Here is a 56,431-nt window from a genome sequence, read left to right as displayed (position 1 = left end):
CACCACGACCCGCCGCTGGTGGCACGCCCCGGACGCCGAACTCCCCGTCGCCGACGGGAGGTCACGTCTCGCCGACGCCCTCGAACGCTCGGTCCGCGCCCACCTCGCCGGCCGCACCCGCGTCAGCTGCGAACTCTCCGGCGGCCTCGACTCCACCTCCCTGACCTTCCTCGCACGCCGGACCACCCCCGACGCCGCTCTCACCCTCCTCACCGTGGCCTCCCGCGAGGCCCACGCGGAGGACGAGACATGGGCCCGCCGCGCGGCCGAACTGGCCCGCGCCACACCGGGAGGCGCGCTCGCCCACCACGTCATCCCGGCCGAGGAAGCGCCCCTCTTCTACGCGGGCGTCAGCGCCCCGCCCGACCCCGGCGGCGACGGCTTCGACGGCCTCACCGATGAGCCTTTGCCCGTCGCGCCCGCCCGCGCCCGCGCCCGCATGTTGCTCGCCCGCGCCGCGGCCGCCGGATCCGAGTGCCACCTCACCGGATACGGCGGCGACGAACTCTTCATGGGGCTGCCCGCCGCCTCCCGCGACCTCTTCCCGCGCCACCCGCTGGCCGCCTGGAACCGGGTCTCCGCCGTCCGCCACCAACTGGGCTGGCCGCTCGCCGCGACGGCCCGCGCCCTGCTCACCCGGCCCTCGTTCCCGCGCTGGCTCGCCGGGGCCGTGACCGACCGGGCCGCCCCGACCGCCCGGACCCCGCAACTGTCCTGGGGCGTCCGCCAGATCCTGCCGCCCTGGCTGACCCCGGACGCGCGCGGCCTCGTGCACGACGCGTTCCGGGCCGCTGCCGCCGCGCATCCGGCACCCCTCGCCCCGCGCCCCGGCCGCCACCTCGACCTCGACACGATCCGCATCGGTGCCCGCCACTTCCGGGCCATGGAGGAGTACGGGCTCGCCCTCGGCCTGCCGGTCGCCGCGCCGATGTACGCCGACCACGTCATCGAGGCCACCCTCGCCGTACGCCTCACGGACCGCATCGACCCCGGGCGTTACAAGCCGCTCCTCGCGGAGGCCGTCCGCGACATCGTCCCGGCGGCGCTGCTCGCCCGCACCACCAAGGACCACATGAACGGCGACCACACGCAGGGGCTCGTCCAGCACGCGGACGAACTGAGGGAACTGTGGGCGCCGGACGCCTCCCGCCTCGCCGCCCTCGGCCTCGTGGACGCGCGTCAGCTCGACGCCCTCGCCGCCGACCCGTACTCCCCGCTGCACACCCGGCACTCCATCGACGCGACGGTCGCCTGCGAGATGTGGCTGCGCACCGTCGACCCCGCCGACATCCACAGGAAGGTCCCGACCTCGTGAGACTCAGAGACGGCATCGCGGTCACCGGCACCGACTACGGCGGCGTACTCCTCGACCAACGCGCCGGAACGTACTGGCAGTTGAACGAGACCGGCACCGTCGTCCTCACCGCCCTCGCCGACGGCCACGGCCCCGACGGCGCCGTCGAACGGCTCCTCGCCGCCTTCGACATCGACCGCGCCCAGGCCGAGGCGGACGTCGCCGAACTCACCCGGCAGCTCGTCGACGCGAAGATGGCCACGCCGTGAGCACCGAGATGACCATGCCGGGCCGCGACGCGCGGCGCGGCCCGCGCGTGCGCCTCGCCGTCGGCGCGGCCCTCCTCATCGCCCGGCTCCGCCCCGACCGGCTGCGCCGCCTGCTCGGCCGCATCGGCCGGGGCGCCCGCCCCGCCACCTACGCGGAGGCACTGGCCGCGTACGAGTCCGTCGTCACCGCCAGCCGGCGCTGCGCGGGCTGGTACGGCTGCCTGCCTCGCTCCGTCGCCATCGCTTTGCTGTGCCGCGCCTCCGGCACCTGGCCGGACTGGCACGCCGGGGTCCGCGCCGCGCCCCCGTTCGCCCCGCACGCCTGGGTCACCGCCGAGGGCAGGCTCGTGGGGGAGCGGGCGGAGGCGTCGGAGTACCGCCCGCTGATGACGGTCCCCGCTCCGGGGAGGACACCGGCCGATGGCCGCTGAGCTGCGCCGACTCCTCGCCCACGCCCGCCCGCACGCCCAACCCCTCGCCCTCGGCGGCGTCCTCGCCCTCGCCGGATCGGGCGCCGGGCTCGCGATGCCGGTGATGGCGAAGTACGCGGTGACGGCCTTCGCCGAGGACCGCTCACCGGCCCCGGCGCTGCTCCTTCTGACCGTCGTCGTCCTGGCGGGCGCGGCGCTGACGGCGGGCGGCAGCTACCTCATGGCGCGCACCGGGGAAGCGGTCGTCCTCGGCGCCCGCGACCGCCTGGTGGCCCGTATGCTCCGCCTCGACGTCGCCGCCGTCGACCGGCTGACACCCGGCGCCCTCCTCACCCGCGCCACCAGCGACACCACGCTCCTGCGCACGGTCCTGTCGCGCAGCCTCGTCGAGTCGGCGAGCGGCGCGCTCACCCTGCTCGGCACGATCGTGCTGATGGGCGTCATGGATCTGGTCCTGCTCGGCGTGACGCTCCTCGTCCTCGCCGTGGTCGCGGGCGCGCTCGCCCTGCTCATGCCGCACATCCGGCGCGCCCAGGCGCAGGCGCAGGACGCGGTAGGGGAGATGGGCTCGACCCTCGACCGCGCCCTGCAGTCCTTCCGCACGGTCAAGGCGAACGGCGCCGAGGCCCGCGAGCACACCGCCGTCACCGCCGCCGCCCGCCGCGCCCACGACCGGGGGCTGACCGTGGCCCGCTGGACCTCCGCCTCCGACGTCTCGATGCTCGTGTCCGTGCAGGTGGCGTTCCTGTGCGTGCTCGGCGTGGGCGGCGCCCGGGTCGCCTCCGGCGCCCTGGACATCGCCTCGCTGATCGCGTTCCTGCTGTACCTGTTCTACCTCGTGGCCCCGCTCGGCCAGCTCACGGAGGGCTGGGTGGGCCTGAACAGCGGCCTGGCGGCGATCACCCGCCTCACGGAGATCGAGGGGCTGGCGCAGGAAACCACGGAGATGGAGAAGCCGGCGCAGGAGACCACGGAGATGGACGAGCCGGCGCAGGAGACCGGGAAGATCGAGGAGCCGGTGCGGGAGGAAGCGCCCGGCACCACCCGCACCCGGCCGGAACCGTCCACCCCCCTCTCCCTCGCCTTCACCGACGTCGGCTTCCGCTACGACGCCGGCCGCGCCCCCGCCCACACCGGCCTGACCTTCGACGTCCCGGCCGGTGGCCTCACCGCGCTCGTCGGGCCCTCGGGCGCGGGCAAGTCCACCGTCTTCGCTCTCCTCGAACGGTTCTACGACCACGACTCCGGCCGCCTCACGATCGGCGGGCGCGACATCCGGGACTGGCCGCTGACCGGCCTGCGCGCCGCGCTCGGCTACGTGGAGCAGGACGCGCCCGTCCTCGCGGGCACCCTGCGCGACAACCTGCTCTACGCCGCCCCGGACGCGACCGGCGACGAACTCCGCGACGTCGTCGGCCGCACCCGCCTCACCGACCTCGTCGCCCGGCTCCCGGACGGCCTGGACACCCCCGTCGGCCACCGCGGCGTGCTGCTCTCGGGCGGCGAGCGTCAACGCGTCGCGATCGCGCGGGCGTTGCTCCGCCGGCCCCGGCTGCTCCTGCTCGACGAGGTGACCGCGAACCTCGACGCGGTCAACGAACAGCACCTGCGCGAGGTCGTCCGCGACCTGGCCGCCCGGACGACGGTCCTGGTGATCGCGCACCGGCTGTCCACCGTCGTCGACGCGGACCACATCGTCGTCCTGGAGAACGGGCGGGCCCGCGCCCAGGGCACCCACGCCGAACTGCTCGAACGGGACTCCCTGTACGCCGAGTTGGCGGCCACGCAACTCGTGACCGCCTCAACTCGCTGACCCTCCCGCGATGCGTCAGGCCTTCTTGATCGCCGAGATGTCGAAGTTCAGCTTGATCTTGTCGGAGATCAGGACACCGCCGGTCTCGAGCGCGGCGTTCCAGGTCAGGCCCCACTCGGAGCGCAGGAGCTCGGCCTTGCCCTCGAAGCCGACGCGCTCGTTGCCGAACGGGTCCTTCGCGGAGCCGTTGAACTCCAGGTCGATGGTGAGCGGCTTGGTGGTGCCGAGGATCGAGAGGTCACCGGTGACGCGGTAGTCGGAGCCGCCGAGCGGTTCGGCGGACGTCGTACGGAACGTCATCGTCGGGAACTCGTCGATCTTGAAGAAGTCGGCGCTCTTGAGGTGCCCGTCCCGGTCCGCGTTGCCCGTGTCGATGCTCGCCATCCGCACGTCGAACGAGGCCGTGGACTTGGCCGGGTCCGAACCGTCCAGGTACAGCTCACCGGTGAAGTCGGTGAAGCCGCCCTTCACGTTCGTCACCATGGCGTGCCGGGCGACGAAGCCGAGCGTCGTGTGCGCGGGGTCGACGGTGTACTCACCGGTGAGGGCGGCCAGCTCGGGGTCGACGGCGGCCGGGGTGGCGGTGGCGGTGGCGGTCTCGTTCTTGCGGTTGAAGATACCCATGACGTGCTCCTTGGGGACGGGTCGGCACGTGGATGCCGCTCGATGTTGAACGTTGAACTATCAACTGAGGACGACTGTAGCGCGCTGATGTTCAACTTTCAACATCAAGCGCGGCGTGTTCATACGATTACAGCGAGTGGATCTTGGAGGCGCACTACCCCACGCGCGTAGAAGCCGGGACCATCTTCCTGACCGCTCCTGTTCCGCCTGCACCACCCCTCACTCGGCAGGAAGGAAACCCCATGCGCATCCGCTCCGCGCTCACCGCGCTCGCGCTCACCACCGGCGCCCTCGTCGCCCCCGGCTTCGGCGTCCTCGCCTCCGCGACCGACGCGTTCGCCGCCACGAAGATCAGCCACTCCACCGCGACCTCGATGTTCAGCTCGGTCGGCATCACCTGGTCGTCCTCCGGCGGCTGCTCGAACCGCAACGTGAGCACCTGTACATCCTTCGACCAGCTCAATCTGGCGACCGCCCAGGGCGCCCAGACCCTCAAGCGCGCCACCGGCTGCGCCCTCAACATCACCGGCGGCACCGAGATCGGCCACGCCAGCGGCACGTACTCGCACTGGAACGGCTACAAGCTCGACTACGGCAAGAACACCTGCGTCACCAACTACGTCAAGAACACCTTCACGTACATAGGGCTCCGCGGCGACGGCGCACCCCAGTACAAGTCCGGCTCGGGCAACATCTACGCCGACGAGGGCAACCACTGGGACGTCCTCTACTACAACTGCGGCGGCTGCTGACCGCCCGCAGGAGCAGCCCTAGCGCGCGGCGAGGCGCTCAAGGAGTGCCGCGCCGCGCGCCAGCAACTCCCGCTCCTCGTCGGTGAGTTCGGCCTCGATGGCCTGCGCCAGCCATCCGGCCCGCCGTCCGCGCTCCGTCTCCAGGGCGGCCCGCCCCGCGTCGGTCAGCTCCACCAGGGACTTGCGGCCGTCCGTCGGGTGCGGGCGGCGGGTGATCAGCCCCTGCTCCATCAGGAGTCCCACGGCGCGGGCCATCGACTGCGGCCGTACGCGCTGGTCGGCGGCCAGGTCGCTGGTGGTCATCGCGCCGTCCCGGTCCAGGGCGCCGAGCACGGCCACCTGCCCGAGCGGAATCCGGTCCTCGTGCTTCACGCGCCGCGTGAGCTTGCCCATCGCGGTACGCAGTTCGGCGGCGACGGCGGCGGCTTCCGGGGTGGGCATACGGAACTCTAACCCGCAGGTCACCGGCGTACGCGGCGTCGTGAAGAAGTGCACAGCAGAACTGAACAGCACAACTGAACAGCCTTGCTGTAGAGTTTCTTCGTGCCGGGCTCAGCGCCAGCGTCGTCGCAGCCAGGGTCCGGACTCGTTCCGAGCGAAGGAACTCCATGCACGCCACGCACGCTCCGGTCGACGCGACCACCATCCGCACCGTCACCGCCCGCACCGTCCTCGACAGCCGCGGCAACCCGACCGTCGAGGTCGACGTCGTCCTCGCCGACGGGTCCCTGGGCAGCGCCGCCGTCCCCTCCGGCGCCTCCACCGGCGCCCGCGAAGCCGTCGAACTGCGCGACGGCGACCCGGCGCGCTGGCACGGCAAGGGCGTCGACCGCGCGGTCGCCCACGTGAAGGGCGAGATCGCGGCAGCCGTCATCGGCCGCGACGCCGCCGACCAGGCCGGCCTCGACGCGACCCTGACCGCCCTCGACGGCACCCCCGCCAAGTCCCGGCTCGGCGCCAACGCCCTGCTCGGCGTCTCGCTCGCCACCGCCAAGGCGGCCGCCGCCGCGCACCGCCTGCCCCTGTACCGCTACCTCGGCGGCGCCGACGCCCGCACCCTGCCCATGCCGATGATGAACATCGTCAACGGCGGCGCCCACGCGGACAATCCGCTGGACTTCCAGGAGTTCATGATCGCGCCGGTCGGCGCCGCGACCTTCGCCGAGGCCGTCCGGATGGGCTCCGAGGTCTTCCACACCCTGCGCCGCGACCTGCTCGCCGCCGGGCACGCCACCGGCGTCGGCGACGAGGGCGGGTTCGCGCCCGCGCTCCGTACGGCCGAGGAAGCCCTGGACTTCGTCATGGCCGCCATCGAGCGCACCGGCTACCGGCCCGGCGCCGACATCGGTCTGATCATGGATCCGGCCTCCTCGGAGTTCCACCGCGACGGCGCCTACGTGTACACGGGCGAGGGCGTCCGCCGCACCTCCGCCGAGCAGGTCGACTACCTCGCGAAGCTCATCGACGCCTACCCCGTCCTCTCCGTCGAGGACCCGATGGCCGAGACCGACCTCGACGGCTGGCGCGAGCTGACCGCCCGCGTCGGCGACCGCTGCCAACTCACCGGCGACGACGTCTTCTGCACGAACGAGGCCCTGGTCAGGGAGGGCATCCGGACGGGCGTCGGCAACGCGGTGCTTGTGAAGGTCAACCAGATCGGTACGCTGACCGAGGCGCTCGGCACCGTCTCCGCCGCGCGCCGGGCCGGCTGGGCGGTCGTCATCTCGCACCGCTCCGGCGAGACCGAGGACACGACGATCGCGGACCTCGCGGTCGCCACCGGCTGCGGCCAGATCAAGACGGGCTCCCTGTCGCGCTCCGACCGCACCGCCAAGTACAACCGGCTCATCCGGATCGAGGAGGAGCTGGGCGCGAGCGCCGTCTACGCGCCGAGGCTCGTGTGACGGACGCCCGTGTGACGGGCCTCTCACGCTCCGGCGCCGACCGCCTTTGTGCGACCCCTACAAGCGAAGAGGGGTCTGAGCAGTAACTATGGCTGCATGAGGCGCCGGTTCTGTTCAGGGCTACCAGGAAAACGAGCCGGAGACTGTGCGAAGTCGACGGCCCGTTTTCCTTGGTCGGCTTCGTATGGTCACTACATGACCGTTTTGGACGACACCGCCTCCGCCGGGGACGATCCCACCGACGCCCGCGGACGCGTGGCCGAGCTGCACGCGATCCGTGAGCTGGCCCTGCGCGGACCGAGCGAGAAGGCGACCGAGGCCCAGCACGCCAAGGGCAAGCTGACCGCGCGCGAGCGCATCGAGCTGCTGCTCGACGAGGGGTCGTTCAACGAGGTCGAGCAGCTCCGCCGGCACCGGGCGGTCGGGTTCGGCCTGGAGGCCAAGAAGCCCTACACCGACGGTGTCATCACCGGCTGGGGCACGGTCGAGGGCCGTACCGTCTTCGTCTACGCGCATGACTTCCGGATCTTCGGCGGTGCCCTGGGCGAGGCCCACGCCACGAAGATCCACAAGATCATGGACATGGCCATCGCGGCCGGTGCCCCGCTGGTCTCGCTCAACGACGGCGCGGGCGCCCGCATCCAGGAGGGCGTCTCGGCGCTCGCCGGGTACGGCGGCATCTTCCAGCGCAACACCAAGGCGTCCGGCGTCATCCCGCAGATCAGCGTGATGCTCGGCCCGTGCGCGGGCGGCGCGGCCTACAGCCCCGCCCTCACCGACTTCGTCTTCATGGTCCGCGAGACCTCGCAGATGTTCATCACGGGACCCGACGTCGTCAAGGCGGTCACCGGCGAGAACATCACGCAGAACGGGCTCGGCGGCGCCGACGTCCACGCGGAGACCTCCGGCGTCTGCCACTTCGCCTACGACGACGAGGAGACCTGCATCGCCGAGGTCCGCTACCTCCTGTCGATGCTGCCGCAGAACAACCGCGAGAACCCGCCGACCACCCACTCCGACGACCCCGCGGACCGCCGCGGCGACGTCCTCCTCGACCTGGTCCCGGCCGACGGCAACCGCCCCTACGACATGGCCAAGGTCATCGAGGAGCTCGTCGACGACGGCGACTACCTGGAGGTCCACGAGCGCTGGGCCCGCAACATCATCTGCGCCCTGGCCCGCCTCGACGGCCAGGTCGTCGGCATCGTCGCCAACCAGCCGCAGGCCCTCGCCGGTGTCCTCGACATCGAGGCGTCCGAGAAGGCCGCGCGCTTCGTCCAGATGTGCGACGCCTTCAACATCCCGATCGTCACGCTCCTCGACGTCCCCGGCTTCCTGCCGGGCGTCGACCAGGAGCACGGCGGCATCATCCGCCACGGCGCCAAGCTCCTGTACGCGTACTGCAACGCCACTGTCCCGCGCATCTCGCTCATCCTGCGCAAGGCGTACGGCGGTGCTTACATCGTCATGGACTCCCAGTCCATCGGCGCGGACCTGACCTACGCCTGGCCGACCAACGAGATCGCCGTCATGGGCGCGGAAGGCGCCGCCAACGTCATCTTCCGCCGCCAGATCGCCGAGGCGGAGGACCCCGAGGCCATGCGCGCCCGCATGGTCAAGGAGTACAAGTCCGAGCTGATGCACCCCTACTACGCGGCCGAGCGCGGCCTGGTCGACGACGTCATCGACCCCGCGGAGACCCGCGAGGTACTGATCAAGTCCCTGGCGATGCTCCGCACCAAGCACGCCGACCTGCCCTCCCGCAAGCACGGCAACCCGCCGCAGTAGCGGCACCCACTCGTAGGAGACCCGCCCATGTCCAACACTGACATCCGTGTCGAGAAGGGCCACGCCGAGCCCGAGGAAGTCGCCGCCATCACCGCGATCCTCCTCGCCCGCGCCGCCGCCCAGCCGGCCGCCCCCGCCCACCGCGTCCGCCAGAACCGCGCCGGCTGGCGCCGCCTGGAGCGCGAGCCCGGCTTCCGCGCCCCGCACAGCTGGCGCTGAGCGCACACAGCGGCCCACGACAGCGGCCCCGCCCTCCGTGAGGAGGGCGGGGCCGCTGTCGTAGCTGTGCGGGTGGCTAGCGAAGGCGCGCCATCAGCGCGTGCTCCACCAGCGTGATCAGCGAGGACTTCGCGTCCGCGCGGTGGCGGGCGTCCGTCGTGATGATCGGGGTGTCGGGGCCGATCTGCAGCGCCTCGCGGACCTCGTCGGGGCCGTAGGGCTGGTTGCCGTCGAAGCCGTTGAGGGCGATGACGAAGGGGAGGCCCGAGTTCTCGAAGTAGTCGACGGCCGGGAAGCAGTCGGCGAGGCGGCGGGTGTCGACGAGGACGACGGCGCCGATCGCGCCGCGCACCAGGTCGTCCCACATGAACCAGAAACGGTCCTGGCCGGGCGTGCCGAACAGGTACAGGATCAGGTCCTGGTCGAGCGTGATGCGGCCGAAGTCCATGGCGACCGTGGTGGTCGTCTTGTCCCCCGTGTGGGTGAGGTCGTCGATGCCCGCGGACGCGGACGTCATGACGGCCTCGGTGCGCAGCGGGTTGATCTCCGACACGGCGCCGACGAACGTCGTCTTGCCGACGCCGAACCCGCCGGCCACCACGATCTTCGCGGACGTGGTGGAACGACTTGGAGTTGCCGGCCCTCCGCTAGAGCTTGCGAAGTCCACTGAGCACCCTTTCGAGCAATGTCACGTCTGGCTGACCGCCGGCGCTCTCGTCGCCGCCGGGCTGATGGATGGCGACCAGGCCCGCCTCCGCCAAGTCGGCGACGAGAATCCTGGCCACGCCGAGAGGGATGGTGAGCAGGGCCGAGATCTCGGCCACCGACTTGATCTCCCGGCAGAGCTGGCAGATCCGCTGGTGCTCGGGCAGTTGGCCCTGCAACTGGTGCGGCTGCGCGGTGGTGTGCACCAGCGCCTCGATGGCGAGCTGGTAGCGGGGCCTGGTGCGGCCGCCCGTCATCGCGTACGGGCGCACCAGGGGGTTGTTCTTCGCAGCGGGCGCGGGGCTCGCGTCGGGACGCGGCTGCGGCTGCACAGGCTGGATGCGGGGTGCCGACGGCTGGTCGTAGGGGCCGGGCTGCCGGGCCGGCCGGGCATGGCTCGGCGTGGACGGGAAGTTGTACCGGTTCCCCGACCCGTTGTCACGGTGCGCGCCCGGCTGACCCTGGCCCTGTGCGGGGCCGTAGGGCGGCCAGTGGGCCGACGAACCGCTCGGGGGTGTTGCTGAACCAGACACGTACTTCCTCCTCCGACTGCGCTGGGCACCATCACTGTGGAGCCGCGTCCCGAAACTTTACGGCCACGGGACGCGGAAACGCACCGCCTGTCTGCTAGTTGAGAAGGCTTCCCTGTAGCTCGGCGCGCAGGTCCGGGGTGAGAACCGTGCCCGCGCGGTCGACGAGAAGTGCCATCTCGTACCCGACGAGGCCAATGTCCGCTTCGGGGTGTGCAAGGACGGCGAGGGAAGAACCGTCGGAGATGGACATGATGAAGAGGAATCCCCGCTCCATCTCCACAACTGTCTGGTTCACCGCGCCACCCTCGAAGATGCGGGACGCGCCCGCGGTCAGCGAGGTCAGTCCCGACGCGACGGCCGCCAGCTGGTCGGCGCGGTCGCGGGGGAACCCTTCGGACATCGCCAGAAGGAGTCCGTCGGCGGAGACCACCACCGTGTGGGACACCCCGGGGGTGTTGTCCACGAAGTTCGTGATCAACCAGTTCAGGTTCTGTGCCGCCTGGCTCATCGGGCTCACACTAACGCTCCTGGATGTAGGTGCTGTCAGGGCCACCGGGAAACCCGCTGTCCTGGCCGTTCTTCGTCACTACGGTCGCTGTGGTCACTGCTGCTCACTACCGCCTTCACTGCGTCCACGCTGCACGCCGCGCCGCAGATTGCTCAGCCGGCCCCGGACGTCCTCGGGGGCTCGGGATATCTGCGGGCCGCCCTGCGGCGTGGACTCCGCGGCGCCCTCGATCAAGTTGGCCTTGGGCACCCGGCGCGGCAGTCCGGAAGCGGTGACACCGCCCGCCTTGGGCTGCTTGAGCCGCTCCGCGCGCCCCCACCGCTCGTCGTTGGCCGAGCGCCAGTCGGTCGTCTCGTCGGAGCCGGCCGCCGCGGGAGCTTCCTGCGCGGGGTCCTGGCGCTGGAGGGCGCCGGCGCCGCGGCGCGGCAGTCCGGCGTCCGTTACCTCGTGCGTGACGGAGGGGGAGGGACCGGCCGCCGGTCCTGATCCGGCGGTGGTGCCCGGGCCGAAGCCTACGCTGTCCAGGTCCGCCGCGTCAGCGGCCTGCGCGGATTCCGCATCGGGCGCGTACGACGACCCGAAGTCGCCCTGGTAGGACTCCCGTACTGGCCAGTCGTCCTGCTGACCGCGGTCCGGGTAGGCCGCGTAGGCGTCCGCGCCGGCTTCCGCATAGCCGTCCGGCGAGGTGTGTCCCGACGCGTACGCGCCCTGCTGCCCGTTGTCGTAGGACGGCTGCGCGGGGGCGAAGGGGTCGTACCCGTTCTGCTGCGAGGTGTCGTAGGAAACCTGCTGCTGATCGGTGTAGACGCCCTGACCCTGATCGTCGTAGGCGATCTGCTGCTGCGGGTCGTAGCCGAGCTGCTGGCCGTCGTACGCCGACTGATCCGGGTAGCCCGAGTGATCCGCCTGCTCCTGCTGGGCCGGGTGGGGCTGGGCCTGCGGGACCTCGTCGCGGAAGAGCGGACGGTCGTCCACCGCTTCCTGGCCCTGCGCCTGCGCCTCCAGGGCCGCACGGCGCTCCTCGCGCATCAGGGAACGGCCGACCGGGTCCAGCTCGCGGGCGTCGTCCGGAACCTCGTAGCGGCTGTCGTCGAAGCCCAGCTCGGCCGCGGTGCGCAGCGGCGCCTTCTCGAACGCCTGCTGGGGCTGCTGCTCCTGCTGCGGGATCATCGTCGAGACGGTGAACTCGTCGAAGTCGGTCGCGTTGCCGCCCTGCCCGCCGCCGCCACCGTGGGTGATGGCCTCCGGGAGCATGACGAGCGAGGTCGTGCCCGCCTGCTCGCCCGAGGGGCGGAGCTGGACACGGATGCCGTGCCGGTCGGCGAGGCGGCCGACCACGAACAGGCCCATGCGCTGGGAGATCGCGGCGTCCACGGTCGGCGGGTTGGCCAGCTTGTGGTTGATGTCCGCGAAGTCCTCGGCGGTGAGGCCGATGCCCTTGTCGTGGATCTCGATCATGATGCGGCCGTCGGGGAGACGGGTCGCGGTGACGCGGACCTTGGTCTGCGGCGAGGAGAACGTCGTGGCGTTCTCCAGGAGCTCGGCGAGCGCGTGCACGAGGTCGGTGACCGCGCGGCCGTGGATGTCGGCCTCGGGGACGCCGGACAGCTCGATGCGCTCGTACTGCTCCACCTCGGAGGAGGCGGCGCGCAGGACGTCGACGAGGGGGACCGGCTGGTCCCAGCGGCGGCCGGGCTCCTCGCCGGCGAGGACCAGGAGGTTCTCGCCGTTGCGGCGCATACGGGTCGCGAGGTGGTCCAGGCGGAAGAGGTTCTCCAGCTGGTCCGGGTCGGCCTCGTTGTTCTCCAGGTCGGTGATGAGGGTCAGCTGGCCCTCGATCAGCGACTGGTTGCGGCGCGACAGGTTGGTGAAGATCGCGTTGATGTTGCCCCGGAGCAGCGCCTGCTCGGCGGCGAGCCGGACGGCCTCGCGGTGCACCTGGTCGAAGGCGCGGGCGACCTCGCCGATCTCGTCACGCGTGTTGATCGGGATCGGCTGGACGCGGGTGTCGACACGGCCCGGCTCGGTGCGCGAGAGCTGGTCGACCAGCATCGGCAGACGCTGCTCGGCCACGTCGAAGGCGGCGGAGCGCAGGCGGCGCATCGAGCGGGACATCTGGCGGGCCATCATCCCGGCGATGATGAACGCGGCGAGCAGGGCGATCACGACGGCGGCACCGATGATGATCGCCTGCTGCTTCGCGTCGGCGGCGATGCCGGACGCCTCGGTCACGGCCTTGTCGGCGAGGTCGGACTCGATGGTGCGGTACATGTCGAACTTGGCGGTGTTGACCGCCCACCAGTTCTCGGCCGTCACGCCCTTCTCGGCGAGGGCGACGCGGGCGCTGGGCTGGGTGCTGGGCATCCCGACGATGGCGGCGACCATGTCGGTCGTCTCGGCCGGCGGCGGGACGTAGTCCGGGTCCTTCGCCTTCGCCGCGGCGGCCTGCTTGGCGCCGTCCTTCTTCAGCTGCTCGGCCGCGTCCTCGAGCTTCTTGAGGTCCTCGGGCGTGCCGCCGCCCTTGTACTCCTCGACGGCGATGTTCTCCAGGTAGGCGTAGCTGCCGAGCGCGGTGCGCTGCTTGGCGAAGCTCTCGGAGGACACGCCGGGCTTGACCAGGAGGTGCATGCCGATGGAGCGCTCCAGGGAGAGCGCCGCCTTGGTGAGCGAGATCGCGTAGACCGTACGGCCGTAGCTGGTGATGTTGCCGGTGCCGAGGCCCAGCTCGTTGGCGAACTCCATCAGCGGGTGCTGGATGGCGACGTAGCCCTCTTCGGTCGCGACGCCCGGGAGCTTGGATGTGTAGGACGCGGCGCGCAGCTGGTCCAGGCCGCCCTCGACCTTGGTGAACTGCGCGAGACGGCGCTCCAGGCCCTCCTTGTGCGGCATGTTCTTCGCCGCGGCGTGGAACTCGGTGGCGGCGGAGTCGGTCGCCGCGCGCGCCTTGACCACGTCGGGGTCGTTCTTCTTGCCCTGCAGGAGCGGCGCGGCGGAGATGTCGCGCTCCTCGACGAGCCGGTTGCCGTAGGTCAGCGACGCCTGGACGAGGCGCGCGGTGGACTCGGCGTCCTCGGCCTCGTGCCAGGTGTCGATGGAGTTCTTGACCTGGAAACCGCCCATGACCAGGCCGACGAGGACGGGTATGAGAAGAATGGCGTTCAGCTTGGTGGGCACACGCCAGTTGCGCGGCGACATCCGGCCGCCCGACGGCTCGGGCGCCGCCGTCTCGGCCGGGGCGGCCTGCGCCGCTGTACGCGGCGGCGGGGTGAAGTTGCCCCGCGCCGACGCCGGCTCGGGACTGTTCTTGCTTCGCCTCACTCGACCAACAACCTCTCGGCGTCGGCACTCACGTCGTGCCGCGGTATGTCTTCAGGCCCGATCTACTGGGCAGTTCGACGCATTCCAGCACGTCAGGAGGCGCACCTCCAAACAGTCGGAAGCGGAACCTCCCCGTGATGTATGCCCCAGATAAAACGGTCATAAAGAGCGAGCCCCGCCAAAAGGCGGGGCTCTTGTGCGCACAGTGGAACCAGGTGTGCGCGACGTGTGTCTACGCCCATGGAATTCTCTGTCGAAACGTTATGAACACAGCGGCCCCGCGTGTCAAACGCCACAGGGGCCGCCGAAATCGCTACGACAACTACCGTACGGTTCTGGCCACTTGATGGCCGACTTCCGACTGTTTCCGGCTGCCTCACCGGCTACTTCAGGCGGGCCATCAAGGCGTGCTCCACCAGCGTGATCAGGGCACTCTTCGCATCGGCCCGGTGCCGGGCGTCCGTCGTGATGATCGGAGTGTCGGGACCGATCTGCAGCGCCTCGCGCACCTCCTCGGGGTTGTACGGCTGATGCCCGTCGAACCCGTTGAGGGCGACGACGAACGGCAGCCCCGAGTTCTCGAAGTAGTCGACCGCGGGGAAGCAGTCGGCGAGCCGGCGGGTGTCGACGAGGACGACGGCGCCGATCGCGCCGCGCACCAGGTCGTCCCACATGAACCAGAAACGGTCCTGCCCGGGGGTGCCGAACAGGTACAGGATCAGGTCCTGGTCGAGGGTGATACGGCCGAAGTCCATGGCGACCGTCGTGGTCGTCTTGTCCCCGGTGTGGGTCAGGTCGTCGATCCCGGCGCTGGCCGAGGTCATCACGGCCTCGGTGCGCAGCGGGTTGATCTCGGAGACCGCGCCCACGAACGTGGTCTTGCCGACGCCGAAGCCACCGGCCACCACGATCTTGGCCGAGGTCGTCGACCGGGGCGCCGCCCCGGTGGCGCCGTCAGAGCTTGCGAAGTCCACTGAGAACCCTTTCGAGCAGAGTCACGTCCGGCGCACCGCCGTTGTTCTCGTCGCCGCCAGGCTGGTGGATCGCGACGAGCCCGGCCTCGGCCAGGTCCGCGACGAGGATCCGGGCCACCCCGAGCGGCATCGACAGGAGGGCCGACACCTCGGCCACCGACTTCACCTCACGGCACAGGTGGCAGATGCGCTGGTGCTCGGGGAGCAGCGTCATCAGCGCCGCCGGGTCGGCGGTCGTGGAGACGAGCGCCTCTATCGCGAGCTGGTAGCGCGGCCGGGTCCGGCCGCCGGTCATCGCGTACGGGCGGACCAGCGGCTGGTCGCCCTCAAAACCGTAGGCAGACTGTGCGGCTGCGCTGCCGTACGGATCGTGAGGAGCGGTGGGCGGGGTCATGGATCCTCCGGGCGGGACGGCGGGCCTGACGGCCTGCCGTCTGAGGGTGGGCCGGTGGGGGGATTGTGACGGCCTTACGGTGACAGGACGCAGATCGGAAGGGGATTACGTGACTTCTCTGGTCTCCGGGGCGGGTGATGCACCAGACTTCTGGTGTGGCCGGGGTTACCGGCCGTCACCCCGGTCAGGTCAGTGCAGAAGACTGCCCTGCAGCTCTGCGCGCAGATCCGGGGTGAGCACGGCGCCCGCCCGGTCGACGAGGAGCGCCATCTCGTATCCGACGAGGCCGATGTCGCAGTCCGGGTGCGCGAGCACGGCGAGCGACGATCCGTCGGAGACGGACATGATGAAGAGGAAGCCGCGCTCCATCTCCACGACAGTCTGATTGACCGGGCCGCCCTCGAAGATTCTCGAGGCCCCCGCCGTCAGCGACGTCAGACCCGACGCCACGGCCGCCAGCTGGTCGGCGCGGTCGCGCGGGAAGCCCTCGGACATCGCGAGCAGCAGACCGTCCGCGGACACCACGACCGTGTGGGAGACCCCCGGCGTGTTGTCCACGAAGTTGGTGATCAACCAGTTCAGGTTCTGTGCCGCCTGGCTCATCTGGCTCAACTAACGCTCCTGATTGTGAGTGGGGCGGGGGTAGCTGCCGGTCTGGCCGGAGTTACCGGCCTGCCGACCCTGCTGGATGCCCCTACGGAGATTGGTCAGCCGTCCCCGCACCTCGTCGGGTGCGCGTGAGACCTGCGGGCCGGTCTGGTTCTGCTGCTGTTCCTGGGCCGTGCCCGCCACGAGGTTCGCCCGCGGCACACGGCGCGGCAGACCCGAGACGGTGACGCCGCCCGCGGCGGGCTTGCGCACCCGCTCGGCCTGACGCATCAGCTCGTCGTTGGGGGACTGCCGCCAGTTCGACGGGGTCTGGCCGGCGTCGGGGGAGACGGGCGCCTGACGGGCCGCGCCGTTCCCGTCCTGCGCGCGCTGCGGCAGACCGCGCTGCGGCAGGGAACGGCCCTGCGGAGCGGGCTGCGCCTGCTGCGGGACCTGACCCTGAGCCTGACCCTGGTAACCGTTCTGGCTGGCCTGGCCGTTCTGGTTGCCCTGGCTCTGCTGGCCGTGGAACCAGTTCGTCTCGAGCGTGTCGTACAGCGGGGTGCGGCCGTCGCCGGGACCGGCGGCCGGCGGCAGGTAGTCCTGCTGCGGCTGCTGCGGCTGCGCCGGACGCTCGTACGCATACGGGTCCTGCTGCGCCGGCGCCTGGTACTGCTCGTACTGGCCGGTGTCGGACGGGCCCTGCGGCTGCTCGTAGCGCGGCTGCTCGTACTGGCCCGTGTCCGACGGGTTCCGCTGCGGCTGCTGCGGCTCGTACTGCGCGAACTGGCCGGTCGCGGCCGGGTCCTGCGGCCGCTCGAACTGACCGGTGTCCGACGGGTTCGGCCGGCCGGGTATCCCGCCACCCGGTATGCCGCCGAAGACGTCGGAGCGGACGAACTGGCCGTTGTCCTGGTCCGCGGGGCGCGGCGCGTCGAAGTCGGGGCGGGCGAACTCGGCCGTGGCGGCCGGGCCCTGCTGCGCGTCCTGCACCCGGGGGTAGCGCGCCGTCGAGTCCGGCTCGTCGTGCTCGCGCGGCGCGTCGAGGCGCGGCTGCGCGTTCTCGTCGCCCCAACTCGGCACGCGCGGCTGCGGGTTGCCGCCCGGCAGCTCGGCACGCGGGCCGCCGCGCGGAGGCAGCACCGGACGGCGGCGGCCGCCGCCCTGCTGCTGCTCGGCCGGGTCGTTGTGGGTGCGCTGCTGCGGCGGGACCGGGCCCTGCCCGAACACACCAGTGCCGGAACCGGTCGGCGCCTGCGGGGCCGGCGCGCTCTGCGGGTTCTGGGAGACCTGCGGGTTCTGCTGGTTCTGCGGGCCTCGCTGGGCGCGCGCGGGCAGCGAGGGCTGCTGCCGCTGCGGCGCCTGCGGGTTCTGCGGTGCCTGCGGGTTCTGGGGTCCGCGCGGCTGGCCTTGCTGACCCTGCTGGCCCTGCGGACCGGAGTCGCGGGGACCCTGCGGGACCTGCGGGTTCTGCGGGCCGCGGGGGCCCTGGCCCTGCGGATGCTGCGGGTTCTGCGGACCCGGCGCGCCGTCCCGGCTGGGCAGTGCCGCGCGGGGGCCGCCGGCACCCGCGCCGACCTGCGGGCGCGCTCCACCGGGAGCGGCGTTCAGCCGGCCCGCCGCGCCGTTGCCCGCGCCACCCGGTGCGACACCGCGGCGTGCGGCGGAGGCACCGGCCGCGGCCTGCGCGGCGGCGGGACCGCCACCGCCGGGACCACCCTGACCGGGCAGCTTCTTGCCGCCCTGGGCGACGTCCACGGGGAGCATGACCAGCGCGGTCGTACCACCGGAGTCGGAGGGGCGGAGCTGGATGCGGATGCCGTGGCGCTGCGACAGACGGCCGACCACGAACAGACCCATGCGGCGGGAGACGGAGACGTCCACGGTGGGCGGCGCCGCGAGCCGCTCGTTGATCGCGGCGAGGTCCTCGGGGGAGAGGCCGATGCCGGTGTCGTGGATCTCGATGAGGACGCGGCCGTCGGGCAGCGCGTGACCGGTCACCTTCACCTTGGTCTGCGGCGAGGAGAACGAGGTCGCGTTCTCGAGCAGCTCGGCGAGCAGGTGCACGAGGTCGTTGACGACGCGGCCCGCGACCTCGGTGGTCGGCACCGAGGCCAGCTCGATGCGCTCGTACTGCTCCACCTCGGAGGCGGCGGCGCGGAGCACGTCGACGAGGGGCACGGGGCGCGTCCAGCGACGGCCCGGCTCCTCACCGGCGAGGACGAGGAGGTTCTCGCCGTTACGGCGCATGCGGGTCGCGAGGTGGTCGAGCTTGAACAGCGAGGAGAGCTGGTCGGGGTCGGCCTCGCGGGACTCCAGCTCGGAGATGAGCGAGAGCTGGCGCTGGATGAGGCCCTGGGAACGCCGCGAGAGGTTGGTGAACATCGCGTTGACGTTGCCCCGGAGGAGGGCCTGCTCGGCGGCGAGGCGGACGGCCTCGCGGTGCACGTCGTCGAAGGCCGCGGCCACCTGGCCGATCTCGTCCCGGGAGTGCACACCGACCGACTCCACGGACGTGTCGACGTCCTGCGGGTCGGACTCGGAGAGCTGCTTGACCAGCTCGGGCAGGCGGTCCTGGGCGACCTTGGTCGCAGTGTCCTGGAGCCGGCGCAGCGAGCGGATCATGGAGCGGGCCACGACGAACGCGCCGACGAGGGAGACGCCGAGGACGATCAGGATCAGCGCACCGTTGACGATGGCGGACTGCTCGGGGGAGTTGCGCAGCTCACGGGCCTGCTGCTCCATCTGGTTGAGCAGCGTCAGCTCGATCTTGGACATCTCCTGGATCCGGGAGCTGTCCGCGTCGACCCAGTCCTTGTAGGAACGCTTGTCCTGGGTCCGGACGCCGTCCGTCTTTGCCAGTACGCGCTCCGCGTACTTGTCGGCGGCCTTGATGGTGGCGTTGTTCTCCTCGATGGGCTTCAGCAGCTCCGTCGCCGCGACGTTGCCGTAGACGCTCCGGAACGAGTCGAGCTCAGACTTCTGGTTGTTGGCGGCACCGAGCGCGTACTGGCGGTCAGTGTCCGAGATCGAACCGAACTGAGTGCTGTTGGCCGGCAGCGCGGCGGCGATGACGGCGCGCTGTTCGGACGCGTACTCCTTGGCCGAGGAGAAAGCGGCCAGGGCGCGGGTCCGCTGGATCATCTCGGGGCTGCTGGTGGCCTGGGCCATGTCCGTGGACAGGGAGAGCAGCTGCTCGATGATGCGCGCGTACGCCTCGACCGTCTGCGACGAGTTGGTCTTTCGGGCGTAGGCGCTCCGCCGGATCTCGTTGATGCTGATCAGCTCGTGAGCGATCTGCACGGCGTGCTCGCGCACGCCGTTGAGGCTGTCGGCGTCGCCCTCGATGTCCGTGGTGCCCTGCAGGAACGTGTCACGGGCGCGGTTCGTCTTCTCGCGCGCCGCCTTGATGTTGAAGTCGTTCGTCGCCTTGGGGTCGTTGGACAGCGGACCCGCCGACTGGTCGCGCTCCTCCTGGAGCGCCGAGGCCAGGTCGGTGGCCTGCTTCGTCATCTCGGTCAGCAGCTTCATGTTGTCGAGCTGCTGGATGTCGTCCAGGGACTCCGCGATCCGCAGGGCGCCGAGGGAGGTGGCGGCGACCACGGGCAGCGTGAGCAGAGCGACCAGACGGGTCGAGATGCGCCAGTTGCGCAGGGCGACGCGAGGGCCGGGGCCCGTCGGTCCCTTCGGCTTGGCGGGGGCCGGCTCGGGCGTGGCGGCACCGCCGGGCGTCGTGGAGCGCCCGTCGCGCTCCTTGACGTCGACGGACGCCGTGCGCCCCGGGTTCTGGGCGTGCGGGGGCTGGGAGCCGCCTGTTATCGGGCCGGTCCCGCCGCGCGGCTCCGGCTCCGCCGCAGCGCTGCCATCCCTGTTCTTACGTCCCTGCACTAGCGTCGCAACCTCTGGACCAGGCGTCCCGCTCGCGTATGCGGGCAGGACGGTGTCGGCGTAGTTCGAGGGGCGACCTGAAACGCCCCCCTGTTGGTCGTGAGTGACCGGCGTCGGCTCCCCCTCCACCGCCGCCGCTCGGCGCTTGTGTCGCGCCCCCGTGCGCCGGCGCAGTCCGCGGCGGTCCCGGGAATTTCAGCACAGTGCAGGATCTCCAACAAGGCCCGAGGGACGCACCGCACCACCCGTGACACCACGTGAGGGAAGGGTAACCAGCCGTAGAAAGTGATCTAGGGGAAACCGGGCATTCGCGGAGGTTCCCCGTACGGGTGGGGGGTGTCCCAGTCGCCATGATCGGGAGCGGAATGGTGCCTTCAGTGGCGCAATGTCCGTTTCTCTGGCCCTGCATGTCAGCCCGAAGTGCCCCTTTTGGGTGTCTCTCCGTGAGCAAACTCACACGCAAGCGATCACAACTTCCCGGCTTTCGGCGGGAATCAGATGTTTAGCCTGACGCTTTACACAGAGGGCCACACCGACAATCGCCGACACGAAAAGGTGCACGAGCGCAGCCATGAAGACGAAGACGATGTTCCTGAACCTGGCCAACCCGCGGCGCACCACCCTGGCGCACCTCAAGGACGCCGAGGAGATCCAGGCCGCGCCGCACCTGCCGGAGCACGCCGTCGAGCTGCCGACGAACACCGCCAACCCCCGGCGCACGATCCTCATGGAGAAGCCGCAGCCGCAGACCGTGGCGTAGCGCGAACGGAGAAGCCGCGGCAAGGGCGCTCGCGTTAGCCTGGGCAGGTCACATCCCACCCGGGCCCAACGCAAGAATGAGGGGCGCAGCCACCCGTGCGCATCGCCAGATTCTCCATCGACGGGAACGTCGCCTTCGGCGCGGTCGAGGGCGACAAGCCAGACGAGCTCGTCCTCGACATCATCAAGGGCATCCCCTTCGCGGACTTCGAGCTCTCCGGCACCAAGGTCCCGCTGAGCAAGGTCCGGCTGCTGCCGCCCGTGCTCCCCAACAAGGTGATCGCCTTCGGCCGCAACTACGCGGAGCACGCGAGGGAGCTGGGCAACGAGGTCCCCGACACCCCCTTCGCCTTCTTCAAGCCGTCGACGTCCGTGATCGGCCCCGGCGACGAGATCCAGTACCCCTCGTTCTCGCAGGAGCTGCACCACGAGGCGGAGCTGGCCGTCGTCATCGGGCGGATGTGCCGCGAGGTCCCGGCCGCGCGCGTCAACGACGTGATCCTCGGCTACACCGCCGCCAACGACGTGACCGCGCGCGACGTGCAGAAGCGCGAGAAGCAGTGGGCCCGCGCCAAGGGCTTCGACACGTCCTGCCCGCTCGGCCCCTGGGTGGAGACGGACCTGGACGTGGCCGCCGCCTCCGACCTCGGCATCCAGTGCACGGTCAACGGGCAGCAGCGCCAGCTCGGCTCCACGTCCCAGATGATCACGTCCATCCCGGACCTGATCGCCAACATCTCCGAGGCCATGACCCTGCTCCCGGGCGACGTCATCCTCACGGGCACCCCGGAAGGGGTCGGCCCCCTGGCGGTCGGCGACGAGGTCGCCGTCAGCATCGAAGGCATCGGCACTCTCACCAACAAGGTTGTCAAGCGTGGCTAGCGCACCCGTACGCGTCCGTTTCTGTCCCTCGCCCACCGGTAACCCGCATGTGGGCCTGGTCCGCACCGCCCTGTTCAACTGGGCCTTCGCGCGCCACAACCAGGGCACCCTCGTCTTCCGCATCGAGGACACCGACGCGGCCCGCGACAGCGAGGAGTCGTACAACCAGCTCCTCGACTCGATGCGCTGGCTCGGCTTCGACTGGGACGAGGGCCCGGAGATCGGCGGCCCGCACGCCCCGTACCGGCAGTCGCAGCGCATGGACATCTACAAGGACGTCGCGCAGAAGCTCCTCGACGCCGGCCGCGCCTACTACTGCTACTGCTCCACGGAGGAGCTGGACGCCCGCCGCGAGGCGGCCCGCGCCGCCGGCAAGCCGTCCGGCTACGACGGCCACTGCCGCGAGCTGACCGCCGAGCAGAAGCAGGCGTACGAGGCGGAAGGCCGCAAGCCCATCGTCCGCTTCCGGATGCCCGACGAGACGATCACCTTCACGGACCTGGTCCGCGGCGACATCACGTACGAGCCGGAGAACGTGCCGGACTACGGCATCGTCCGCGCCAACGGCGCCCCGCTGTACACGCTGGTCAACCCGGTCGACGACGCGCTGATGGAGATCACCCACGTCCTGCGCGGCGAGGACCTGCTCTCCTCGACCCCGCGCCAGATCGCCCTGTACGCGGCGCTCAAGGACCTCGGCATCGCCAAGGAGACCCCGCTCTTCGGGCACCTCCCGTACGTCATGGGCGAGGGCAACAAGAAGCTCAGCAAGCGCGACCCGCAGTCGTCGCTGAACCTCTACCGCGAGCGCGGCTTCCTCCCCGAGGGCCTGCTGAACTACCTCTCGCTGCTCGGCTGGTCCCTCTCGGCCGACCGCGACATCTTCTCGATCGACGAGATGGTCGCCGCGTTCGACGTCGCCGACGTGCAGCCGAACCCGGCCCGCTTCGACCTCAAGAAGTGCGAGTCGATCAACGGCGACCACATCCGCCTGCTCGACCCGAAGGACTTCGCGGCCCGCTGCGAGCCCTGGCTGAAGGCCCCGTTCGCCCCGTGGGCGCCGGAGCAGTTCGACGAGGCGAAGTGGGCGGCGATCGCCCCGCACGCCCAGACCCGCCTCAAGGTCCTCTCCGAGATCACCGACAACGTCGACTTCCTCTTCCTGCCGGGGCCGGTCTTCGACGAGGCCAGCTGGACCAAGGCCATGAAGGAAGGCTCCGACGCCCTCCTCGTCACGGCCCGCGAGAAGCTGGAGTCCGCGGACTGGACGTCCCCGGAGTCCCTCAAGGAAGCCGTCCTGGCCGCCGGCGAGGCCCACGGCCTCAAGCTCGGCAAGGCCCAGGCCCCGGTCCGCGTAGCGGTCACCGGCCGCACGGTCGGCCTCCCGCTCTTCGAGTCCCTGGAGATCCTGGGCAAGGAGAAGACCCTGTCCCGCATCGACGCGGCCCTGGCGAAGCTCGCCGCCTGAGCCTGCCGAGCGCGTACCGGACGTCCCGGTCGACGGAGAATCCTCCGTCGACCGGGCCGTCCGGCGTTACGGTCATGACATGCCGCAGCACGCACCCGCCGGGCCCCTCGGACCCGTCAAGGCCATCGTCTGGGACATCGACGACACCCTCTTCGACTACGCCACCGCCGACACGGCCGGCATGCGCGCCCATCTCGCCGCCGAGGGCCTGCTCGACGCCTTCGGCACCGCCGAGCAGGCGCTCGTTCGCTGGAAGACGCTGACCCGTGAGCAGTGGGCCCGTTTCGAGGCGGGGGAGACCGACTGGGAGGGGCAGCGTCGCGACCGGGTGCGGGCGTTCGTGGGGGAGGCCCTCGACGACGCGGCGGCCGATGCCTGGTTCACGCGCTATCTGGGCCACTACGAAGCCGCCTGGGCCCTGTTCCCGGACACCGTGCCCGTCCTGGACGCCCTCGCGCGCACGCACCGCCACGCGGTCCTCTCCAACTCCTCGCTCCACAACCAGGACCGCAAACTCCGCGTCCTCGGCGTCCGCGACCGCTTCGAGGCCCTGCTGTGCGCGGCCGAACTGGGGGTCGCCAAGCCCGACCCGGCCGCCTTCCAGGCCGTCTGCGACGCGCTGGGCCTCGCCCCGCACGAGGTCGCGTACGTGGGTGATCAGCCGGACACCGACGCGCGCGGCGCCGTCGAGGCGGGTCTGACCGGGATCTGGCTGGACCGCACGGGGATCGGCGGCCGCCCCGAGCTGGTCCGCGTCACCGCCCTCGACCAGCTGCCCGCGCTCCTGGCCCGCGATACCCGTTTTGGAGCGCCGGAGACCTTCGGGTAATGTTCTTCCTGCGCCGAGGGAAGCGAGCCGAAAGGCTGGCCCGGAAGCGCAAGCCGAACAAAGGTCCCGACGGGATTGGCGTTCCGGTGGCCTATGGTGTAATTGGCAGCACGACGGTTTCTGGTTCCGTTAGTCTAGGTTCGAGTCCTGGTAGGCCAGCTCGCAGAGCTCATCTGCAACCGTGGATTCCAGATCCACAAAGCCCCCGTTGTGTAGCGGCCTAGCACGCTGCCCTCTCAAGGCAGTAGCGCCGGTTCGAATCCGGTCGGGGGTACAGATCCTTCCCACGAGGACGGCACGGGTAGCTCCCACCGACTTCGATGCAGGATCGCTAGGGCCCCCGTTGTGTAGCGGCCTAGCACGCCGCCCTCTCAAGGCGGTAGCGCCGGTTCGAATCCGGTCGGGGGTACTGGTCGGACCCCGGTGGTCCGAACCACTGTGGCCTATGGTGTAATTGGCAACACTACGGTTTCTGGTACCGTCATTCTAGGTTCGAGTCCTGGTAGGCCAGCTCTGCAGAGCTTATCTGCAACCCGCGGATCCGATCCGCAAGGCCCCCGTTGTGTAGCGGCCTAGCACGCCGCCCTCTCAAGGCGGTAGCGCCGGTTCGAATCCGGTCGGGGGTACAGAACGAAGAGGCCCTCCCCATCGCGGGGAGGGCCTCTTCGCGTACGTACAGCCTGGTCCCGCAGGTTCCCACAGCGAGTGAGTCCGGACACAACTCCGGCCGGTCGCTGCGGCGTTGGAGCGACCGGCCGGAAAGGGCAGAGGGATCGGACGAGTGGTGGATCAGCCGGTGCGGCGCAGGGCCTCGGACAGGCGGCCCGCGGCGTCGATCACGGCCTGGGCGTGCATCCGGCCAGGGTGCCGGGTCAGGCGCTCGATGGGCCCGGAGACCGAGACGGCGGCCACCACGCGGTTCGACGGGCCGCGCACGGGCGCGGAGACGGACGCGACGCCCGGCTCCCGCTCACCGATCGACTGGGCCCAGCCCCGGCGCCGGACGCCCGACAGGGCCGTCGCCGTGAAGCGGGCGCCCTGGAGGCCGCGGTGCAGACGCTCCGGCTCTTCCCAGGCCATCAGGATCTGCGCGGACGAACCGGCCTTCATCGTCAGCGTCGAACCGACCGGAACCGTGTCCCGCAGCCCGGACAGGCGCTCCGCGGCGGCGACGCAGATGCGCATGTCGCCCTGGCGGCGGTAGAGCTGCGCGCTCTCGCCCGTGACGTCCCGCAGATGCGTGAGCACCGGGCCCGCGGTCGCGAGCAGGCGGTCCTCGCCGGCCGCCGCGGAGAGCTCCGCGAGACGCGGGCCGAGAATGAACCGGCCCTGCATGTCCCGCGCCACCATGCGGTGGTGTTCGAGGGCCACCGCCAGGCGGTGGGCCGTCGGTCTTGCCAGTCCGGTGGCCGCTACAAGTCCTGCGAGGGTCGCGGGCCCGGACTCCAGGGCGCCCAGGACAAGGGCTGCCTTGTCCAGAACGCCGACGCCGCTACTGTTGTCCATGCGTCGATACTCCCGTCTCACTCTGTGAAACGCAAGTTCAATTTCCCGTGGAACTTGCCACTCTGTACGGACGCCGGTCCGTGGACCAACGGACCCGGCAGCCGACGTCCGGTACGAGGGGTACGAGCGACGGCGATCCGAACTCTCTAGTGGGACCGGCGCATCCCGGCCGGCCGAAGGGAAAGCGATGGGTAGGACACTCGCGGAGAAGGTCTGGGACGACCACGTCGTCCGGCGCGCCGAGGGCGAGCCCGACCTCCTCTTCATCGATCTGCACCTGCTGCACGAGGTGACCAGCCCGCAGGCGTTCGACGGTCTCCGGCAGGCCGGGCGCCAGGTGCGCCGCCTCGATCTCACCATCGCCACCGAGGATCACAACACCCCGACCCTCGACATCGACAAGCCGATCGCCGACCCGGTCTCGCGGGCCCAGCTGGAGACGCTGCGCAAGAACTGCGCCGACTTCGGGGTACGCCTGCACTCGCTCGGCGACGTCGAGCAGGGCGTCGTCCACGTCGTGGGACCGCAGCTGGGCCTGACCCAGCCCGGCACCACCGTGGTCTGCGGCGACTCGCACACCTCCACGCACGGCGCGTTCGGCGCGCTGGCGTTCGGCATCGGCACCTCGCAGGTCGAGCACGTGCTCGCCACACAGACGCTGCCGATGGCCCGCCCGAAGACCATGGCCATCACGGTCGACGGCGAACTGCCCGAGGGCGTCACGGCCAAGGACCTGATCCTGGCGATCATCGCCAAGATCGGCACCGGCGGCGGTCAGGGCTACATCATCGAGTACCGCGGTTCCGCCATCGAGAAGCTCTCGATGGAGGCCCGCATGACCATCTGCAACATGTCGATCGAGGCCGGCGCCCGCGCGGGCATGATCGCCCCGGACGCCACCACCTTCGACTACCTGAAGGGCCGCGCCCACGCCCCCGAGGGCGAGGAGTGGGACGCCGCGGTCGCGTACTGGAAGACGCTGCGCAGCGACGACGACGCGGTCTTCGACGCCGAGGTGTTCATCAAGGCCGACGAGCTGTCCCCGTTCGTGACCTGGGGGACCAACCCCGGCCAGGGCGCCCCGCTTTCGGCGACCGTCCCCGACCCGGCTTCGTACGAAGACGCTTCGGAGCGCTTCGCCGCCGAGAAGGCCCTGGAGTACATGGGCCTGACCGCCGGGCAGGCGCTGCGCGACATCAAGGTCGACACCGTCTTCGTCGGCTCGTGCACCAACGGCCGTATCGAGGACCTGCGCGCCGCCGCCGCCCTCGTCGAGGGCCGCAAAGTCGCCGACGGCGTACGGATGCTGGTCGTCCCGGGCTCCGCGCGGGTCGGTCTCCAGGCTGTCTCCGAGGGGCTGGACAAGGTCTTCAAGGAGGCCGGCGCCGAGTGGCGGCACGCGGGCTGCTCGATGTGCCTCGGCATGAACCCGGACCAACTCGCCCCCGGCGAGCGCTCCGCGTCCACCTCCAACCGCAACTTCGAGGGCCGCCAGGGCAAGGGTGGCCGCACCCACCTGGTCTCGCCCCAGGTCGCCGCCGCCACCGCCGTCCTCGGCCACCTGGCCTCCCCGGCCGACCTGTCCGACGCCGACGCCCGTACGCCCGCTGGAGTCTGATCAGCCATGGAAGCATTCACCACGCACACAGGGCGGGCCGTCCCGCTGCGCCGCAGCAACGTCGACACCGACCAGATCATCCCGGCCCACTGGCTCAAGAAGGTGACCAGGGACGGGTTCGAGGACGGGCTGTTCGAGGCCTGGCGCAAGGACCCCGAGTTCGTGCTCAACAAACCGGAGCGCGCGGGCGCCACGGTGCTGGTCGCGGGCCCGGACTTCGGTACCGGATCCTCCCGTGAGCACGCGGTGTGGGCGCTGCAGAACTACGGGTTCAAGACCGTCATCTCCTCCCGGTTCGCCGACATCTTCCGCGGCAACTCGCTCAAGAACGGCCTGCTGACCGTGGTCCTGGACCAGAAGGTCGTGGAGGCGCTCCAGGAGCTGGTGGAGAAGGATCCGCAGGCCGAGATCACCGTCGACCTGGAGCAGCGCGAGGTCCGCGCCGAGGGCGTCACCGCCTCCTTCGAGCTCGACGAGAACTCCCGCTGGCGGCTGCTCAACGGGCTCGACGACATCAGCATCACGCTCAGCAACGAGAGCGACATCGCCGCCTACGAGGCGAAGCGCCCCTCGTTCAAGCCGCAGACAGTGCAGGTCTGAGCGAGCCCCACTCGGTCCCCGGGCAAGGCTCATTCAGGCCACATCCGCAGACCCCGTACCCCCAATCGTGCATCGGTTGGGGGTACTTCTGTGTCCGGGCCCGGCCGCCCCCGCGAGGCCTCCGCGGGTACCCCCTCCCGACCAGCAACTCCCTTGATTGACAGGGGTGTTCCTGGGGTACGCGGGACTCGGTGCCGCTCTGCACGAGCGTGCCGCGCACGGCCTCAGGAGGCGCTTGTGGGGCGGGAGTTACCCCCTGCGGAGGCGACAACTCGCCCCAGATGGCACAATCTGTGCATGGAACACGACGGCCAACTCCAGCTGTACGCGGCGGTCGCGAACCAACTCAAGGAAGCGCACGCCCGAGTGCGCGCACTGCAAGTCCCGGAGGGCGTACGGATGGCGCTGACCCGGAAGCTGCTGGCCATTACGGCCGCGGCCAAACACGATCTCGCCGGTGCGGCCAGACGTCTGGAGCGATTCGGTGCGGACCTCGACGACTTCGAAGAGGGCTCCGGCACGGAAGAGGAACTCTGAGACGGCCGAGTTCGTTGCGGCACAAGGGTGATTAGCCCGTTTCGTGTTTGATTTGCGGTATATATCTGCCTAACGTGCGAAAAAGCCGGGGCGAAAGAGATTCGTTCCGGCAATGTCTCCGAAGGGGAAGACGTGAACAAGGCGCAGCTCGTAGAAGCGATTGCCGACAAGGTCGGTGGCCGTCAGCAGGCCGCCGACGCCGTCGACGCGGTACTCGACGCCATTGTCCGTGCCACGGTCAACGGGGACCGGGTCTCGGTCACCGGCTTCGGTTCGTTCGAGAAGGTGGACCGCCCGGCCCGGTACGCCCGCAACCCGCAGACGGGCGAGCGTGTCCGGGTCAAGAAGACGTCCGTGCCGCGCTTCCGCGCCGGTCAGGGCTTCAAGGACCTGGTCGCGGGCTCCAAGAAGCTCCCCAAGAACGATGTCGCGGTCAAGAAGGCGCCCAAGGGCAGCCTGACCGGCCTCGCTTCGGCGACCGTCAAGAAGGCCGCGGCCAAGAAGACGACCGCCAAGAAGGCCACCGCCACCGCCGCCAAGAAGGCCACGTCGGCGAAGAAGGCGACGCCCGCCAAGAAGACGACGGCCACGGCGAAGAAGACCGCCGGCACCACCGCCAAGAAGGCGTCCCCCGCGAAGAAGGCGACGGCGACGAAGTCCACCGCCGCCACGGCGAAGAAGGCGTCCCCCGCCAAGAAGGCCACGGCGACGAAGTCGACCGCCGCCGCCAAGAAGGCGTCCCCCGCGAAGACGGCCCCCGCCAAGAAGGCCACGGCCAAGAAGGCGCCCGCCAAGAAGTCGACGGCCCGCAAGACCACGACCGCCAAGAAGACCACCGCCCGCAAGAAGTAAGGGCACACGCCACAAGGCTGCTCACGCGCCGGGCCGGGCTCCCCTCGGGGAGCCCGGCCCGCGGCGTGTCCGGCGTCTGCGGGGCCGGGTCAGAAGGTCTGGAGGGTCACGAGCGCGATCTGCCGCGCCTCGCCCTCGCCCCGCACCTCGATCCGTACCCGCTGCCCCGGCCGCAGCAGCCGCAGGCCGCCCGCGTCGAAGGCGGCGGCGTCGAACGGCAGCGGCGTCCCGTCGTCCAGGAGGACGCTGCCGGAGCGGGAATCGGGGTCGTACGTGTACGCGGTGGCCTGCATACGGGCAGCGTACTCAGTCCTCTCCGCCCTCTGCGGCCTCCAGTCCTTCCTTCCCGCTCTCTAGTCCTGGGCCGCGTCCAGGGACAGCAGCCCGGCCGTGGCCCGCGCCGTGTACGGGCCGACGCCGAGCGCGAGCGCCGCGCGCAGGTCGTCGCCGGTGTCGACGTCCTGGCGTACGGAGTCGACATCGCCGAGCGGGAGTTCCGCCGCGCCGGACGCGGTGTGCCGGGCCCGGGAAGCCGCGCCGAATGCCGGGGAGAATTCCGCGCCGGGTGAAGCGGACAGCAGCGTCGTGCCGATTCCGGCGGCGTCGGGCAGGAATGCCCGGGGAAATGCGGTGGCCGCGCCGAGAACACGGGCCAATTCCAGGGGACGCAGCGCAGGGAGATCCGCGTTCAGCGCTGCCACGGGTGCGGCGGGGCGTGCCGCGCGTACGTACTGGGCGCCATGGGCGAGAGCCGCATTGAGACCGGCCTGCGGCGTGTCGGGGACGATACGGGCGCCGAGAGCCCCCAGTTCACGGCCGGCGCGGACATCGTCCGTGACGACCACCACATCGCCCACCGCCGCGCACGCTTTCGCGGCGGCCACGGTGTCCTGGGCGAAGGCGAGCGCGAGGCCGGGACGCAGGCCGCCGGCCGCGGGCGCCAGCCTGCTCTTGGCCCGCACCAGCGGTTTCAGCGGTATCACCAGGGTCCACTGCACGACCCTATTGTGACCTGTGCATGAGGTGAGCCGGTTCGGGCGGGCGTACGGTGTTCTCGACAGACCGGTGGCCTGGGGCGACACTTGTGCGGCCCGACGGGGCCCACCCGCCAGGTCCTAGAGGAAGGTGTCCGAGTGTCCCGCCGCAGAATCGGCTTCTGGTACCGCTTCGCAGCGGTCCTGTGCAAACCGCCCCTGGTGGTTCTGTTCAAGCGGGACTGGCGCGGAATGGAGAACATTCCTGCCCAGGGTGGCTTTATCACCGCGGTCAACCACAATTCGCATCTGGACCCGTTCCTCTACGCCCACTATCAGTACAACACCGGACGAGTCCCGCGTTTCCTCGCCAAGCACGGCCTCTTCCGCAAGGGCTTCGTCGGTGCCGCGATGCGCGGCACCGGACAGATTCCCGTCTATCGCGAGTCGACGAACGCGCTGAGCGCCTTCCGCGCCGCGATCGACGCGGTGGAGCGCGGCGAGTGTGTCGCCTTCTATCCAGAAGGAACGCTTACCCGGGACCCCGAACTGTGGCCGATGACCGGTAAGACCGGAGTCGCCCGCGTGGCCCTCCAGACGCGATGCCCGGTCATTCCCGTCGGCCAATGGGGCGCCACCGACGCACTCGCGCCCTATGCCAAGAAGCCGCATTTCTTCCCGCGCAAGACGCACCATGTCCTCGCCGGTGAGCCCGTCGACCTGTCACGCTTCTACGGCAAGGAGATGACGCCGGACCTGCTCAAGGAGGCCACCGAGGTCATCATGGGCGAGATCACCACGCTGGTGGCGGAGCTGCGCGGCGAGCCCGCCCCGCAGAAGCGTTACGACCCGCGCGAGGCCCGGATGGAGCAGCGCCGCAAGTCGCGTGCGCAGAGCGCCACTTCGTCGCAGGACGGCAGTTCGAAGAGCGGCAGTTCGGAGGAGAGCAAGTGACCCGACCCGTGAAGGCCGCAGCCAAGGTCGCAGTCTTCGGGACCGGATCATGGGGCACCGCGTTCGCCATGGTCCTCGCCGACGCCGGGTGCGACGTGACCCTCTGGGGCCGCCGCGCCGAACTCGCCGACGCGATCAACTCGACGCACGTCAACCCCGATTATTTGCCCGGTGTCGAGCTGCCCGCGACCGTCCGGGCGACGGCCGACGTGGCCGAGGCCGCGGAGGGCGCCGACTTCACCGTGCTCGCCGTGCCCTCGCAGACCCTGCGCGAGAACCTCGCCGCCTGGGCGCCGCGGCTCGCGCCCGACACCGTGCTCGTCTCGCTGATGAAGGGCGTGGAGCTCGGCTCGGCCATGCGGATGAGCGAGGTCGTCGAGGACGTCACGAAGGTCGGCGCCGACCGGATCGCGATCGTCACCGGGCCGAACCTCGCCCGCGAGATCGCCGCCCGGCAGCCCGCCGCCGCGGTCGTCGCCTGCCGGGACGAGGCCGTCGCCCAGCGCCTCCAAGTCGCCTGTCACACCCCGTACTTCAGGCCGTACACCAACACCGACGTGGTCGGCTGCGAGCTCGGCGGCGCCGTGAAGAACGTCATCGGGCTCGCCGTCGGCATCGCCGACGGCATGGGGCTCGGCGACAACACCAAGGGCTCGCTCATCACGCGCGGCCTCGCCGAGACGACCCGGCTCGGGCTCGCCATGGGCGCCGACCCGCTGACCTTCTCCGGGCTCGCGGGCCTCGGCGACCTCGTCGCCACGTGCTCCTCGCCGCTGTCGCGCAACCACACCTTCGGCACCAACCTCGGCAAGGGCATGACGCTCGCCGAGACCATCGCCGTCACCAAGCAGACCGCCGAGGGCGTCAAGTCCTGCGAGTCCGTGCTCGACCTCGCGCGCCGCCACGGCGTCGACATGCCCATCACGGAGACCGTCGTCGGCATCGTCCACGAGGGGAAGCCGCCGGTCGTCGCCGTGAAGGAGCTGATGTCCCGCTCGGCCAAGCCCGAACGGCACTGAGCCGTACGGGCCCGGCCGTCTGACGGGGGCGGCGCGGCTCGGTCCGGCAGAGGCCGACTCCTTCGCTGACTCCTTCTGTACCAGCAGGTACGCTCATCGCGATATGAGCAGCGAGAACCTTTCCCAGAGCCCCGCGCCCGCCGAGCCCTCCGCGCCCGCGGGCGGGCAGAAGCCGCGCGTGGCCGTCGTCTTCGGTGGCCGTAGCTCCGAGCACGGTGTCTCCGTCGTCACCGCGGGCGCCGTGCTGCGCGCCATCGACCGCTCCAAGTACGACGTGCTGCCCATCGGCATCACGCGCGAGGGGCGTTGGGCGCTGACCTCGGACGATCCCGAGCGCATGGCGATCACCGACCGCAAGGTGCCGGACGTCGCCGATCTCGCCGACTCGCCCGAGGGCGGCGTGGTCCTGCCCGTCGACCCCTCCTCGCGCGAGGTCGTCTACACCGAGCCGGGCTCCGTGCCCAAGGTCCTCGGCGACGTCGACGTCGTCTTCCCCGTGCTGCACGGCCCGTACGGCGAGGACGGCACGATCCAGGGGCTCCTGGACCTCTCCGGGACGCCGTACGTCGGCTGCGGTGTGCTCTCCTCGGCCGTCGGCCAGGACAAGGAGTACATGAAGCGGATCTTCACCTCCTTCGGCCTCAAGGTCGGGCCCTACCTGACCATCCGGCCGCGCGAGTGGGAGCGCGAGCAGGAGGGCGCCCGGCGGCGCATCGCCGACTTCGTCAGCGACCACGGCTGGCCGCTGTTCATCAAGCCCGCGCGCGCGGGCTCGTCGATCGGCATCACGAAGATCGACTCCTTCGCCGGGCTCGACGAGGCCATGGAGACCGCCCGCGCCCACGACCCGAAGGTGATCATCGAGGCGGCGATCATCGGGCGCGAGATCGAGTGCGGCGTGCTCGAGTTCGAGGACGGGCCGCGCGCCTCCGTCCCGGCCGAGATCCCGCCCGTACAGGCCCACGACTTCTACGACTTCGAGGCCAAGTACATCGACTCCGCCGCCGGGATCGTGCCCGCCCCGCTCACCGCGGAGCAGACGGCCGAGGTGCAGCGTCTCGCCGTCGCGGCGTTCGACGCGGTGTCGTGCGAGGGCATCGTCCGGGCGGACTTCTTCCTGGACGAGGAAGGCGAGTTCGTCATCAACGAGATCAACACGCTGCCCGGCTTCACGCCGATCTCGATGTACCCGCGGATGTGGCAAGAGAGCGGGGTCAGCTACCCGGAGCTGGTGGACCGCCTGCTGCAGGCGGCGCTGCGGCGCCCGACGGGGCTGCGCTAGCCGTCGGGCGGTGAGTGGTTCAGGAGGCGGTCCCGGTCGGGATCGCCTTCTTCACGGCCGGGGCCAGATCGACCAGGACACTCGAACTGTCCCGCCCCTTCTCCGCGCTCACCTCGACGTACGCCTCGCGATTGGCGGTGGTGAAGCGGTACGCCCCGTCGTCCTGCTTCTCCATCAGCCAGTCCACCCCGTTCACCCCGCCGCCGACCGCGTCGGGATCTCCGCCCTCCGCCACCTTCGGATCGATCATCTTCGGGGGCTGCGCGACTCCGCAGCGCAGTATGATCGCGTTGCTTCCCCAGGCAGCGGTCAGCGTGGACGCCGGCTCGGGGTCCTCGCGGCTCAGACCGTCCACTGTCGACGGCAGGACCTTGTCCAGGTTCCGGCACAGCTTCGCGGCCGTCGCGCCTGGGCGGGGAACCACGACCGACGCGCTGCCGTCTGCCGAGGAACAGCCCGCCAAGGCGATCGGCAGGCACAGCGCGGGCAGCCCGATGACAAGACGGAGCCGGTGAGGAGAAGAGTTCACCGGCACAGGGTAGACGGGGGCTACAGGTGGACGACCGGGCAGGTCAGGGTGCGCGTGATGCCGTCCACTTGCTGGACCTTGGCGACCACCATGCGACCCAGCTCGTCGACGGTGTCGGCCTGCGCGCGGACGATCACGTCATAGGGTCCTGTGACATCTTCGGCCTGGATCACTCCCGGAATCTTCGCGATGAGCTCGGCGACGGTCGACGCCTTGCCCACCTCGGTCTGGATCAGGATGTACGCCTGTACCACGGAACCTCCAGGGCGGCCACGAGGATCATGTGGGGGAAAGGGACGCCACGGTATCGCGTCGCCGCTCGTCGCGGGGAGACCCGGGGTGGCTGTGGCGTACACGCCGTGTGCGGGAGGGTGGTCGCAGGCGGTGCGGGGCGCCTTTTGCCGGGCAGCGCACGGCGTTCTCCGGCAGACAGAGCGAGGGGCGTCCCGGTGGGCTGTGCGGGAAGCCCGTCCTTGACAGAAACCGTACCCATGACAGAGACGGACCGCGACCGCAAGCGGGCCGGGGCAGAAGGGGCAGTACGCGCATGAAGGGCACCGTCGGCGAGCTGGGGGAGTTCGGGCTCATCCGAGAACTCACCTCCCGGCTCACCACCACCCCGGCCGTACGGATCGGCCCCGGCGACGACGCCGCGGTGATCGCCGCGCCGGACCGCAGGGTCGTCGCCAGCACGGACGTCCTGCTTGAGAACCGGCACTTCCGGCGCGACTGGTCCACGGCGTATGACGTCGGCCGCAAGGCCGCCGCGCAGAACCTCGCCGACATCGCCGCCATGGGCGCCGTCCCCACGGCCCTGCTGCTCGGCCTCGTCGTCCCCGCCGAACTGCCCGCGTCCTGGCCGTCCGAACTGATGGACGGGCTGCGCGACGAGTGCCAGGTGGCCGGCGCCGCGGTGGTCGGCGGCGACGTCGTCCGCGGCGACACCATCACCATCGCCATCACCGCGCTCGGCGACATGCGCAACCACGAGCCGGTGACCCGCGCGGGCGCGGGCCCCGGCGACGTCGTGGCCGTCACCGGCTGGCTCGGCTGGTCCGCCGCCGGATACGCCGTGCTCTCCCGCGGCTTCCGCTCCCCGCGCGCCTTCGTCGAGGCCCACCGCCGCCCGGAGCCGCCGTACCACGCGGGCCCCGCCGCCGCCGGGCTCGGCGCCACCGCCATGTGCGACGTGAGCGACGGCCTCATCGCGGACCTCGGGCACATCGCCGAGGCCAGCAAGGTCCGCATCGACATCAAGTCCGGGAAGGTCGACGTGCCCTCCCAGATGAACGACATCGGCCAGGCCGTCGGCGTCGACCCGCTGCAATGGGTGCTGACCGGGGGAGAGGACCACGCCATCGTCGCCACCTTCCCGCCGGACGTGAAACTGCCCGCCCGCTGGAAGGTGATCGGCGAGGTGCTCAACCCCTCCGCCCTGCCCCAGGTCACCGTGGACGGCGCCCCCTGGACCAGCAAGGGCGGCTGGGACCACTTCGGGGACGACTTCCCCGGCGGGGAGATCGAGTCGTGACGGCCTCCGTTTCCCCCTCCTCCGTGCCTGCCGCCGCCGCGCCCGTACGGGTGCTGACCGTGGCCGGGTCCGACTCCGGGGGCGGCGCCGGCATCCAGGCCGACCTGAAGACCATGCTGGCCCTCGGCACCCACGGCATGAGCGTCGTCACCGCCGTCACCGCCCAGAACTCCCTCGGCGTCCAGGGCGCCTGGGAACTGCCCGCTGAAGCGGTCCGGGCCCAGTACCGCAGCGTCGTCGACGACATCGGCGTCCAGGCGGTCAAGACGGGGATGCTCGCCTCGCCCGAACTCGTCGAGTGCGTGGCCGGGCTGCTCGCGGGCACCGACGCGCCGGTCGTGATCGACCCGGTCGGCGTTTCCAAGCACGGCGACTCCCTGCTCGCCGCCTCCGCGCTGGACTCCGTCCGGACGAGACTCCTGCCGACCGCCACCGTCGCGACCCCGAACCTCGACGAGGTCGTCCAGCTCACCGGCGTACGCGTGGGATCGGAGGACGACATGCGGCGCGCGGCGGCCGCGATGCTGGCCTACGGGCCGCGGTGGGTCGTCATCAAGGGCGGCCACCTGGACTCGCCCGCTTCGGCGGATCACGCCGGGGAGGCGGTCGATCTCCTGACCGACGGATCCGAGGAGCACTGGCTGCGCGCCCCGCGCCACGACAACCGGCACACCCACGGCACGGGCTGCACCCTCGCCTCCGCGATCGCGGCCCAGCTCGCCAAGGGGCAGTCGGTGCCCGAGGCCGTGCACGCGGCCAAGGAGTACGTGACCGGGGCGATCGCGGCCGGGTTCGCGCTGGGCGCGGGGATCGGGCCGGTGGATCACGGCTGGCGGTTCAGGTAGCCGGGGCGAGCCCGGGCGCGGGGGTGAGCGCACGAAAAAGCCGGTCCCCGAGGGGACCGGCTTTCTCAAGCAACCAGCGAGGTGGCCGCGCTACGCGAAACGTCAGCGCGAGACCTTGCCGGCCTTGATGCACGAGGTGCAGACGTTGAGCCGCTTCGGCGTCCGACCGACCACTGCACGCACACGCTGGATGTTCGGGTTCCAGCGACGGGACGTACGGCGGTGCGAGTGCGAAATGTTGTTGCCGAAGCCCGGCCCCTTGCCGCAGACGTCGCAGTTGGCAGCCACGGGTCACTCCAAAGACTTCAGATGCACTTACGGTTGATCCCGGCATGCCGGGATCAGGATCGGAGGATCTGAGTGGCGGTGCCAGGGTGAGCCCGACGGATATCGGGCAACCGGAGCAGCATACAACGGCTGCTTCGGTACAACGAAATTACCATGGCTGCCCGGACCGCCGCCCCGGCGTCCTGACCGGGGCCCTTCCCCGCCGGCCGCCCGTCCGGGTTTACTCTGCGAGGCCAGTCAAGCCGCTCGAGGAGGCGCAGGTGCCGCAGGTGCCACAGGCGTTCGATGTCGCCGCCGTACGCGCCTGGTGCTCACTGGCCCTTGAAGCGCTCGGCCGCGACCGCGCGGAGATCGACGCGATCAACGTGTATCCCGTCGCGGACGGCGACACCGGTACCAATCTGTACCTGACCGTCGAGTCCGCGCAGCAGGCCGTCGAGGCGGTCTTCACAGGGCTCCAGGCCGGGCCGGAGCCCGCCGCGCCCTCGCTGGCCGAGGTGATGCGCGCGATGGCGCACGGCGCCCTCATCGGGGCCCGCGGCAACTCGGGGACGATCCTCGCGCAGCTCCTGCGCGGCATGGCGCAGGTCCTCGCCGACGGGAGCGTCCGTGACACGGATCACGCCGGGGCGCATCGTGCCGGTGTGGACGGCGCCGGAGTGGATCACGCCGGGGTGGACGCGGGTGCCTTGCGGCTCGCGCTGAGCGAGGCCGCCGCGTCCGCGCGCGAGGCGGTCGCCCATCCCGTGGAAGGCACGGTCCTGACCGTCGCGACGGCGGCCGCGGAAGCCGCCTCCGGCGTCGACGGTGACTGCGGGGCCGTCGTACGGGCCGCCTACGACGGCGCGTGCGCGGCGCTCGACGCGACGCCGGACCAGCTCGCCGTGTTGAGCCGGGCCGGGGTCGTGGACGCGGGCGGACGCGGGCTCGTCGCCGTGCTCGGGGCGCTGCGCGAGGCGGTCTCCGGACAGACGACACCCGTACGCGCGCGGGTGGACGGCCACCACGCGCGCGTGGACACCGAAGACGCCCACGACGCCGACGACGCCGACGGTGACGCTCTCGGATGCGCGGAGGAGCCGGACGGTGCCGGGCCCGCCTTCGAGGTCATCTACCTCCTCGAAGCCGACGACGTGGCCGTGGCCCGGCTGCGGACCCGGCTCGACGCCCTCGGCGACTCGCTGGTCGTGGTCGGCGGCGACGGCCTGTGGAACGTGCACGTGCACGTCGACGACGCGGGCGCGGCCGTGGAGGCGGGCGTCGAGGCCGGGCGCCCGTACCGCATCCGCATCACCCACTTCGGGCTCGGTGACGCGCACACATCGCGGTCCTCGGCGCCGCCGCGCGAGCGGGCGCAGCGCGCCGTCGTGGCGGTCGTGCCGGGCGACGGGCTCGCCGGGCTGTACGCGGAAGGGGGCGCGACGACCGTGCCCGACCGGCCCGGCGAGCCCCCCGCCAGCGGAGAGCTGGTCGAGGCGATCCGGCGCGCCCACGCGCGCGAGGTGGTGCTCCTGCCGAACGACGCGGAGCTGCGCCACACCGCCGCCGCGGCGGCCGAGCAGGCCCGGTCCGAGGGTGTACGGGTCGCGCTCATCCCGACCCGGTCCGCGGTGCAGGGCATCGCCGCGCTCGCCGTGCACGAGCCCGACCGCAGCTTCGACGAGGACGTGGTCGCGATGACCTCGGCCGCCGGGGCGACCCGGTACGCCGAACTGGCCGTCGCCGAGCGGCAGTCCTGGACGATGGCCGGCATCTGCCAGGCCGGCGACGTCCTCGGCCTCATCGACGGCGACGTCGCCGTCATCGGCACCGAGGTCCCGGCGACCGCCCGCACGGTCCTCGACCGCATGCTCGCGGCGGGCGGCGAACTCGTCACCCTGGTCCTGGCCGACGAGGTCCCCGACGAGGTCGCGGACGGCCTCGAGCAGCACGTCCGCGAGACGTACCTGGCGGTGGACACGGTGGTGTACCGGGGCGGGCGCCAGGCGGCGCCGATGCTGATCGGGGTGGAGTAGCCGCCGCCCGTTCCCGTGCCGTGCGCCCCGGGGCGAGGAGGCGCGGTGCGCAGTGGCGAGGCTCTTGCGGGGCCGGGACCGCCCATCCAGGGCGCCCGCGCCCCAGAGGCGGCCCCCACAGGACCGGGGGCCCGCCTCTGGACCCTGCGCGGGAGCGCTGCGCGGATGTTGTCCCGTTCTGCCCGAGGCGGCGCGGCCACGCTGATGCCGACGGGCGTCGAGGCAGCCGCCTGCCCGAGCGATGCCGCGTGAGTGCGGTGCGGGCCTCGTCTTGATTGCCCTGCAGGTGGCGGGCCGCGCCGATGCCGACGGGCGTTCCAGGCAGCCGCCTCCCCCCTGCACGCGGACCGAATGGCGCGGCCGCGCCCACATCGGCCCGCGTCGAGGCGGCCACCCTCCACCTCCCTACCGCCCGAGCGCCGCCAAGGCCTCGTCGCGACGTTCGGTTTCGCCTGCCTCTTCGAACGCCATGGCGGCGCGTTCCAGGTGGGCGGTGGATTCCTTGTCGTCGTGGCGGTCCAGGAGTTCCGCGAACTGGCGGTGCGTGTGGCCGAGTTCGGAGAGCAGGGGCTCGCGGTCGGCGGCGTCCGCCGAGGTGAGGGCCTCTTCCAGGGTCTGGAGTGCCGCGTTCATCAGCGCACGTTCGTCGTCCGCCGACGCGGAGTCCAGCCAGGCACGCGCGCGGAGGGAGCGCACCACGGCGTGGACCTGCCCGAGGGAGCGCCACAGGTCGCCCGCGCGCGCGTAGGCGCGGTCGGCCTCCTCCGGGCGGCCGGCCCGGTCGAGGGCGTCGGCCGCGAGGTTCGCCAGCATCGCGTGGTCGCGCTGTTCGGGCCAGTCCTTGGCGATCTCCGCCGCCCTGAGCCAGGCCTCGGCGGCCTTGAGGTGTTCGCCGAGCGCGCGGGCGCAGTCGCCGAGCCACCACTGGGCCTGGACGAGGGCGCCGTCGCCGTGGTCCTCGGCGGTCAGGTCGAGCAGCGCCGACTCGAGGACCTCGGCGGCCTCCGCGACCCGCTCCTCACGCAGCAGGTGGCCGCCGAGCTGGAACCGTGCCCAGGCGGCGAACCCGGCGTCGTCGTCCGCCTCGTCGGCCCAGTGCGCGGCCTCCAGGGCGTGCGCGGACGCCTCCCCGAACCGCTCGGCGGCGGCCAGGGCGTCGGCGAGCTGGAGGTGCAGCCGCGCCGCGCCGGACGGCTCCAGGTACCCCGCCCCGTGCTCCAGCGCGGCCCGCAGCGCCTGTTCGGCGCCCGCCGCGTCGTCCCGCTCCCGCGCGAGCGCCGCGAGCCGCACCTGGCAGTCCACGGCCATCCAGGGGCGCCCCGCCGCCACCTGCGCGGCCGCGGACTCCTCGTACAGGGCCACCGCTGCATCGAGGTCCCCGCGGTGCACGGCGATGTCGGCGAGCAGCGAGCGCGCCGACGCCGCCTGCGAGGCGATTCGGGGGACGTCCAGGAAGGGCTCGGCGACGGCCAGCAGTCGCCGTACGCTCTCCTCGGCCGCCGTGACCTCGTCGTCCCCGGAGTGGGCCGCCAGCAGGATGCGGGCGCGGCACACGAGGACGGCGGCCGCCTGGCGGGCCGTGGTGGCGTCCGGGGCGTGCGCCGTGCCGAGCACCTGCTCGTACGGTTCCCGGATCGCGGCGAGGGCCTCTTCCGTGCGGCCCGCGCGGGACAGCGCGTACGCGCCACGCGCGCGTGCCGCCCGCGCCTCACCGGGATCGCCCGCCTTCTCGTACAACTCGGCCGCGACGTCGAAGAGTTCGGCCGCGTTCTCCGCGTCCATCGCCGCGTAGTCGGCGATCTCCGCACGGTCGTGGACGGTCAGCTCCAGGCCCTCCGACTCGGCCGCCCGCGCGGCCGTCCGCCAGGCGCGGGCCGCGTCCGGGCCACCGTCGGACGCCGAGACCCGGCGCGCCTCCGCGACGAGCGCCGCCGCGTCCGCGACCGGCTCCGCGGGCGCCGTGCCGACCGGCTTCGGCGGCGCTGTCCGTACGACCCGTACGCCCAGGGGCAGACGGTCGAGGAGGGGCTCCTGGTCCATCCGCCGCCTGATCCGTGCGCCCACGCGGTCCGTGCCGTTGCGCGCGTCGAAACGGCCCGCGATGGAGAGCGCCTCCACGCGCGCGTGACCGCCGAGTTCAGCGGCGGTCCAGGTCCGTCCGGCGGGACCGGGAACGCTCTGCTCGCCCATGCCGAGCGCGACAAGGCGGTCCATCACCAGGGCGGCCACCGCGAGGTAGTCCATCAGGCCCTGCGGATTGCCGCTGTCCGTGAAGTACGCGGGCCGCTCCGCGAGCAGCTCCAGGGCGCGCGCCTCGTTCCCGGTCAGGGCACAGAACTCCACGTGCGACGCGAACGCGCCCCGCATGGACTCCATCGACCGTACGAGGCGGTAACCGCGCAGGTGGTTCGCGCGGGCCTCCTCGGGGCGGCCCAGGCGGACCAGCGGGAGCAGGGAGGCGGCGAGCGTGGCGTGCGGCTCGTGGGCGCAGGTGTACTCGCCCTCCAGGACCGGCCGCCACAGCTCCAGGGCGCGCTCGTCCTGGCGCAGGTCCGCCTGGCGCTCGCCCTGCCCGTCCAGCTCGCAGGCGTGGCAGTCGGCCATCTTGTCGCGGTCGGCCGCCAGCCATGCCTCGTACGCGCGCGTGGCCCGTTCCTCGTCGCCCATGTGGTCGGCGACATAGAACTCGCTCATGCGGACGGCGCGCTCGGAGTGGCCCGCCACCCGGTAGCGGTGCTCCATCTCGGCGAGCCACTTCTCGATGGACGCGAGCGGGATGTGCGGCTGGTTCAGCATGCCGCCGGACATCCACTTGAAGACCCAGTGCAGCGAGTGCGTCTCGTAGGCGTCGAAGTCCTCGGGGCGCTCGTCCCACATGCGCAGCAGGCGCGCGAAGGGGACGAACATCTTGTCCTTCTCGGAGCTGTAGTTGTACATCTGCAGCTGGTGGCCGAGCGCCTCGACGATCCCGAGCGGGACGCCGAGCTTCTCCGCCTCGGCGAGCAGCTGTTCGGCGCGGGCGCCGCGGGCGGGCCCCTCGGGCTCCGCGGCGTTCTCCGCCATCGCGCGGCGCAGGGCGTCCAGGTCCATGGTTCCGTTCATCGGGGCGTTCATCGGGAGGCGTCCTTTCCGGTGCCGGGGTGCGTGGCCCACTCCAGAAGGCCGATGAACGAGCGGTTCAGGAGCGCGGAGTCGGCGGGGCGCAAGGGGCGCTGCGCCATGAGGAGCGCCTGTCCGTACAGCGCCTCGGCCGCCGTGCCGATCAGCTCGGGGTCGGAGAGCGAGCTGACCCGGCGGATCAGCGGGTTGAGGTGGTTGAGGACGAGCCGCGCGCGTGGGGCGCTGCCGCGCAGGGAGCCGAGGATGCCGGCCCACAGGTCGTCGGCCTGCGCCTCGGCCTCCGCGCGCGCCTGCTCGTGCCGGGCCGCGCGGTCGTCCAGGTGCAGCGCGGGCACCGTCAGCGGATGGAAGGCGCGCAGGGCGACGTCGCAGCCCAGCGGGTCGAGCCGGGCCCGCGCCGCCGCGAGGAACGCCGACAGGGCCAGCTCCTCGGCCGGGTCGACGGCGTCCAGGTGCGCGGTGACCGTGTCCGCGTCCAGTTCGGAGACGGCCGTGCCGGGGCGCACCGACGGCAGCGCCTCGACCAGATCGGCGTCATACGTGTAACCCCCGTTGACGACCCCGATGCCCTGCGCGGAGGCGATCGGCGCGACCTGCCGGTACTCCTCGACGGTGCGCGTGAAGTGCACGACGGGGTGGCGCTGGGCGAACTCCTCCAGGGAGAGCTGCCCGTCCGTCGTCTCGAACGGCAGCCAGGGCAGCATCGTGCGCAGCATCTCCTTGTCGTGCCGCGCCAGGGACTTCACACCCAGGTGGTGCACGGACAGGAACGCGGCGAGCCGCTCGGGGTCACCGGCCGCGAGCGACGTCAGCCACTCCCGGATGCGCTCGCCCAGGGCCTCGCGCACGGCGGCCAGGGTCTCGTCCTCGTAGAGCGACTCGCGCGAGGCGGTGGGGCGCAGGCTGTCGGTGTCGATCACACAGCGGACGAAGAACGCCCAGTCCGGCAGCAGCTGTTCGGCGCGGTCGGTGAGCAGCATGCCCTTGAGGTGGACCCGGTGGCCTGCGCGCTGCGCCGGGCTGACCGCCTGCGGCAGCACATGGGCGACGCCCCGGACGCCCGCGAGAGGCACCTCCAGGTCGATGGAGTCCAGCGGCGTGAACCCGAACAGCTCGTGGCAGTGGCGGGCCAGGGCCACGCGCCGGGCGGCGGGGCTGGGGTGCGTACGGCTCCAGACGGGCGGCAGCTCCGTGACCGGGGTGTCCCCGACGCGCACGTCGTAGGGCAGCAGCGAGCCGAAGTCCCGGGCGAGGGAAAGGACCCGCTCCTCGGTCAGCCAGTCGGCGGCGCCCGCGCGGGCCTCCAGGTGCACGGTCGTGCCTGGCTCGGGGCGCGCCGCGTCCGGGAGCGTGCGGACCGTGTACGAGCCGTCGTCGCGGGCCGTCCACTCGACGGGCGGCGCGTCGGGCGTGCGCGCGCTGCGGCTGACGACCCGGATGCGCTCGGCGACGACGAAGCAGGCGAGCAGGCCGATGCCGAACTGCCCGAGGAAGTCGGCGCGGGCCGACTCCAGGCCGTCGCCGCGCTTGGAGCTGCGGCCGATGGTCGCGAGCAGGTTGTGCACGTCGGCCTCGGTCAGACCGATGCCCGAGTCCTCGACCCGCAGCGACCCGCCCTCCGCGAAGAGGCGCACGGTGGCAGGGGCGTCCGGCTGCTCGGCGCGGCGGGCCGTGATGGCGTCCACCCCGTTCTGCAGCAGCTCGCGCAGGTAGACCTTCGGGCTGGAGTACAGGTGGTGGGAGAGGAGGTCGACGAGGCCGCGCAGGTCGACCTGGAAGGTGTGCGGTGTCTGTGAGTTCATCGTCGCTGCGCCGGTGGGGGGACAGGCGACGGCGCGGGTCGGGCGGCCCCGCGAGAGGTGACCGCGATCAAGGTCGGAGCCCGTCACTTTACGGCCGTACAGCCCCGTGTGACCAGCGGTTTTCGCAGTTCTTCACGGGGCTGGGCGGGATTGTCAGTGGCGTGGTGTGCAATGGATCTCGTGCCCGTGCTCCAAGAACCGCTGAAGAAGCTGCTCGGCCCGCCCACCGCGAAGGTGATGGCCGAGCACCTAGGCCTGCACACCGTCGGGGACCTGCTCCACCACTATCCGCGCAGATACGCGGAGCGCGGGGAGCTGACCCGCCTCGCGGACCTGCCGCTCGACGAGCACGTCACGGTCGTCGCCCAGGTCGCGACCGCCCGCGTCCTGCGGTTCAACGGCGGCAGCGGCCAGCGCCTGGAAGTCACCATCACCGACGGCAGCGGCCAGCTCCAGCTCGTCTTCTTCGGCCGGGGCATCCACAAGCCGCACAAGGACCTGCTGCCGGGCACGCGCGCGATGTTCGCGGGCAAGGTCGGCGTCTTCAACCGCAAGATGCAGCTGGCGCACCCCGCCTACCAGTTGCTGACCGCGGATTCCTCGGAAGAGGCGGCCGAGACCGTCGGCTCCTGGGCCGGCGCGCTGCTCCCGATCTACCCGGCCACCGCCAAGCTGGAGTCCTGGAAGATCGCCAAGGCCGTCGACCTGGTGCTGCCCAGCGCCCAGGAAGCCGTCGACCCGCTGCCCGAGTCGCTGCGGGAGGGCCGGGACCTGGTGCCGCTGCCCGAGGCCCTGCTCAAGATCCACCGGCCGCACACCAAGGCCGACATCGCCGACGCGCGGGCCCGCCTGAAGTGGGACGAGGCGTTCGTCCTGCAGGTCGCCCTGGCCCGGCGCCGGTTCGCCGACACCCAGCTCACCGCCGCCCCGCGCGTGGCCAAGCCGGACGGACTGCTGACGGCCTTCGACGCGAAGCTGCCGTTCACCCTCACCGACGGCCAGCAGAAGGTCTCCAAGGAGATCTTCGACGACCTGGCCACCGACCACCCGATGCACCGGCTGCTCCAGGGCGAGGTCGGCTCCGGAAAGACGATGGTCGCGCTGCGCGCCATGCTCGCCGTCGTCGACGCGGGAGGCCAGGCCGCCATGCTCGCGCCCACCGAGGTCCTCGCCCAGCAGCACCACCGCTCCATCACCGAGATGATGGGCGAGCTCGCCCAAGGGGGCATGCTCGGCGGCGTGGAGCACTCCACCAAGGTCGTGCTGCTCACCGGCTCCATGGGCACCGCCGCGCGCCGCCATGCCCTGCTCGAGCTGGCCACCGGCGAGGCGGGCGTCGTCATCGGCACGCACGCGCTGATCGAGGACAAGGTGCAGTTCCACGACCTCGGCCTGGTCGTGGTCGACGAGCAGCACCGCTTCGGCGTGGAGCAGCGGGACGCCCTGCGCTCCAAGGGCAAGCAGCCCCCGCACCTCCTGGTCATGACCGCGACGCCGATCCCGCGCACGGTCGCCATGACTGTCTTCGGCGACCTGGAGACCTCCGTCCTCGACCAGCTCCCGGCCGGCCGCTCACCCATCGCCAGCCATGTCGTGCCCGCCGCCGACAAGCCGCACTTCCTCACGCGCGCGTGGGAGCGCGTACGGGAGGAAGTGGGCAAGGGACACCAGGCGTACGTGGTCTGCCCGCGGATCGGGGACGACGAGGACGAGAAGGCGAACAAGAAGGGCGGCGGCAAGAGCGCGGCCAAGAAGCAGTCCGCCGAGGACGAGACGGAGAAGCGGCCCCCGCTCGCCGTGCTCGCCGTCGCCGAGGAACTGGCGCGCGGGCCGCTCCAGGGGATCAAGGTCGAGGTGCTGCACGGCCGGATGCAGCCCGACGACAAGGACGCCGTGATGCGCCGCTTCGCCGCGGGCGAGACCGACGTCCTGGTGGCGACGACCGTCATCGAGGTCGGCGTGAACGTGCCGAACGCCACCGCCATGGTGATCATGGACGCCGACCGCTTCGGCGTCTCCCAGCTCCACCAGCTGCGCGGCCGCGTCGGCCGTGGCTCGGCGCCCGGCCTCTGCCTCCTGGTCACCGAGATGCCCGAGGCCAGCCCCGCCCGCGCGCGCCTGGGCGCCGTCGTCTCCACGCTCGACGGCTTCGAGCTGTCCCGCATCGACCTGGAGCAGCGCCGCGAGGGCGACGTGCTCGGACAGGCCCAGTCCGGGGTGCGCTCCTCCCTGCGGATGCTCGCCGTCATCGAGGACGAGGAGATCATCGCCGAGGCGCGCGAGGAGGCCACCAGAGTGGTCACGGCCGACCCGGACCTGGAGCGCCTGCCCGCCTTGCGCACCGCCCTGGACGCACTCCTGGACGAGGAGCGCGAGCAGTACCTCGACAAGGGGTGAGAGAGGCTCCAGCCCGTCTTTTGAGACACTGGTCCCACAGCTCGCACACGCGAGCACGCAGCACGCAAGGACAAGGACCGAGATGACCCGCGTGATCGCCGGACGCGCCGGCGGACGCCGCCTGGCCGTACCGCCGGGCAACGGCACCCGCCCCACCTCCGACCGCGCGCGCGAGGGCCTCTTCTCCACCTGGCAGGCGCTGCTCGGCACGCTCGACGGCACCCGCGTCGCCGACCTGTACGCGGGCTCCGGAGCCGTCGGCCTGGAGGCCCTCTCCCGGGGCGCCGCCCACGCGCTGCTCGTCGAGGCCGACGCCCGCGCCGCCCGCACGGTCCGCGAGAACGTCCGCGCGCTCGGCCTGCCCGGAGCCGAGGCCCGGACCGGAAAAGCGGAACAGGTCATTGCCGGGTCGGCGCCCGAGATCCCCTACGACCTGGTCTTTCTCGACCCCCCGTACGCCGTCTCGGACGACGATCTTCGGGAGATCCTCCTCACACTCCGCACTCAGGGCTGGCTCACGGACGACGCGCTGGTCACCGTGGAACGCAGCACCAGGGGCGGGGATTTCCGGTGGCCGGCCGGTTTCGAGGGACTGCGGTCCCGTCGCTACGGCGAGGGCACGTTTTGGTACGGTCGCGCCGCCTTGACCACCAGCCTCACGTGCGACGACGCACGATGACCGGACCGGAGAGCGAGGGACTTCCCGTGCGCCGCGCAGTCTGTCCCGGGTCGTTCGACCCCATCACCAACGGCCACCTCGACATCATCGCCCGAGCCTCCAAGCTGTACGACGTCGTGCACGTCGCGGTGATGATCAACCAGTCCAAGAAGGGCCTCTTCGCGGTCGACGAGCGGATCGACCTGATCCGCGAGGTCACCGCCGAGTTCGGCAACGTACAGGTGGAGTCCTTCCACGGCCTCCTCGTCGACTTCTGCAAGCAGCGTGACATCCCGGCCATCGTGAAGGGCCTGCGCGCGGTCAGCGACTTCGACTACGAGCTGCAGATGGCCCAGATGAACAACGGTCTGTCGGGCGTCGAGACGCTCTTCGTGCCGACCAACCCGACCTACAGCTTCCTGTCCTCCTCGCTGGTCAAGGAGGTCGCGGCCTGGGGCGGCGACGTGTCGCACCTGGTCCCGCCGCGGGTGCACGAGGCGCTGACCGAGCGCCTCCCCAAGAAGTGACACGCACGCGCCAGTTGGGCATACAGTCGTCCCGTCCGTCTCCAAACCCCCTGTCGCCCCGGTGGTGACAAGACGAGAGAGTGGCGAGCACACGGTGGACGTGCAGAAGAAGCTCGACGAGATCGTCGCCGCGGTCGGCAACGCCCGGTCCATGCCCATGTCGGCCTCGTGCGTGGTCAACCGCGCCGACCTGCTCGCGATGCTGGAGGAGGTGCGCCAGGCGCTGCCCGGCTCCCTCGCGCAGGCGCAGGAGCTGATCGGCGGCCGCGAGCAGATGGTCGAGCAGGCCCGCGCCGAGGCCGACCGGATCATCGAGACCGCGCACGCCGAGCGCGGCTCCCTGATCTCCGACACCGAGATCGCCCGCCGCTCGCAGAACGAGGCGGACCGCATCCTCGCCGAGGCCCGCCAGGAGGCCGAGGAGGTCCGCGCCGAGGCCGACGACTACGTCGACTCCAAGCTGGCCAACTTCGAGGTCGTCCTCACCAAGACGCTCGGCTCCGTCGGCCGGGGCCGCGAGAAGCTCCTCGGCACGGGCCCCGGCACCGACGAGCAGGGCTACGAGGACGAGGACGCCCCCGAGCGCAGCCACGACCCCGAGACGCTGCGCCGCGACGCCGACGCCTACGTGGACACCAAGCTCGGCGCCTTCGAGGCGGTGCTCGCCAAGACCCTGGAGGCGGTCGGCAAGGGCCGCCAGAAGCTGCACGGCCGCATCGCCACCGACGACCTGGGCGCGCTCGCCGTGGACGCCGAGGGCGGCTCCCAGGCGCACACCAGCGACGCCGACTACCTGGCGGGCCTGGCGGAGATCGGCGCGGGCCCCGGCCTCGCGGCGGAGCAGGAACAGGAGCCCGTCGCCGCGCCGCCGATCCCGGCGCAGCAGCCGGCCGCCGCGGCCTACGCGCACGAGCAGCACCAGCAGCACCAGCAGCAGGACCCGTACACGTACGAGCAGCAGCAGTACGGACAGCAGGACCCGTACGCCGCCTACCAGCAGCACGACCCCTACGCCTACCAGCAGGGGCAGCAGCAGGACCCGTACGCCGCGTACCAGCAGCAGGACCCGTACGGATACCAGCAGCACCAGGGCCACCAGCAGGACCAGCACGCGCACCAGGGGCAGCACGAGCACGGCGGGGCGCTCGACGAGACCAGTCTTTTCGACACGAGCATGATCAGCATGGAGCAGGTCCGCCAGTACGAACAGGACCAACAGGGCCGCTGAGCGCCCCCGCGGGCGGGGCGGCGGAGGGTGGCCGGGAGCGGATTGGGCCGAGAGCGAAAGGTCCAGTACCCTGGTTCTTCGGCCGCGCGTACACGTGCGTTCCGAGCTGCCCGGAAAGTTCGTGGCAGTGAACCCCCAGAGCTTTGAAGATCGAAAGCAGGAACAGCCCTGAGTACTCGCCTCGACCACCGCAACCCACTTGTGTTCGACACGCACGAGCTGGGTCGGCGTCCTGGTGCCATGCAGCGGCTGAACCGCACGATCGACGCCCCCCGGGACCTCGGTGTCGAGGGCGTCATCGGAGTGCCGGAAGGCGCCCCGGTGGAGCTCGAACTCCGCCTCGAGTCGGTCATGGAAGGGGTGCTTGTCACAGGCACCGCCCGTGCACTGGCGAAGGGGGAGTGCGTAAGGTGTCTGGAGCCGGTCGACCTCGAGGTCGACACGGACTTCCAGGAGATGTTCTCGTACCCTGACGCCGACGACCGGGGCCGTGTGAAAGCGGAACCGGGCGACGACGCCGAGGACGACGAGGACAGGCTCTTTCTCGAGGACGGCTTGTTCGACCTCGAACCCGTGCTGCGTGATGCGGTGGTGCTCGCACTGCCGATGCAGCCGGTGTGCCAGGAGGACTGCGAGGGTCTGTGCTCCGAGTGCGGAGTGCGGCTCTCGGACGAACCGGGACACCATCACGACGCCGTCGACATCCGTTGGGCGGCTTTGCAGGGACTCGCTGGATCCATCCAGGACGGCGAGAAGGACGAGATGAGCGGCGCCGAAGCGGAAGCGGGCGTCGACGAGAAGCAGGAGAAGTAGCCGTGGCTGTTCCGAAGCGGAAGATGTCGCGCAGCAACACGCGCCACCGCCGGTCGCAGTGGAAGGCTGCGGTCCCCACCCTGGTTTCGTGTGAGCGGTGCCAGGAGCCCAAGCTGCAGCACATCGCGTGCCCCGCTTGTGGCACCTACAACAAGCGCCAGGTCCTCGAGGTCTGAGCGGCTGGTGAGAGGCACAGTGGCTAGCCAAAAACCGGCGGATGACGCCAAGAAAAAGGCCGACACCACAGCCTCGTCCCACACGCTTCTGGAAGGGCGGCTCGGGTACAAGCTCGAGTCCGCCCTTCTGGTGCGTGCGCTGACGCACCGCTCGTACGCGTACGAGAACGGCGGACTGCCCACGAACGAGCGTCTGGAGTTCCTCGGGGACTCCGTGCTCGGCCTCGTGGTCACCGACACGCTCTACCGCACCCACCCCGATCTGCCCGAGGGCCAGCTGGCCAAGCTCCGGGCCGCGGTGGTCAATTCGCGTGCACTGGCGGAGGTCAGCCGCGGGCTCGACCTGGGCTCCTTCATCCGGCTCGGCCGGGGCGAGGAAGGCACGGGCGGCCGGGACAAGGCGTCGATTCTGGCCGACACCCTGGAAGCGGTGATCGGCGCGGTCTATCTGGACCAGGGGCTGGACGCAGCCGGTGAGCTCGTGCACCGGTTGTTCGACCCCCTGATCGAGAAGTCCTCGAACCTGGGAGCCGGCCTGGACTGGAAGACCAGTCTCCAGGAGCTGACGGCGACCGAGGGGCTCGGCGTGCCCGAGTACCTGGTCTCCGAGACCGGCCCCGATCACGAGAAGACCTTCACTGCTGCCGCCCGCGTCGGAGGCGTCTCGTACGGCACCGGCACCGGCCGCAGCAAGAAGGAAGCGGAGCAGCAGGCCGCGGAGTCCGCGTGGCGCGCGATTCGCGCTGCCGCGGATGAGCGGGCCGAGGCGGAGGCGGCGGCTTCGGCTGCCGCAGGCTCCGCCGACTCGGCGTGACGCTGCGCTTCCTCGACCCGTTTCCATCGGCTCCGCGCCGGTGGGGACGGGTTTTTTCAACGGTCCTGCCCCTGAGTGTCGCGGTGTTCCCGCGGGCCGGTGGGGGCTGGTCGCGCAGTTCCCCGCGCCCCTGAGCGGCACTGCGCGCCCCCTGCAATCACTACAACGGTAGGAGCGTCGTGCCTGAACTGCCCGAGGTCGAGGTCGTGCGGCGAGGGCTTGCGCGGTGGGTGGCTCATCGGGCCGTTGCTGACGTGGAGGTGCTGCACCCTCGTTCCGTACGCCGCCACATCGCCGGCGGCGACGACTTCGCGCTGCGCCTGACGGGGCAGACCATCGGGGAGCCGAGCCGGCGCGGCAAGTACCTCTGGCTGCCGCTGGAGACGGCGCACATGTCCGTCCTCGCGCACCTCGGCATGAGCGGTCAGCTCCTGGTGCAGCCGGACTCGGCGCCGGACGAGAAGCACCTGCGCGTCCGCGTCCGGTTCGCCGACGCACTCGGCACCGAGCTGCGCTTCGTCGACCAGCGCACCTTCGGCGGCCTCTCCCTGCACGACACCGCCGAGGACAGCGCGGACGGCCTGCCCGACGTCATCGCGCACATCGCCCGCGACCCGCTCGACCCGCTCTTCGACGACGCGGCTTTCCACACGGCGCTGCGCGCGAAGCGCACCACCATCAAGCGCGCCCTGCTCGACCAGACGCTGATCAGCGGCGTCGGCAACATCTACGCCGACGAGGCGCTCTGGCGCGCGAAGCTGCACTACGAGCGCCCCACGGCCGGGCTCACGCGCCCGCGCACGGCCGAACTCCTCGGTCACATCAGGGACGTGATGAACGCGGCGCTCGCCGTCGGCGGCACGAGCTTCGACTCCCTCTACGTGAACGTGAACGGGGAGTCGGGCTACTTCGACCGTTCCCTGGACGCGTACGGGCGTGAGGGCCTGCCGTGCAAGCGGTGCGGGACGCCGATGCGCCGGCGGCCCTGGATGAACCGGTCGAGCTACTTCTGCCCGCGCTGTCAGCGCGCCCCGCGCGCGGTGTCGTAGCGCTCGCGCGCCACCAGGACGTCGTCCATGCGCCCCTCCACGAAGTGGATCAGGGACAGCAGGCGCTCGGCCACGCCCCGGCCGAGCGGCGTCAGCTCGTAGTCCACGCGGGGCGGGTTGGTCGGCTGCGCCTCACGGTGTACGAGGCCGTCCCGCTCCAGCGCCTGCAGCGTCTGGGACAGCATCTTCTCGCTCACCCCGTCCACGCGGCGGCGCAGCTCGTTGAAGCGCAGCGATCCCTCGTACAGCGCCCCGAGCGTGAGCCCGCCCCAGCGGCCGGTGACGTGCTCCAGGGTGCCTCGGGAAGGGCACGCCTTGGAGAACACGTCGAACGCGAGGTCGGTGGAGTCCATACGCCGAGGGTACTGCGGCACAGCGCGGTGTGAAGCTCAGCGCTGTGCCTGAGTAAGTGCGGTGATCGCGGTGATCGCGTTGGTCGCGGCGATGGCAGTGGTCGCGGTGTTCGCGGTGGTCAGAAGCCGAAGTCCTGGGTCCACCACGGGCCGCCCGACCCGAAGTGCACGCCCACGCCGAGGGTCTTGTAGTCGCAGTTCAGGATGTTCGCCTTGTGGCCGGGGCTCTTCATCCAGGCATCCATCACGGCCGCGGCGTCGGCCTGGCCGCGGGCGATGTTCTCGCCGCCGAGGCCGCTGACACCGGCCTTCTCGGCGCGGTCCCAGGGCGTCGCGCCGTCCGGGTCCGTGTGGTCGAAGAAGCCCCGCGCGGCCATGTCCTCGCTGAAGGCGGTCGCCAGCGCGGCCAGGCCGCCGTCGGCGGTGACGGGCGAGCAGCCGACCTTGGAGCGCTCCTGGTTGACGAGGGCGAGCACCTGGGCGGCGGCCGCCTGCGCCGCCGATGAGGCGGGTGCGGCGGTGGTGGGCGCCTGCGTCTTCGCCGGGGCCTCGGGCGCGGGCGTCGCGCTCTTGGTCGTCGTCGTGGAGGCGCTGCCGCCGGACGACGAGGCGGTCGGCGCGGGCTTGCGCGAGGGCTTCGCGGAGGGCTTGGCGGGCGCGGGCTTCTTAGAGGGCGCGGCCGAGGGGGTGGCGCGCTCGGTGGCGCGGCTCGGGGCCGACGGGGCGCGGTCGTCGCCGACGGTGCCGTCCGTGCCGCCCTGCGCCTCCACCGTGGGGGAGACGGCGGCCTGCACCTTGTCCCCGTCGTGGTCGCCGCCGAGCTTGTAGTTGTCGGCGCCCGGTATCAGCCCGGAGGCCACCGCCACCGCGCCCATGGCGACGGCGGCCGAGGCGCCGAGCAGCCCGGTGCGCACGGGCACACCGCTGCGCTTGGCGCGCCGGTGGGACCGCCCGCGCGGCACCTGGCCCGAGCCGCCGGCCGAGGATATGGACCCGTAGACGGCGGTCTCCGGCTCCTGCTGCGCGGGGAAGGAGGCGGTAGGGGCGTCCCGGAAGTACTGGGCGTACGGCTCGTGCGGCGCGTACGCCTCGTGCGGTGCGGGTGCCTCGCGCGGCCCGTATGCCTCATGCGCCGCGTACGACTCGTATGGCGCGGATGCCTCGTGCGGCGCGTATGACCCGTACAAGGACGAGTCGCGCGGGGCCGGCTCGTACGGGGCCGGCTCGTCGGGGAAGTAAAGGGAGTGCGCCGAGCGCGGCGGGTACGTCGCGGAGGGGGCGGAGGGGAAACGGGTCTCCGCATGGGTCTCCGTGGTGTCCGCTGCGCGGCCCGTGGCGGCGCTTCCGGCGGCGGAGCGTCGGTGGCGTCCCATGTGATGGCCTTCCTCGTCCTCGCGGTTCGTCCGCTCGCGGTGCGTCCGGACGGCGGTCGACGCGGCGCGTCGACCCCGATGTGACGGTCCGGTGGCCGATGTGATGCATCGATCGTCAACGTGACGCACCGGTCGTCGATGTGACTCACCCGTACGGGTGAGGCTCGTCGGTCGGCGACGGTACCCCACGACGTACGGGGCCGAAGTGCTCTCTGTGCAATTGGCCGGTTAGCGTGCAGCCATGAACGAAGACGTACGACTCACCGCCTGGGTGCGAGGGCGCGTCCAACGTGTGGGTTTCCGCTGGTTCACCCGGGCGAGGGCCCTGGAGATCGGCGGCCTGTGTGGTTTTGCTCTCAATCTGGAGGACGGCCGCGTCCAGGTCGTCGCCGAAGGAGAGCGCCAGGCGTGTCAGCAACTCCTGGACTGGCTCCACGGCGACGACACACCCGGGCGCGTCGACGGTGTCACTGAGATCTGGGACACGCCCCGCGGCGGATACGACGGGTTTGCCATCCGCTGACGCGTTGCCGCAGGCGAGCCCTGGTGCGGCCGGGAAAGAGGTGCCGCAGGCAACTGCTCCGGGCAGAAATGCCCTGGTGGTTGCCAAGGCGGGGGACTCGTGGCAGGCTCCGCAGGAACGGATGATCACACGCCCCCAGGGCCCCGGAAGACAGGCCGCGCCGGACGATCCACGGCGCGATGCCACCGGGTTGCCCACCGATACGGGGCGTGATCGTGTTGACCGTCAAACTTTTTGGTGAGACTCTGGAATCCCCGCGCACCTTAGCTGTTTGGCATGTGAGAACGGCCAGCAAGACACAACAAGTGCCAAGCACCGCGGGTGCGATTCCCTCACGACCCACCACCGCTTCGGTCGGTCACTCAGTGTGGAGGACCATCCATCATGGCAAAGGCGCTTCTCGGTTACGTCGGCGGCAGCGACCCGCGACTCCTCGCCGAGATGCGACGGCTTCAGCAGCGTGTTCAGGATCTGGAATCCGAACTCGGCAGGATCCAGGCCGAGAACGACGCGCTCGCGGCTGCCGCTTCTCGCGACTCTCTCATGGAGAGCATCGACGTACCCCAGGCGGAGCCGGCGCTCACCTGATCACGCCCAGCGCAGTGCGTGAGCAGGCTGCTCGTACAGCCGCTTGACAGAGATATGCAAGGGACGCTTCGGCGTCCCTTCTTTCTTTTCCGCCCCGCTCTCCCAGGGCCGCCCCCGCGCCCGAAGCTCATTCTTAACGTCTGATGTGCCCTGCACCTTCACGGGCGAAACCGTGGGTTCATGGAGTGAGACAAGGGTGCCGGGTAGAGTCCGACGGCGTGCATCTCAAGGCCCTCACCCTGCGCGGGTTCAAATCGTTTGCCTCGGCCACCACCCTGCGGTTCGAGCCGGGCATCACCTGCGTCGTGGGCCCCAACGGTTCGGGCAAGTCCAATGTCGTGGACGCCCTGAGCTGGGTCATGGGGGAGCAGGGCGCCAAGTCGCTGCGCGGCGGCAAGATGGAGGACGTCATCTTCGCCGGCACCACCGGGCGCCCGCCGCTCGGCCGCGCCGAGGTCTCCCTCACCATCGACAACTCCGACGGCGCGCTGCCCATCGAGTACGCCGAGGTCACCATCACGCGGATCATGTTCCGCAACGGCGGCAGCGAGTACCAGATCAACGGTGACACCTGCCGCCTCCTGGACATCCAGGACCTCCTCTCCGACTCCGGCATCGGCCGCGAGATGCACGTCATCGTCGGCCAGGGCCAGCTCGACGGCGTCCTGCACGCCGACCCCATGGGGCGCCGCGCCTTCATCGAGGAGGCCGCGGGCGTCCTCAAGCACCGCAAGCGCAAGGAGAAGGCGCTGCGGAAGCTGGACTCGATGCAGGCCAACCTCGCGCGCGTGCAGGACCTCACCGACGAGCTGCGGCGCCAGCTGAAGCCGCTCGGACGGCAGGCCGCGGTGGCGCGCCGGGCCGCCGTCATCCAGGCCGACCTGCGCGACGCGCGCCTGCGGCTGCTCGCCGACGATCTCGTACGGATGCGGGAGGCGCTCAGCGCCGAGGTCGCCGACGAGGCCGAGCTGAAGCAGCGCAAGGAAGCGGCCGAGGACGAGCTGAAGAAGGCGGTGCTGCGCGAGGGGCACCTGGAGGACCAGGTGCGCCAGCTGACGCCCCGGCTCCAGCGGGCCCAGCAGAGCTGGTACGAGCTGTCGCAGCTCGCCGAACGGGTGCGCGGCACGATCTCGCTGGCCGACGCGCGCGTGCGCAGCGCCGCCTCCGCGCCGGCCGAGGAGCGGCGCGGCCGCGACCCCGAGGATCTGGAGCGCGAGGCCGCCCGGGTGCGGGAGCAGGAGGCCGAGCTGTCGGCGGCGCTCGAAGCGGCGCAGGTCGCGCTCGACGAGACCGTCGCCCACCGCGCTGAGCTCGAGCGGGAGCTCGCGGTGGAGGAGCGGCGCCTCAAGGACGTCGCCCGCGCCATCGCCGACCGGCGCGAGGGCCTCGCCCGGCTCCAGGGCCAGGCCAACGCCGCCCGGTCGCGGGCCGCTTCCGCGCAGGCCGAGATCGACCGGCTCGCCGCCGCCCGGGACGGGGCGCAGCAGCGGGCCGACGCCGCGCAGGAGGAGTACGAGCAGCTCAAGGCCGAGGTCGACGGGCTCGACGCCGGGGACGAGGAGCTCGTGGCTCAGTTGGAGGAGGCCAAGTCCGCGCTCGCCGAGGCCGAATCCGCGCTGTCCGCCGCGCGCGAAGCCGCCACGTCGGCGGAGCGCAAGCGGGCCGCTGTCGCCGCACGCCACGAGGCGCTCGCGCTCGGCCTGCGCAGGAAGGACGGCTCGGGCGCGCTGCTCGGCGCGCGGGAGCAGCTGACCGGCGTCCTCGGTCCCGCCGCCGAGCTGTTGACCGTGACACCGGGGTACGAGGTCGCCGTGGCGGCGGCGTTCGGTGCGGCCGCCGACGCGATCGCCGTGGCCACCCCCGCGTCGGCAGCGGAAGCGATTCGCCTGCTGCGCAAGCAGGACGCGGGCCGGGCGGCGCTGCTGCTCGCGGGCGGCCCCGATCTGCGGGAGACGTCCGCCGGAGGCCCGCCCCCCGCCGCCGATCTCGTGCGTGGCCCCGCCGAGCTCATGGCCGCCGTACGCCACCTGCTGCGCGGCATCGTCGTCGTAGGGACGCTTGAGGACGCCGAGGACCTGGTGTACGCGCGGCCCGAGCTGACCGCGGTGACCGCCGAGGGTGATCTGCTCGGCGCCCATTACGCGCAGGGCGGGTCCGCCGGGGCGCCGAGCCTCCTGGAGGTGCAGGCGTCGGTGGACGAGGCCGCCGCCGAGCTGGAGGAGCTGGCCGCGCGCTGCGAGGAGCTGGCCGAGGCGCAGCACGCGGCGACCGAGCGGCGCGGCGAGTGCGCCGCGCGCGTGGAGGACCTGGGACAGGGGCAGCGCGCCATAGAGCGGGAACGTTCCGGCCGGGCCCAGCAGCTCGGGCGGCTCGCCGGGCAGGCGCGCGGCGCCGCGGGGGAGGCCGAGCGCGGCGCCGCGGCGGCGGCTCGGGCGCAGGAGGCGCTTGAGCAGGCCGCGATGGACGCGGAGGAGCTGGCCGAGCGGCTGGCGGTGGCGGAAGAACAACCCGCCGATGAAG

At 71.5% G+C, this 56,431-nt stretch carries 53 protein-coding genes and 5 tRNA genes (2 of these 58 running past the window's edge); 38 read left to right on the top strand and 20 right to left on the bottom strand.

The features are described from left to right. The 4 genes in view from N5I75_RS01005 to N5I75_RS00990 are tightly spaced (each overlapping or abutting the next) and all read left to right on the top strand, a layout consistent with a single transcriptional unit that may run on beyond the window. On the top strand, window positions 1-1,315 hold the 3' portion of the coding sequence (locus tag N5I75_RS01005; protein ID WP_476673258.1) for an asparagine synthase-related protein. Its footprint begins 599 nt before the window's first position; 1,315 of the gene's 1,914 nt are visible here — the last part of the coding sequence; the start codon falls outside the window, past its left edge; the stop codon is at window positions 1,313-1,315. Then, window positions 1,312-1,563, top strand: coding sequence for a lasso peptide biosynthesis PqqD family chaperone (locus tag N5I75_RS01000; RefSeq protein ID WP_476673256.1), 252 nt, complete (start codon window positions 1,312-1,314; stop codon window positions 1,561-1,563). Before N5I75_RS01005 ends, N5I75_RS01000 begins: the two co-directional genes overlap by 4 nt. Next, window positions 1,560-1,994, top strand: a complete 435-nt coding sequence (locus N5I75_RS00995) for a lasso peptide biosynthesis B2 protein (RefSeq protein ID WP_476673254.1) — start codon at window positions 1,560-1,562, stop codon at window positions 1,992-1,994. Before N5I75_RS01000 ends, N5I75_RS00995 begins: the two co-directional genes overlap by 4 nt. Further along, window positions 1,984-3,807 carry an ABC transporter ATP-binding protein gene (locus N5I75_RS00990; protein WP_476673252.1) on the top strand — a complete coding sequence of 608 codons (1,824 nt, stop codon included), beginning with the start codon at window positions 1,984-1,986 and terminating at the stop codon, window positions 3,805-3,807. The genes N5I75_RS00995 and N5I75_RS00990 overlap by 11 nt, the downstream gene beginning before the upstream one ends. A gap of 15 nt (window positions 3,808-3,822) precedes the next feature. Here N5I75_RS00990 and N5I75_RS00985 read toward each other — a convergent pair whose 3' ends face one another. Next, window positions 3,823-4,431: a YceI family protein gene (locus tag N5I75_RS00985; RefSeq protein ID WP_476673250.1), complete on the bottom strand. Its 609-nt coding sequence runs from the start codon at window positions 4,429-4,431 to the stop codon at window positions 3,823-3,825. Window positions 4,432-4,673: 242 nt separating this feature from the next. Here N5I75_RS00985 and N5I75_RS00980 point away from each other — a divergent pair, with 242 nt between their 5' ends. Beyond that, window positions 4,674-5,183, top strand: coding sequence for a hypothetical protein (locus N5I75_RS00980; RefSeq protein WP_476673248.1), 510 nt, complete (start codon window positions 4,674-4,676; stop codon window positions 5,181-5,183). Between the two features lie 18 nt (window positions 5,184-5,201). On the opposite strand, the gene N5I75_RS00975 is transcribed toward N5I75_RS00980, so the two are convergent. After that, window positions 5,202-5,624 carry a MarR family winged helix-turn-helix transcriptional regulator gene (locus tag N5I75_RS00975; protein WP_476673247.1) on the bottom strand — a complete coding sequence of 141 codons (423 nt, stop codon included), beginning with the start codon at window positions 5,622-5,624 and terminating at the stop codon, window positions 5,202-5,204. Between the two features lie 167 nt (window positions 5,625-5,791). Between N5I75_RS00975 and eno the strand changes: the two genes are divergently transcribed. The 3 genes from eno to N5I75_RS00960 all read left to right on the top strand — a co-directional run bounded on the left by eno (window position 5,792) and on the right by N5I75_RS00960 (window position 9,094). Beyond that, a complete protein-coding gene (gene eno / locus N5I75_RS00970) occupies window positions 5,792-7,087 on the top strand; it encodes a phosphopyruvate hydratase (RefSeq protein WP_476673245.1) in 1,296 nt (431 codons plus the stop codon). A gap of 195 nt (window positions 7,088-7,282) precedes the next feature. Beyond that, window positions 7,283-8,875 (top strand): acyl-CoA carboxylase subunit beta, encoded by a 1,593-nt coding sequence (locus tag N5I75_RS00965; RefSeq protein ID WP_476673243.1) that lies wholly within the window; start codon window positions 7,283-7,285, stop codon window positions 8,873-8,875. Between the two features lie 27 nt (window positions 8,876-8,902). Next, on the top strand, window positions 8,903-9,094 hold the full coding sequence (locus tag N5I75_RS00960; RefSeq protein ID WP_476673241.1) for an acyl-CoA carboxylase subunit epsilon: 192 nt from the start codon (window positions 8,903-8,905) through the stop codon (window positions 9,092-9,094). Window positions 9,095-9,170: 76 nt separating this feature from the next. Here the strand turns inward: N5I75_RS00960 and N5I75_RS00955 are convergent, their stop codons facing one another. The 8 genes from N5I75_RS00955 to N5I75_RS00920 form a co-directional block, all read right to left on the bottom strand. Beyond that, complete coding sequence (locus tag N5I75_RS00955) at window positions 9,171-9,761, bottom strand: GTP-binding protein (RefSeq protein ID WP_324775244.1); 591 nt, start codon at window positions 9,759-9,761, stop codon at window positions 9,171-9,173. After that, the gene (locus tag N5I75_RS00950) at window positions 9,742-10,332 is read right to left on the bottom strand and encodes a DUF742 domain-containing protein (RefSeq protein ID WP_476673238.1); all 591 of its coding nucleotides are present in this window, start codon (window positions 10,330-10,332) and stop codon (window positions 9,742-9,744) included. Before N5I75_RS00950 ends, N5I75_RS00955 begins: the two co-directional genes overlap by 20 nt. A 94-nt stretch (window positions 10,333-10,426) precedes the next feature. Next, complete coding sequence (locus N5I75_RS00945) at window positions 10,427-10,840, bottom strand: roadblock/LC7 domain-containing protein (protein ID WP_026057603.1); 414 nt, start codon at window positions 10,838-10,840, stop codon at window positions 10,427-10,429. Window positions 10,841-10,933: 93 nt separating this feature from the next. Further along, window positions 10,934-14,158 carry a sensor histidine kinase gene (locus tag N5I75_RS00940; protein ID WP_476673236.1) on the bottom strand — a complete coding sequence of 1,075 codons (3,225 nt, stop codon included), beginning with the start codon at window positions 14,156-14,158 and terminating at the stop codon, window positions 10,934-10,936. Window positions 14,159-14,541: 383 nt separating this feature from the next. Further along, a complete protein-coding gene (locus tag N5I75_RS00935; protein ID WP_324775236.1) occupies window positions 14,542-15,132 on the bottom strand; it encodes a GTP-binding protein in 591 nt (196 codons plus the stop codon). Further along, the gene (locus N5I75_RS00930; RefSeq protein ID WP_476673233.1) at window positions 15,113-15,526 is read right to left on the bottom strand and encodes a DUF742 domain-containing protein; all 414 of its coding nucleotides are present in this window, start codon (window positions 15,524-15,526) and stop codon (window positions 15,113-15,115) included. The genes N5I75_RS00935 and N5I75_RS00930 overlap by 20 nt, the downstream gene beginning before the upstream one ends. 189 nt (window positions 15,527-15,715) lie before the next feature. Continuing rightward, window positions 15,716-16,129: a roadblock/LC7 domain-containing protein gene (locus N5I75_RS00925; RefSeq protein ID WP_164305831.1), complete on the bottom strand. Its 414-nt coding sequence runs from the start codon at window positions 16,127-16,129 to the stop codon at window positions 15,716-15,718. 9 nt (window positions 16,130-16,138) lie between these two features. Further along, window positions 16,139-20,002 carry a sensor histidine kinase gene (locus N5I75_RS00920; protein ID WP_476673231.1) on the bottom strand — a complete coding sequence of 1,288 codons (3,864 nt, stop codon included), beginning with the start codon at window positions 20,000-20,002 and terminating at the stop codon, window positions 16,139-16,141. A 571-nt stretch (window positions 20,003-20,573) separates the two neighbouring features. Here N5I75_RS00920 and N5I75_RS00915 point away from each other — a divergent pair. The 9 genes from N5I75_RS00915 (at window position 20,574) to N5I75_RS00875 (ending at window position 24,566) form a co-directional block, all read left to right on the top strand. Further along, window positions 20,574-20,762 carry a hypothetical protein gene (locus N5I75_RS00915; protein ID WP_476673229.1) on the top strand — a complete coding sequence of 63 codons (189 nt, stop codon included), beginning with the start codon at window positions 20,574-20,576 and terminating at the stop codon, window positions 20,760-20,762. Window positions 20,763-20,857: 95 nt separating this feature from the next. After that, a complete protein-coding gene (locus tag N5I75_RS00910; protein WP_476673227.1) occupies window positions 20,858-21,643 on the top strand; it encodes a fumarylacetoacetate hydrolase family protein in 786 nt (261 codons plus the stop codon). Then, complete coding sequence (gltX, locus tag N5I75_RS00905) at window positions 21,627-23,111, top strand: glutamate--tRNA ligase (RefSeq protein ID WP_476673225.1); 1,485 nt, start codon at window positions 21,627-21,629, stop codon at window positions 23,109-23,111. The genes N5I75_RS00910 and gltX overlap by 17 nt, the downstream gene beginning before the upstream one ends. 79 nt (window positions 23,112-23,190) lie before the next feature. Next, window positions 23,191-23,940 (top strand): HAD family hydrolase, encoded by a 750-nt coding sequence (locus N5I75_RS00900; protein WP_476673223.1) that lies wholly within the window; start codon window positions 23,191-23,193, stop codon window positions 23,938-23,940. 87 nt (window positions 23,941-24,027) lie between these two features. Beyond that, window positions 24,028-24,099 (top strand) — tRNA-Gln (locus tag N5I75_RS00895). 42 nt (window positions 24,100-24,141) lie between these two features. Further along, window positions 24,142-24,214 (top strand) — tRNA-Glu (locus tag N5I75_RS00890). Window positions 24,215-24,276: 62 nt separating this feature from the next. After that, window positions 24,277-24,349: transfer RNA gene (locus N5I75_RS00885), tRNA-Glu, on the top strand. A gap of 30 nt (window positions 24,350-24,379) precedes the next feature. Next, window positions 24,380-24,451 (top strand) — tRNA-Gln (locus tag N5I75_RS00880). A 42-nt stretch (window positions 24,452-24,493) separates the two neighbouring features. After that, window positions 24,494-24,566: transfer RNA gene (locus N5I75_RS00875), tRNA-Glu, on the top strand. 163 nt (window positions 24,567-24,729) lie between these two features. On the opposite strand, the gene ndgR is transcribed toward N5I75_RS00875, so the two are convergent. Then, window positions 24,730-25,446 (bottom strand): IclR family transcriptional regulator NdgR, encoded by a 717-nt coding sequence (ndgR, locus tag N5I75_RS00870; RefSeq protein WP_324767461.1) that lies wholly within the window; start codon window positions 25,444-25,446, stop codon window positions 24,730-24,732. Window positions 25,447-25,633: 187 nt separating this feature from the next. Here ndgR and leuC point away from each other — a divergent pair, with 187 nt between their 5' ends. The 4 genes from leuC (at window position 25,634) to N5I75_RS00850 (ending at window position 29,053) form a co-directional block, all read left to right on the top strand. Further along, the gene (leuC, locus tag N5I75_RS00865) at window positions 25,634-27,064 is read left to right on the top strand and encodes a 3-isopropylmalate dehydratase large subunit (protein WP_476673221.1); all 1,431 of its coding nucleotides are present in this window, start codon (window positions 25,634-25,636) and stop codon (window positions 27,062-27,064) included. A gap of 6 nt (window positions 27,065-27,070) precedes the next feature. After that, the gene (gene leuD, locus N5I75_RS00860; protein ID WP_476673219.1) at window positions 27,071-27,664 is read left to right on the top strand and encodes a 3-isopropylmalate dehydratase small subunit; all 594 of its coding nucleotides are present in this window, start codon (window positions 27,071-27,073) and stop codon (window positions 27,662-27,664) included. 297 nt (window positions 27,665-27,961) lie between these two features. Continuing rightward, window positions 27,962-28,201, top strand: coding sequence for an SCO5555 family protein (locus N5I75_RS00855; protein WP_394430041.1), 240 nt, complete (start codon window positions 27,962-27,964; stop codon window positions 28,199-28,201). Window positions 28,202-28,333: 132 nt separating this feature from the next. Beyond that, entirely contained in the window at window positions 28,334-29,053 is a 720-nt protein-coding gene (locus N5I75_RS00850; protein ID WP_476673217.1) for an HU family DNA-binding protein, read from the top strand. Between the two features lie 89 nt (window positions 29,054-29,142). Here N5I75_RS00850 and N5I75_RS00845 read toward each other — a convergent pair whose 3' ends face one another. Both N5I75_RS00845 and cofC read right to left on the bottom strand, forming a co-directional pair. Further along, window positions 29,143-29,346 carry a hypothetical protein gene (locus tag N5I75_RS00845; RefSeq protein ID WP_476673215.1) on the bottom strand — a complete coding sequence of 68 codons (204 nt, stop codon included), beginning with the start codon at window positions 29,344-29,346 and terminating at the stop codon, window positions 29,143-29,145. Window positions 29,347-29,406: 60 nt separating this feature from the next. Beyond that, a complete protein-coding gene (gene cofC / locus N5I75_RS00840; protein WP_476673213.1) occupies window positions 29,407-30,051 on the bottom strand; it encodes a 2-phospho-L-lactate guanylyltransferase in 645 nt (214 codons plus the stop codon). Between the two features lie 135 nt (window positions 30,052-30,186). On the opposite strand from cofC, the gene N5I75_RS00835 reads away from it, so the two are divergent. From N5I75_RS00835 to N5I75_RS00825, 3 genes are all read left to right on the top strand, one after another. Next, window positions 30,187-30,981 (top strand): lysophospholipid acyltransferase family protein, encoded by a 795-nt coding sequence (locus tag N5I75_RS00835; RefSeq protein ID WP_476673211.1) that lies wholly within the window; start codon window positions 30,187-30,189, stop codon window positions 30,979-30,981. Beyond that, window positions 30,978-32,000, top strand: coding sequence for an NAD(P)H-dependent glycerol-3-phosphate dehydrogenase (locus N5I75_RS00830; RefSeq protein ID WP_476673209.1), 1,023 nt, complete (start codon window positions 30,978-30,980; stop codon window positions 31,998-32,000). The genes N5I75_RS00835 and N5I75_RS00830 overlap by 4 nt, the downstream gene beginning before the upstream one ends. Before the next feature lie 103 nt (window positions 32,001-32,103). Continuing rightward, complete coding sequence (locus N5I75_RS00825) at window positions 32,104-33,282, top strand: D-alanine--D-alanine ligase family protein (RefSeq protein WP_476673207.1); 1,179 nt, start codon at window positions 32,104-32,106, stop codon at window positions 33,280-33,282. Between the two features lie 19 nt (window positions 33,283-33,301). On the opposite strand, the gene N5I75_RS00820 is transcribed toward N5I75_RS00825, so the two are convergent. Both N5I75_RS00820 and N5I75_RS00815 read right to left on the bottom strand, forming a co-directional pair. Continuing rightward, a complete protein-coding gene (locus N5I75_RS00820; RefSeq protein WP_476673205.1) occupies window positions 33,302-33,811 on the bottom strand; it encodes a DUF3515 domain-containing protein in 510 nt (169 codons plus the stop codon). 20 nt (window positions 33,812-33,831) lie between these two features. Beyond that, window positions 33,832-34,065, bottom strand: a complete 234-nt coding sequence (locus N5I75_RS00815; RefSeq protein WP_351165332.1) for an Lrp/AsnC family transcriptional regulator — start codon at window positions 34,063-34,065, stop codon at window positions 33,832-33,834. A 293-nt stretch (window positions 34,066-34,358) separates the two neighbouring features. Between N5I75_RS00815 and N5I75_RS00810 the strand changes: the two genes are divergently transcribed. Both N5I75_RS00810 and thiD read left to right on the top strand, forming a co-directional pair. Next, complete coding sequence (locus N5I75_RS00810) at window positions 34,359-35,342, top strand: thiamine-phosphate kinase (RefSeq protein ID WP_476673203.1); 984 nt, start codon at window positions 34,359-34,361, stop codon at window positions 35,340-35,342. Further along, window positions 35,339-36,187 (top strand): bifunctional hydroxymethylpyrimidine kinase/phosphomethylpyrimidine kinase, encoded by an 849-nt coding sequence (gene thiD, locus N5I75_RS00805; RefSeq protein ID WP_476673201.1) that lies wholly within the window; start codon window positions 35,339-35,341, stop codon window positions 36,185-36,187. Before N5I75_RS00810 ends, thiD begins: the two co-directional genes overlap by 4 nt. A gap of 102 nt (window positions 36,188-36,289) precedes the next feature. On the opposite strand, the gene rpmB is transcribed toward thiD, so the two are convergent. Next, the gene (rpmB, locus tag N5I75_RS00800) at window positions 36,290-36,475 is read right to left on the bottom strand and encodes a 50S ribosomal protein L28 (protein WP_003957616.1); all 186 of its coding nucleotides are present in this window, start codon (window positions 36,473-36,475) and stop codon (window positions 36,290-36,292) included. 260 nt (window positions 36,476-36,735) lie between these two features. Here rpmB and N5I75_RS00795 point away from each other — a divergent pair, with 260 nt between their 5' ends. Further along, a complete protein-coding gene (locus tag N5I75_RS00795) occupies window positions 36,736-38,490 on the top strand; it encodes a DAK2 domain-containing protein (RefSeq protein WP_476673198.1) in 1,755 nt (584 codons plus the stop codon). Between the two features lie 405 nt (window positions 38,491-38,895). On the opposite strand, the gene N5I75_RS00790 is transcribed toward N5I75_RS00795, so the two are convergent. Beyond that, window positions 38,896-41,604, bottom strand: coding sequence for a tetratricopeptide repeat protein (locus N5I75_RS00790; RefSeq protein ID WP_476673196.1), 2,709 nt, complete (start codon window positions 41,602-41,604; stop codon window positions 38,896-38,898). After that, on the bottom strand, window positions 41,601-43,412 hold the full coding sequence (locus N5I75_RS00785; protein ID WP_476673194.1) for an HSP90 family protein: 1,812 nt from the start codon (window positions 43,410-43,412) through the stop codon (window positions 41,601-41,603). Before N5I75_RS00785 ends, N5I75_RS00790 begins: the two co-directional genes overlap by 4 nt. Window positions 43,413-43,583: 171 nt before the next feature. Between N5I75_RS00785 and recG the strand changes: the two genes are divergently transcribed. The 8 genes from recG (at window position 43,584) to mutM (ending at window position 51,074) form a co-directional block, all read left to right on the top strand. Further along, window positions 43,584-45,809 carry an ATP-dependent DNA helicase RecG gene (gene recG / locus N5I75_RS00780; protein WP_476673192.1) on the top strand — a complete coding sequence of 742 codons (2,226 nt, stop codon included), beginning with the start codon at window positions 43,584-43,586 and terminating at the stop codon, window positions 45,807-45,809. Between the two features lie 82 nt (window positions 45,810-45,891). Continuing rightward, window positions 45,892-46,488, top strand: coding sequence for a 16S rRNA (guanine(966)-N(2))-methyltransferase RsmD (gene rsmD / locus N5I75_RS00775; RefSeq protein ID WP_476673190.1), 597 nt, complete (start codon window positions 45,892-45,894; stop codon window positions 46,486-46,488). Between the two features lie 26 nt (window positions 46,489-46,514). Then, window positions 46,515-46,994 carry a pantetheine-phosphate adenylyltransferase gene (gene coaD, locus N5I75_RS00770; RefSeq protein ID WP_476673188.1) on the top strand — a complete coding sequence of 160 codons (480 nt, stop codon included), beginning with the start codon at window positions 46,515-46,517 and terminating at the stop codon, window positions 46,992-46,994. Between the two features lie 94 nt (window positions 46,995-47,088). Continuing rightward, entirely contained in the window at window positions 47,089-48,222 is a 1,134-nt protein-coding gene (locus N5I75_RS00765) for an ATP synthase F0 subunit B (RefSeq protein WP_476673830.1), read from the top strand. Between the two features lie 168 nt (window positions 48,223-48,390). Further along, window positions 48,391-49,035 (top strand): YceD family protein, encoded by a 645-nt coding sequence (locus N5I75_RS00760; protein WP_476673828.1) that lies wholly within the window; start codon window positions 48,391-48,393, stop codon window positions 49,033-49,035. A 2-nt stretch (window positions 49,036-49,037) separates the two neighbouring features. Beyond that, window positions 49,038-49,211: a 50S ribosomal protein L32 gene (gene rpmF, locus N5I75_RS00755; protein ID WP_030361955.1), complete on the top strand. Its 174-nt coding sequence runs from the start codon at window positions 49,038-49,040 to the stop codon at window positions 49,209-49,211. Between the two features lie 7 nt (window positions 49,212-49,218). Beyond that, window positions 49,219-50,025, top strand: a complete 807-nt coding sequence (gene rnc, locus N5I75_RS00750; protein WP_476673186.1) for a ribonuclease III — start codon at window positions 49,219-49,221, stop codon at window positions 50,023-50,025. A 179-nt stretch (window positions 50,026-50,204) separates the two neighbouring features. Beyond that, on the top strand, window positions 50,205-51,074 hold the full coding sequence (gene mutM / locus N5I75_RS00745) for a bifunctional DNA-formamidopyrimidine glycosylase/DNA-(apurinic or apyrimidinic site) lyase (RefSeq protein WP_476673184.1): 870 nt from the start codon (window positions 50,205-50,207) through the stop codon (window positions 51,072-51,074). Here mutM and N5I75_RS00740 read toward each other — a convergent pair. Continuing rightward, entirely contained in the window at window positions 51,047-51,427 is a 381-nt protein-coding gene (locus tag N5I75_RS00740; RefSeq protein ID WP_476673182.1) for a winged helix-turn-helix transcriptional regulator, read from the bottom strand. The two genes, mutM and N5I75_RS00740, sit on opposite strands and share 28 nt — an antisense overlap. A 119-nt stretch (window positions 51,428-51,546) precedes the next feature. Then, on the bottom strand, window positions 51,547-52,800 hold the full coding sequence (locus N5I75_RS00735; protein ID WP_476673181.1) for a CAP domain-containing protein: 1,254 nt from the start codon (window positions 52,798-52,800) through the stop codon (window positions 51,547-51,549). A 241-nt stretch (window positions 52,801-53,041) separates the two neighbouring features. On the opposite strand from N5I75_RS00735, the gene N5I75_RS00730 reads away from it, so the two are divergent. From N5I75_RS00730 to smc, 3 genes are all read left to right on the top strand, one after another. After that, window positions 53,042-53,323, top strand: coding sequence for an acylphosphatase (locus N5I75_RS00730; protein WP_476673179.1), 282 nt, complete (start codon window positions 53,042-53,044; stop codon window positions 53,321-53,323). Between the two features lie 384 nt (window positions 53,324-53,707). Continuing rightward, window positions 53,708-53,911 (top strand): hypothetical protein, encoded by a 204-nt coding sequence (locus N5I75_RS00725; protein ID WP_399063255.1) that lies wholly within the window; start codon window positions 53,708-53,710, stop codon window positions 53,909-53,911. A 218-nt stretch (window positions 53,912-54,129) separates the two neighbouring features. Continuing rightward, window positions 54,130-56,431: the 5' portion of a chromosome segregation protein SMC gene (gene smc / locus N5I75_RS00720; RefSeq protein ID WP_476673177.1), read on the top strand. 1,247 nt of this gene lie beyond the right edge of the window; only the first 2,302 of its 3,549 coding nucleotides appear in the window; it begins with the start codon at window positions 54,130-54,132; its stop codon lies off the right edge, out of view.

This window comes from Streptomyces sp. R818, from assembly GCF_056172735.1.
This window is presented reverse-complemented; position numbering and strand designations above follow the sequence as displayed.

Excerpts from the sequence above, each read along its gene's own strand:
- N5I75_RS00990 (WP_476673252.1), top strand. The coding sequence starts at position 1,984 with ATGGCCGCTGAGCTGCGCCGACTCCTCGCCCACGCCCGCCCGCACGCC.
- N5I75_RS00985 (WP_476673250.1), bottom strand. The coding sequence starts at position 4,431 with ATGGGTATCTTCAACCGCAAGAACGAGACCGCCACCGCCACCGCCACC.
- N5I75_RS00980 (WP_476673248.1), top strand. The coding sequence starts at position 4,674 with ATGCGCATCCGCTCCGCGCTCACCGCGCTCGCGCTCACCACCGGCGCC.
- N5I75_RS00975 (WP_476673247.1), bottom strand. The coding sequence starts at position 5,624 with ATGCCCACCCCGGAAGCCGCCGCCGTCGCCGCCGAACTGCGTACCGCG.
- eno (WP_476673245.1), top strand. The coding sequence starts at position 5,792 with ATGCACGCCACGCACGCTCCGGTCGACGCGACCACCATCCGCACCGTC.
- N5I75_RS00965 (WP_476673243.1), top strand. The coding sequence starts at position 7,283 with ATGACCGTTTTGGACGACACCGCCTCCGCCGGGGACGATCCCACCGAC.
- N5I75_RS00960 (WP_476673241.1), top strand. The coding sequence starts at position 8,903 with ATGTCCAACACTGACATCCGTGTCGAGAAGGGCCACGCCGAGCCCGAG.
- N5I75_RS00945 (WP_026057603.1), bottom strand. The coding sequence starts at position 10,840 with ATGAGCCAGGCGGCACAGAACCTGAACTGGTTGATCACGAACTTCGTG.
- N5I75_RS00930 (WP_476673233.1), bottom strand. The coding sequence starts at position 15,526 with ATGACCCCGCCCACCGCTCCTCACGATCCGTACGGCAGCGCAGCCGCA.
- N5I75_RS00925 (WP_164305831.1), bottom strand. The coding sequence starts at position 16,129 with ATGAGCCAGGCGGCACAGAACCTGAACTGGTTGATCACCAACTTCGTG.
- N5I75_RS00915 (WP_476673229.1), top strand. The coding sequence starts at position 20,574 with ATGAAGACGAAGACGATGTTCCTGAACCTGGCCAACCCGCGGCGCACC.
- N5I75_RS00900 (WP_476673223.1), top strand. The coding sequence starts at position 23,191 with ATGCCGCAGCACGCACCCGCCGGGCCCCTCGGACCCGTCAAGGCCATC.
- ndgR (WP_324767461.1), bottom strand. The coding sequence starts at position 25,446 with ATGGACAACAGTAGCGGCGTCGGCGTTCTGGACAAGGCAGCCCTTGTC.
- leuC (WP_476673221.1), top strand. The coding sequence starts at position 25,634 with ATGGGTAGGACACTCGCGGAGAAGGTCTGGGACGACCACGTCGTCCGG.
- leuD (WP_476673219.1), top strand. The coding sequence starts at position 27,071 with ATGGAAGCATTCACCACGCACACAGGGCGGGCCGTCCCGCTGCGCCGC.
- N5I75_RS00855 (WP_394430041.1), top strand. The coding sequence starts at position 27,962 with ATGGAACACGACGGCCAACTCCAGCTGTACGCGGCGGTCGCGAACCAA.
- N5I75_RS00845 (WP_476673215.1), bottom strand. The coding sequence starts at position 29,346 with ATGCAGGCCACCGCGTACACGTACGACCCCGATTCCCGCTCCGGCAGC.
- N5I75_RS00825 (WP_476673207.1), top strand. The coding sequence starts at position 32,104 with ATGAGCAGCGAGAACCTTTCCCAGAGCCCCGCGCCCGCCGAGCCCTCC.
- N5I75_RS00810 (WP_476673203.1), top strand. The coding sequence starts at position 34,359 with ATGAAGGGCACCGTCGGCGAGCTGGGGGAGTTCGGGCTCATCCGAGAA.
- N5I75_RS00790 (WP_476673196.1), bottom strand. The coding sequence starts at position 41,604 with ATGAACGCCCCGATGAACGGAACCATGGACCTGGACGCCCTGCGCCGC.
- N5I75_RS00785 (WP_476673194.1), bottom strand. The coding sequence starts at position 43,412 with ATGAACTCACAGACACCGCACACCTTCCAGGTCGACCTGCGCGGCCTC.
- recG (WP_476673192.1), top strand. The coding sequence starts at position 43,584 with ATGGATCTCGTGCCCGTGCTCCAAGAACCGCTGAAGAAGCTGCTCGGC.
- rsmD (WP_476673190.1), top strand. The coding sequence starts at position 45,892 with ATGACCCGCGTGATCGCCGGACGCGCCGGCGGACGCCGCCTGGCCGTA.
- N5I75_RS00740 (WP_476673182.1), bottom strand. The coding sequence starts at position 51,427 with ATGGACTCCACCGACCTCGCGTTCGACGTGTTCTCCAAGGCGTGCCCT.
- N5I75_RS00735 (WP_476673181.1), bottom strand. The coding sequence starts at position 52,800 with ATGGGACGCCACCGACGCTCCGCCGCCGGAAGCGCCGCCACGGGCCGC.
- N5I75_RS00730 (WP_476673179.1), top strand. The coding sequence starts at position 53,042 with ATGAACGAAGACGTACGACTCACCGCCTGGGTGCGAGGGCGCGTCCAA.
- N5I75_RS00725 (WP_399063255.1), top strand. The coding sequence starts at position 53,708 with ATGGCAAAGGCGCTTCTCGGTTACGTCGGCGGCAGCGACCCGCGACTC.